Genomic DNA, 56,599 nt, shown 5'->3' with positions numbered 1-56,599 from the left:
ATCGGCGTCACCAGCCCGACGGCGGCGTTGCGGAACAACCCGGCCAGCACCGCGTGGGTATAGGCCCGCTTGACGAAGCGGATCGGCATCCAGCTCGGATCGCCGAGCGTGGAGTTGATGCGGCCCAGCGTCTCGTCGGTCTGCCGGCCGAGCTGCTCATATTCGAGCACCTCGCTGCGCGAGGGCGGCGAGATCTGCAGCAGCATGACATTGCCGCGCCGGTCGGGATTGGAAATCATGAACCGCTCGAAGGATTCCAGCCGCTCGACGATGCCCTTCGAATAGTCGAGCCGGTCGACGCCGATCACCAGCCGCCGGGCGCCAAGCTCGGACATGGTGCGGGCCACGACCGAATTGCTCTCGGCGCGCTGGGCGGCGATGCGGAACGCCGCGGTGTCGATGCCGATCGGCAGCGCGATGATCCGCGGCGCCGCGTCCGGCGTGCCGCCCGGAGTCTCGGCGAACGAGCGGGCGAGGTTGCCGGCGTCGCGCTCGGTCTGCACGCCGACGAGGTCGTAGGCCTTGAGCGCCGCCAGAAGGTCGTCCGAGCCCGGCAGCGCGCCGAACACGTCGATCGGCGGCCAGGGAATGTGGTGGAAATAGCCGATGCGGTTGGTGATGCCGAGCCGGCGCAACTCGGCCGCGAACGGGATCAGGTGATAGTCGTGCACCCACACGAGGTCGTCCGGCTGGATGATCGCCGCCAAGGCCAGGGCGAAGCGCCGGTTGACGCGCATGTAGCCGGAGAACTCGGCCCGGGAGAACTGGGTGAGCCCGAGCCGGTAGTGCATGTTCGGCCACAAGGCGCGGTTGGCGAAGCCGAGGTAATACTCGTCGCGGTCGATCGGGGCGATGTCGACCACCGCATAGCCCACCTTGCCGCGCTGCACGATCTGCGGATGCTCGGCTGGCGCCGCGGCGACCCGGCCGCTCCAGCCGAACCAGATGCCGCCACGCTCGCGCAGCGCCGCCCGCAGCGCCACGGCCAATCCGCCGACGCCGATCTTGCCTTCCCTGTCCGGCGCCGACACCCGGTTGGAGACAACGACGAGACGCATGGAGGCTCCAAGGATGGCTGCCAGTAATATGGCGGCCAGACGGACGGCGGCCAGGGCTTTCGCGGGCGCAACATCCAACGCTTCAGCTTGGGCAAAGTTCATTGCGCTGCGAAAACGCCGGGTTTGGCTGGCCTTCCGGCGGGAAATCCGGCGGGCGGACCGGTGCGGCGACCCTCGCCCGATGCGCTGGCCTCGCATATGGTGCGCCATCGTCCCCATTGCCCGCGCAGGCCACCATGTACGCGATGCTCGATCCGTCCCGCTTCACCGTTCTCGTCACCGGCGCCACCTCCGGCTTCGGCGAGGCGATCAGCCGCCGGTTCGCCGCGGCGGGGGCGCGCATCGTCGCCTGCGGCCGCCGCGCCGGGCGGCTGGAGACGCTCAAGGCCGAGCTGGGCGAACGCTGCCATGCCTTCGCGCTCGACGTGCGCGACGCCAAGGCGGTTCACGCCGCGGTGGCGGGGCTGCCCGCGCCGTTCCACGACATCGACGTGTGCGTCGCCAATGCCGGGCTGGCGCTGGGGCTGGAGCCGGCGCACCAGACCGATTTCGACGACTGGCAGCAGATGATCGAGACCAATTGCCTGGGCTTGGCCGCCACCGTGCACGCGGTGCTGCCGGGGATGGTGTCGCGCGGACGCGGTCATGTCGTCACCCTCGGCTCGATTGCCGGCGATCACCCCTATCCCGGCGGCAATGTCTACGGGGCCACCAAGGCATTCGTGCGGCTATTGGCGCAGAATCTGCGCGCCGACCTCGCCGGCACGGGGGTGCGGGCCACCAATATCGAGCCGGGGCTGGCCGAGACCGAGTTCTCGCTGGTGCGCTTCCGCGGCGACGCCGAGCGCGCGGACGGCCTCTACCGCAACGCCGATCCGATCACCGCCGAGGATGTCGCCGAGACGGTGTTCTGGGCCACGACGCTGCCGGCGCACCTCAACATCGTCCGCATGGAGATCATGCCGACCTCGCAGGGCTTCGGCCCGACGGTGGTGAAGCGGGGCGGGTGAGGGAGATGACAGGGCGGGGCGGGCGTCCGGCCTGACTCATCGCAGCCGGGAGCCGCGTTCCTTCCCTCTCCCCTTGCGGGAGAGGGTGGCGAGGCCGAGCGAAGCGAGGTCGAGCCGGGTGAGGGGTGCATATGGGCGAACGCTGGCGGATTCACCCCTCAGCTGCCTCGCGATCTATCGATCGCTCGGCACCCTCTCCCGCAAGGGGAGAGGGAAGGAAGAAGCTGGCACTCGCGGCCGGAAACCGTCTCACACGCCGATCAGGAGCCCGACCACCAGCAGGCCGCCGAGCACGGCCTGGAACTGGGCAGTGCGGGCGAGGATCGCGTTGAGGTCGCGGCCGATCGGCTGGGCGGCCATGTCGCGGCTGAGGCTGAGCGCCAGAGGCAGGGCGGCAAGCGTCGCCAGCGGGCCGAACGAGCCGGTCGCGAGCGCCACGACGATGCCGAACAGGCAGGCGCCGACCAGGAACAGCCGGTAGAGCCGGCGGGTGGCGTCGGGGCCGAGCAGGATCGCCAGCGTGCGGCGGCCGGACGCCGCGTCGCCCTCGCGGTCGCGGTGGTTGTTGACCAGCAGCACGGCCGCCGCCGGCAGGCCGATCTGCAGGCCGCAGGCGATCGCCGCGAGCGACCACGTGCCGACCATCAGCCAATAGGTGCCGAGCACCGCCACGCCGCCGAAGAAGGCGAGTACGAATACCTCGCCGAACGGCGAATCGGAGATCGGCCAGGGGCCGCGCGAATAGCAGTAGCCGGCGACGATCGAGGTCGCGGCGATCACCGCCATCGGCGGGCCGCCGATCGCCACGGCGAGCGCGCCGGCCGCCGCCGCATAGAGAAAGGCGGCGTAGGCCATGCGCTTGACGGCGTCCGGCGCGATCAGGCCGCTCGCGGTCACCCGCGTCGGGCCGAGCCGGTCGGCGGTGTCGAGGCCGGTCCTGGCGTCGCGCCAGTCATTGAACAGGTTGGTGCCGATCTGGATGGCGAGCGCCGCCGACAGCGCCAGCAGGAACTGCGGCAGGGCGAAGCTGCCGGTGACGGAAAGTGCGGCCGCCGCGCCGGTGAACACCGGCACGATGGCCATCGTCAGCGTCTTGGGGCGGATGGCGAGCCACCACGCCGCGGCCGGCGCCGTTGCTGCGCCGGCCGGTCCGTTGCCCGCCGTCACGGGCGGACGACGCCGAGCAGGTGGGCGATGTCCTTGAACAGGATCTTGACGTGCGCCGCCGGCTTCTTGCGCACCAACTCCTTGTTCATGTAGGCCTCCCACGTCAGCTTCTGGACGTCCTTGTCCTGGCAGATGCTGACGAAGCGCTCGCGCCGCTTGTCGTTGCTGTAGAAGAAGCGCTGCAGCAGGCCGAGGATCCAGAACACCCGGCCGTGGTCCTTCATGAAGCGCTTGCGGGCGGTGGTGAGCGCGCGGGCATCGCCGGTGGCGAGGAACTGCTCGACCGCCTCGGCGGCGAGGCGGCCGCCGGTCATGGCGTAGAAGATGCCTTCGCCCGAAGCCGGCGCCACGACGCCGGCGGCGTCGCCGGCCAGCAGCACGTCGCGGCCATTGTCCCAGCGCTTGAGCGGATGCAGCGGGATCGGCGCGCCCTCGTGGCGGATCATCTCGCAGCCTTCGAGGCCGGCGCGCTTGCGCAGGATCGCCGTGGCGTCGCGCAGCGCGAAGCCCTTGTGGGCGGAGCCGACGCCGACGCTGACGGTCGGCCCGTGCGGGAACACCCAGCCGTAGAAGTCGGGCGAGACGTCGCCCTGGTAATAGACGTCGCAGCGGCGCGGGTCGTAGGTGCCGGTGCCCGCCGCCGGGGCGTTGATGATCTCGTGATAGGCGAAGACGTAGGGCACCTTGTCGGCGCCCGGCACGGTCTGGCGCGCCACTTCCGAGCGCGCGCCGTCGGCGCCGATCACCGCATGCGCCCGCACGGCGGCCAGTTCGCCGCCGCCCTTGGGCTGGTAGCGCACCAGCGCCACGCCGTCGCTGTCGCGGTCGATGCGCTCGAAGGTGCCGACGCGCCGCTCGGCGCCGGCCTGGGCTGCGCGCTCGCGCAGCCATTCGTCGAAGGTGGCGCGGTCGACCATGCCGACATAGCCGTCCTCGATCGGCATATCGACTTCCTTGTTCGAGGGCGCCACCATGCGCGCCGCCGTGACCTTGGCGACGATCTGGGAGTCGGGAATCTCGAAGTCGCGGATCGCGCGCGGCGGAATGGCACCGCCGCACGGCTTGATGCGGCCGGCCTTGTCCAGCAGCAGCACCGTATGGCCGCGCCGGGCGAGATCGGTCGCCGCCGTCGCGCCGGCCGGGCCACCGCCGACCACCACCACGTCGAAGGTTTCGTGCCCGCTCATGGCTCATCCCCTCCCTGTGCCGGCGGCGAAGCTTTCCTCGCCCGTCCGGACCCGGTCGCGCGCGACCGGCTGATCAAGACCGTGAATCTGCGTTGCGAGACCGGCGGAGACGACGAACAGCAGCGCTTCCGTCGCGAACACGCCGGTATAGGCGACCACCGGGTCGCCGACGACATAGCGGACGATATCGACGGCGACCGTGCCGACGAACCCCCCAAGCCCGAAGGCCAATGCCTGCGAGGCGCCCCACAGGCCCATGCGCACGCCTTCGCGCGCGGCATGGCCCCGGCCGGCGAGGCCCATCATCGAGGCGATGGCGGCGCCAGCAAAGGCGCCGTTCGCCGCACCGAGCACAAATACCGATGCCCTGAGCGGCCAGCCCGGCCCGACCACACCGGCGGCGACGAGGCTGGCCAGCGCCGCCGCCGACACCAGGCAGCCGCCGACCACCCAGTGGCGCATCGAGCCCAGCCGGCCGCGGCAGAGCGCCGAGCCGGCGAGGGCCACGGCGATCAGGCCGGCCAGCACGCCGCTGTGCTGGATGCCGGACAGCTTGGTCGATTCGCCCGGCGTCATGCCGAACACCGCGCCGGCAAACGGCTCCAGGATCAGGTCCTGGGCGGAATAGGCCAGCATCGACATGAAGAGAAAGACGGTGAAGCGGCGCGCCTCGGGCTCGGCCCACACCTCGGCGAGCGCGACGCGGAAGGGCGGCTTGGCCTCCGGCGCCGTGGCGGGCGCGGGGGGCGCCTTGCCTTCGACGCCCCACACGGCGACGACGGCGAGCAGGAAGGCTGCCACCGCCAGCCCCGACGTGACCGCCACCAGCCGCTCGGGCGAGAACGGATCGAGCAGGCTGCCGGCGACACCTGCGGTCACCGCGAAGCCGGCGATCATCATGATCCAGACGATGGTGGCGGCCGGGGCGCGCCGCGGCTCGGCCACGCGCTTGGCCAGCAGCACCAAGAGCGAGGTGCCGGCGGCGCCGACGCCGACGCCGATCAGCGTGAAGGCGATGACCGCCAGCAGCACGCCGGCGGTGACATTGGTCGACATCCAGGCGGTGGCCAGCGACGCGCCGATGCCGCCGAGGCCCAAGACCGCCATGCCGCCGATGATCCAGGGCGTGCGGCTGCCGCCGACGTCGGAGCCGTAGCCCCAGCGCGGCCGCAGCGTCTGCAGCGCGTAATGCCACGTGACCAGCGCGCCGGGCAGCATGGCCGGCAGCGCCAGCTCCACCACCATCACCCGGTTCATGGTCGAGGTGGTGAGGACGATGATGGCGCCCAGAGCAGTCTGGACCAGGCCGAGGCGGATGATGCCGAACCAGCTCAGGGGCTTGCCGATCATGCGCCCCCCGAGCCGAGGGCGAAGGCGGCGGTCAGCATGCCAAGAACATAAAGCGTGGTGCCGGTGGCGTTGTACCAAGCGGCCTTGCCCTTGGGATCCTTGAGCAGCGGCACCATCAGCACGAACTGCGCCGCCAGCAGCACGGCCACGATGACGGCGTGGACCGGCCGGTCCCAATGGGCCAGGAGCGCGATCACCACCACCTGCGGCAGCGCCATCACCACGCAGGCGAGGCGGGCGGCGGTGTCCTCGCCCAGCATCACCGGCAGCGAGTGCACGCCGAGCTTGCGGTCGCCCTCCACCGCCTTGAAGTCGTTGGTGGTCATGATGCCGTGGGCGCCGAAGCTGTAGAGGAAGGCGAGGAGAATGATGCGCCAGTCCGGCATCACGGCGGCCATCACGGCGGCGCCGGTGAACCAGGGCAGGCCCTCATAGCTCAGCGCCACCGCGCTGTTGCCGAGCCAGCCATTCTGCTTCAGCCGCACCGGCGGGGCGCTGTAGAGCCAAGCCAGCGCCAGCCCGACGACGGCGGCGCCGAGTACCCACGAGCCGAGCGTCGCGGCCACCGCCAGCGACAGCGCGGTGCCGATCATCGCAATATAAAGACCCCAGCGGCCGGGAATGCGGCCCGAGGGGATCGGCCGGTTCGGCTCGTTGATGGCGTCGACGTGGCGGTCGAACCAGTCGTTGATGGCCTGGCTGGTGGCGCACACCAGCGGACCGGCCAGCACGATGCCGGCCAGGATCACCGGCCATCGCTCCGACGCCGGCAGGCCGGAGGAGACCACGCCACAGGCGAAGGCCCACATGGGCGCGAACCATGTGATGGGCTTGAGCAGCTCAAGAACTGCAGCAGGGGTCGGGCGTTGCATGGCGCGGACACTATTCATGACACTTCGGGCCGTCAATTGAACCTGACAGTCGCACAGACCTCGTGCCAGACCGGATGGACGGCGGCACCAGAATGGCGGGGGGAAGGGGTGATGCGGTTTCCGGCCGATCGAGCCTTCGAACCGTATCCGGGTCAGCTCTCCTCGCCCTCCTCGGGGCCAAGGTCGCCCATGCCGAAGCGGCGCAGCTTGGCATAGAGGCTCTGGCGGCTTAAGCCCAGCATCTGGGCGGCGGAGGCGCGGTTGTCGCCGGTGTGGGTCAGCGCCGCCTCGATGCACAGCCGCTCGATCACGTCGGTGGTCTCGCGCACCAGCTCCTTCAGCGAGACGCGGCCGACCAGGCTGGTGAGCTGCTCCACCGAGCGCGGCAGCTGCTTCTCGCCGGCCGCCTCGCCGGTCTCGGGCCGCCGGGCGTGGCGGATCATGAAGCCGAAGCACGGCTGCTCGCCACTGTTCACCGACACCGCCGAGATCTCGACCTCCTCGATCGAGCCGAACTCGCCGTGCACCACGGTGCTGAAATTCCGCACCGAGCCGTATTCGCGCAGGTTCGCCACCAGCACGTTGAAATCGACGGTGTTGCGGCCGAGCCAGCGATCGAGCGGCTCGCCGCGCGCCTGTTCCTCGGTGGCGAGCTGGGCCATGTCGAGGAAGGCGGGGTTGGCGTCGAGAATCGCGTGGTCGGGCCCGGTGACGACCAGCGCGTCGGGCAGGCTGTCGACCACCTTGAGCAGCTTCGACTTGGCGCGCGCCAGGCCGGGCCCGGGCTCGTTGTGCAGCGAGGACAGCCGGATCAGGAAATGCGAGGCATTCTCCTGCCGGAAGATCGAGGCGGAGACCGAGAACTCCTGCTCGCCGTCGGCGAGGCGGGCGCGCACGTCGTCCGCCCAGCCGGCGCCGCGAACCGCCACCAGCAGGTTCTGCACCGCCGCCGCGCCGCTGTCGTTGAACAGCTCGGTGATCGCCCGGCCGACCAGCCGGCCGGCCGGCACGCCGAGAAGCTGGGCCGCGGCCGGATTGGCTTCCACGATCTTCTGCGTCGACACGTCGACGATCAGCACCGCCTCGGCGGCGAGGTGGAACAGCAAACGGTAGCGCGTCTCGGCGTGGCGCAGCCGGGCGTATTCGCGCTCCATCGACTGCTGGGCGGCCACCAGCCGCTGCTGCAGGCTGGCGATGGTGCGCAGATCGCGGCCGATCGCCACCACGCGGCCGTCATCGCCCAGCCGCACCGCCGAATATCGCACCAGGAACGTGCTGCCGCGCGGCGCCGGGTGGCTGATCTCGCGCCAGCGCGGGCTGGCGCCGGAGGCCGCCTCCTTGAGAAGCTGCTCGACCTTCGGCCGGCTCTCCAGCGTGACGGTGTCGACCCACTTCTGGCCCAGCCATTGGCCGTAGCCTTCCTTGTGCAGGTCCTCGCTGCCGAAGGAGACGTCCTCGATGACCCCGTCCCGATCGATGATCAGCGCGATGTCCGCCGCTGCCGCAATCAGCTTCGCTGCCCCGAGCGTGTCGAGCCCGCCGAGCGACTTCTCCGGAGTTTTGAATCGCGATACCGGGGTCAAGTGACCAGTCAACTTCCCTGATTGAAGCGCCCGATCCGACGGCCTCAGACCCGACGCCCTACATTATCGTCATGCCGCATCGTCATCGTCATGCCGCATCGTCGACTTGCCGCACCGACTTGCCGCACCGACTTGCCGCACCGACTTGCCGCACCGACTTGCCGCACCGACTTGCCGCACCGACTTGCCGAATCGTCCTGCCGCCGTCCCGTCCGCAAGACCGGATTGCCGCTCTTGCGAAGACTGCGACCGGAGACTGCGACCGCCTTGCCGCCCTGCGAATGAAACCCGACGCACGGTATCCACGTGACGGAAGATTTCATTCGCTGACTCGGCAATCTGTCGGCCGACAGGCCCTGACATTTGCAGATGCATTGCGGATGCAAAGGTCAGGAGTGGACCAGTTGAGCATCCGTCGACCGGCTGCGTCGGACAGATGCTCCAAGTTATTGCGTTAAAGCCGTCTCTTTCGCAAGGCCGGTTCCCGCTTTTGCGCAGAATGATCTGGAGCGTCCGCCGATCCGGTTGAACCATGCGGCCGCTCTAAGTTGTTGAGTTGTCGCATTCTCTTTCGCAAGATCGGTTCCCGCTTTTGCGGAGAATACTCTAGCACCGCCGCGCCATCAGGCCCAGCAGGCTCTGGGCCTGCAGGATCGCCTGGCGTCCGTCGACGGCCATCGCGTCGGCGCCGACCTGCGTCACCCGCTCGGGGTGGTCCGCAAACGCCGAGCCGCTGACCATGATGCCGACGGCATGGTTGCACGACGCCCGGCGGACGGCGCGGATGATCGCGGCCACCTGCTCCGGCGAGGTGTCCGTGTTCACCGTCAAGCCCACGAGATCGAACCATTCGCGCCGGACGATCGCCACCAGCTCGTCGACCGAGCCGGGGCTGCCGCCCCACACGTCCCAGCCGGCGCGGCGGAAGAACTCCTCGGCCATCCGCAGGCCGAAGGCGTTCTGCATCCCGAAGGTGCAGCAGGGGGTGTCGGGCAGCGAGGCCCACAGCACGCGGCGGCCATGGGTGTGGCTCTCGACCTCGGTCTCGAAGGCCGGGCTGTATTCGCGCAGGAGCTGCTGGAGATGGCACAGGCCGACGGTAACATCCGTCGAATCACATAGGTCGGCCTGCCACATTTCTTCGAGCAGGCGGGCCGTCGGCGCCAGCAGGTCGAGGAACAGCGTCTCCAGTGACAGCCCCTGCGTCCGCAGCGCCTCAATGTAGCCGCACGCTGCGGCAATGTCGTGGGACATCACGAGCTGGGCGAACTCGCCCACCTCGGCGGAACCCAGGGCCAGGCGGTCGACCAGCGACAGGGCCACGCTCGCCGGCTCCATCCGGTGGACCAGCATCAGGCGCGGGATGATCTCGCCCTCGATGGTGCGGGCGAGCTGGGCGGTTTCAACGAGCTGGGCGGTTTCCAGGTGAGGGCCGCCTGTCTGGGCGAATGGAACGGCGGCTCCTTCGGTCTCATCGTTCGGCAATCCATCTCGCGTTTCCGCAAGCGGCATCACGCCGGCCATGGGCGTCTCCCTGAGCTTGCCTCGATACACGTGGGGAGTGTTTTTTGAAACCGTAAGAGCAGGAGCGGCGGGCGCCGCCGGGCTCTCGACCCTCTTTTCGGGCCACTTAAGTACATTTCCGGGCAACATGCGATCAGGGCCTCCCCGTATTCGACTCCGTCATCGGTCGGCCGTAAAGTCGCGTTGACGTCCAAATTCTTTGACACGCGCTTGGGCCGGTTTTAGAGTCTCGTGTCTGAGCAGCGGGCTCGGCACGGTGGACCGGCGCGAGCGAGGAGAAGTGATGCGTCAGCCGGGCCAAAGAATGCCTCTCTATACCCCGGAAGAGCGTCTTCGCCGCGATGAAACGCGGTGGACCCTCGTACAGGGCGTGCTCGCCCCGCTGCAGTTTGCGGTATTTCTGGTGAGCCTGTGGTTGGTTGTCCGTTACCTCCTGACGGGGGACGGCTACGTTGCCGCAACCGTATCGGTCGTCGTCAAGACGCTCGTCCTCTATACCATCATGGTGACCGGCTCGATCTGGGAAAAGGTCGTGTTCGGCCGATATTTGTTCGCCCGCCCGTTCTTTTGGGAGGATGTGTTCTCCATCCTCGTGCTGGCGCTGCACACGGGCTATCTCGTGGCCCTGTTCGCCGGCGCCGAGCCGCGCAACCAGATGTTCCTCGCGCTCGCGGCCTACGTCACCTACGTCATCAACGCCACCCAGTTCGTGCTGAAGCTGCGCGCGGCGCGGCTCGACAGCGCGGCGGCGGCCAACGTGGCAGGCAAGACGGCTGGCGAGCAGGACGGTCCCGGTCAGGCGAGCCGTCAGGCGAACCCTGGCATGGTGGGGCTGACGAAATGACCGGGCTCGCGACATGAACGGGCTTGCGACATGAACGAGCTTGCGGCGGTGCCTCGGTCGACGGTCCCCTCGGGCTGCGGCGAGTTCGCGGTGCTGCGCGAGCGCGGCCAGCGCGAAGTGTTCTGCGGGCTGGCCGGCATCGTCTGGCTGCACCGCAAGATCCAGGACGCCTTCTTCCTCATCGTCGGCTCGCGCACCTGCGCCCACCTGATGCAGTCGGCCGCCGGGGTGATGATCTTCGCCGAGCCGCGCTTCGGTACCGCCATCATCGAGGAGCGCGACCTCGCCGGCACCGCCGACGCCAATGCGGAGCTCGACCGCATCGTCGCCCGGCTTCTGGAGCGGCGCTCCGACATCCGGCTTTTGTTCCTGGTCGGCTCCTGCCCGTCCGAGGTGATCAAGCTGGACCTCAATCGCGCCGCCGAGCGGCTCGACCACGCCTATACGGGCCGCGGCGTGCGGGTGCTCAGCTATTCCGGCAGCGGGCTGGAGACCACCTTCACGCAAGGCGAGGATGCCTGCCTCGCGGCGTTGGTGCGCGAGATGCCGGCGGAAGCCGCCGATGCGCCGCCCTCGCTGCTGGTGGTGGGCGCGCTGGCCGACGTGGTCGAGGACCAGTTCGGCCGGCTGTTCGCCGATCTCGGCATCGGGCCGGTGCGCTACCTGCCCTCCCGCCATGCCGACGACCTGCCGCCGGTCGGCCCCAGCACGCGGGTCTTGATGGCCCAGCCCTTCGTGTCCGACACGCTGCGGGCGCTGGAGCAGCGCGGGGCCAAGCGGCTCGTCGCGCCGTTCCCGTTCGGGGCCGAGGGCACCACGGCGTGGCTGGCGGCGGCGGCCGAGGCGTTCGGCGTCGCGCCCGAGCGGTTCCGCACCGTGACCGCGCTCGGCCAGGAGCGGGCCAAGCGGGCGCTGGCGCGCTATCGCGGCGAGCTCGAAGGCAAGCGCATCTTCTTCTTCCCCGACTCCCAGCTCGAAATCCCGCTGGCCCGCATGCTCGCGCGCGAACTCGGGATGACGCTGACCGAGGTCGGCACGCCCTATCTGCACCGCCAGAACCTCGCCGCCGAACTGGCCCTGCTGCCGCCGGACGTGGTGCTGAGCGAGGGCCAGGACGTCGAGTCCCAGCTCGACCGCTGCCGCGCCGCACGCCCCGATCTGGTGGTCTGCGGCCTCGGCCTCGCCAATCCGCTGGAGGCCGAGGGCCTGACCACTAAGTGGTCGATCGAACTGGTGTTCTCGCCCATCCACGGCTACGAGCAGGCCGGCGACCTTGCCGAGGTGTTCGCCCGTCCGTTGTTGCGTCGCACGCGGCTGGAGGTCTAGGCCATGCAGCTTACGGTCTGGACCTACGAGGGGCCACCCCAAGTGGGGGCGATGCGCGTCGCCACCGCGATGGAGGGGCTGCACTACGTGATCCATGCGCCGCAGGGCGACAGCTACGCCGACCTGCTGTTCACGATGATCGAGCGCCGCGCCAAGCGGCCGCCGGTCAGCTACACCACCTTCCAGGCCCGCGACCTCGGCACCGATACCGCCGAATTGTTCCAGTCGGCGGCGCGCGACGTCTATGAGCGCTTCCAGCCGCAGGCGCTGCTGGTCGGCTCGTCCTGCACCGCCGAGCTGCTGCAGGACGACCCCTGCGGCCTCGCCAAGGCGCTGAACCTGCCGATCCCGGTGGTGCCGCTCGACCTGCCCTCCTATCAGCGCAAGGAGAACTGGGGCGCGGCCGAGACCTTCTACCAGCTCGTGCGGGTGCTGTGCTCGCCGCATGCGCCCAAGCCTGCCGAGAACGGATCCGGCGCCTCGCGTCCGGCGCGGCCCGCGGGCGTCAAGCCGCGCTGCAACCTGCTGGGGCCGACGGCGCTGGGCTTCCGCCACCGCGACGACGTGGCCGAGATCACCAAGCTCCTCGGCGAGCTCGGCATCGAGGTGGCGGTGACCGCGCCGCTCGGCGCGTGCCCGGCCGACATCGCCAAGCTCGGCGAGGCCGATTTCAACGTCGTGCTGTATCCGGAGACCGCCGGGCAGGCGGCCGGGTGGCTCAAGCGCACCTTCGGCCAGCCCTTCACCGCGGTGGTGCCGATCGGCTATGGCGCGACGCGCGATTTCATCGCCGAGGTGGCGCAGCTCGCGGGGGTGGATCCGGCGCCGCTGCTTGCCGGCGTGCGCTCGCGCCTGCCGTGGTATTCGCGCTCGGTCGACTCGACCTATCTCACCGGCAAGCGCGTGTTCATCTTCGCCGACGCCACCCACGCGGTGGCCGCCGCCCGCATCGCCACCGAGGAGTTCGGCTTCACGGTGGTGGGGCTTGGCACCTATGCCCGCGAATTCGCCCGCGAGGTGCGCGAGGCCGCCAAGCGCTACGGCATCGAGCCGCTGATCACCGACGACTATCTCGAAGTCGAAGCCAAGGTGGCCGAGGCCCATCCCGAGCTGGTGCTCGGCACCCAGATGGAGCGGCATATCGCCAAGAGGCTCGGCATCCCGTGCGCGGTGATCTCGGCGCCGGTGCACGTGCAGGACTTCCCGGCGCGCTATTCGCCGCAGATGGGGTTCGAGGGGACGAACGTCATTTTCGACACCTGGGTCCATCCGCTGATGATGGGCCTGGAGGAGCATCTGCTCACGATGTTCCGCAAGGATTCCGAGTTCCACGAGGCGCCCTCGCATCTCGGCGCGGGCGTGGCACCGCCGCTGGCCGCCGAGGTGCCGCCGGCCGCCGGTTCAGACGCCGTTTCATCTGCCCAGCCTGCCGCCTCGCCGGCAGGTTCCGTCGCACCGCCGGCGTCGCCGGCGTCTGCGGCGTTAATCTGGGCCCCCGAGGCGGAGAAGGAATTGCACAAGATTCCGTTCTTCGTCCGCGGCAAGGCCCGTCGCAACACCGAACGCTACGCCGCCGAGCGTGGCGTCTCGCTCATCACCGTGGACACGCTCTACGATGCAAAAGCGCACTTCGGCCGCTGACACGACGGGTATCCGCGTCGTTATCGTCACGCTCGACAACCATCTGTCGAGCGCGGCGGAACGCGCCTCCGCCACGCTTCGCCGCGAGTTGCCCGGGCTGACGCTCACCCTGCACGCCGCCACGGAATATCAGGCGGACGCCGAGGCGCTGGAGCGCTGCCGCGCCGACATCGAGAAAGCCGACATCATCATCGCCACCATGCTGTTCATGGAGGACCACATCCAGCCGGTCCTGCCCTGGCTGGAGAAGCGGCGCGACGACTGCGACGCGATCGTGGTGTGCATGTCGGCGGCCGACGTCAGCAAGCTCACCCGGCTCGGCCGGTTCAAGATGGGCGAGGGCGGTGGCGCGCTGGGCTTCCTCAAGCGGCTGCGCGGCAAGGATGCCTCCAAGCCCGGCGGCTCAGCCGGCGCCCAGCAGATGAAGATGCTGCGGCGGATCCCCAAGATCCTGCGCTTCATCCCCGGCACCGCCCAGGACGTGCGCGCCTATTTCCTCACCATGCAGTACTGGATGGCGGGCTCGGAAGAGAACGTCGCCAACATGGTCCGCCTGCTGGTGGACCGCTACGCCGACGGCCCGCGCAAGGCCCTGCGCGGCGCGCTGAAGGCGGCCGCCCCGCTCGAATATCCCGAGATCGGCGTCTACCACCCGCGGATGAAGGACAAGATCGGCGAGCGCGCCGACAAGCTGCCGGTGGTGCCCGGCGGGCGCGGCAAGGTCGGCCTCCTGGTGATGCGCTCCTACGTGCTGGCGGGCAATGCCGGCCATTATGACGGGGTGATCAAGGCGATCGAGGCGCGCGGCCTGTCGGTGGTGCCGTGCTTCGCCTGCGGGCTCGATGCGCGGCCGGCGGTGGAGCGCTTCTTCCTGGAGAACGGCCGGCCGACGGTGGACGCCGTGGTGTCGCTCACCGGCTTCTCGCTGGTCGGCGGCCCGGCCTACAACGACGCCCGCGCGGCGCAGGAGATCCTGACCGCGCTCGACGTGCCGTATCTGTCGGTCACGCCGGTGGAGTTCCAGACCATCGAGCAGTGGGAGGCCAATGAGCGCGGCCTCTTGCCGGTCGAGGCGACGATGATGGTCGCGATCCCCGAGCTCGACGGCGCCACCGGCTCGATGGTGTTCGGCGGCCGCTCGGTCGCTGCGTCGGACGAGCAGGCGCGCGACATGCAGCCCCACGAGGAGCGCGCGGCGATGCTGGCGGCGCGCGTCGATCGCATGATCGGCTTGCGCAAGCGCGCCCGGGCCGAGCGCAAGATCGCCATCGTGCTGTTCAACTTCCCGCCCAATGCCGGCAACACCGGCACGGCGGCGTACCTGTCGGTGTTCGCCTCGCTCCACAATACGCTCACCGCGATGAAGGCGGCGGGCTACCAGGTCGAGGTGCCCGAGAGCGTGGATGCGCTGCGCGAGCGCATCATCGGCGGCAATGCCTCGCGCTACGGCGCCCACGCCAATGTCCACCTCCGCATTCCGGCGGCCGACCACGTCAAGCGCGAGCGCTATCTGAGCGAGCTCGAGGCGATGTGGGGACCGGCGCCCGGCAAGCAGCAGAGCGACGGCTCGTCGATCTTCGTGCTGGGCGAGCAGTTCGGCAACGTGTTCGTGGGCGTGCAGCCCGCCTTCGGCTATGAGGGCGACCCGATGCGCCTTCTGTTCGAGAAGGGCTTCGTGCCGACGCATGCCTTCACCGCGTTCTACCGCTGGATCAAGGAGGACTTCGCCGCCGACGCCGTGCTGCATTTCGGCACCCATGGCGCGCTGGAGTTCATGCCGGGCAAGCAGGCGGGCCTGTCGGCCGCGTGCTGGCCGGACCGGCTGATCGGCGACCTGCCGAACCTCTATCTCTACGCCTCCAACAATCCGTCGGAAGGCACGCTGGCCAAGCGGCGCGGCAACGCCACGCTGATCAGCTACCTCACGCCGCCGATCGCCCATGCCGGGCTCTATCGCGGCCTGCTGGAACTCAAGGGCTCGATCGAGCGCTGGCGGCAGCTGCCGCCGGAGGCGGCGGCCGAGCGGCGCGAATTGGCCGTGCTGATCCAGGCCCAGGCGGCCACCGTCGACCTCGCCCAGGCCGAACCGGCCTGGGAGGGCGCGGAGGTGGATCAGCGCATCCTGGCGCTCAACACCGCCGTGCTCGAACTCGAATACACGCTCATCCCGCACGGCCTGCACGTGATCGGCGAGGCGGCGACGCCGGCCGAGCGCGTCGACCTGCTGCTGTCGGTGGCCGAGGCCACCCACGGCCTGCGGCCGTCGAAGGACTCGGTCGAGGCGCTGGTCGAGGGCGCGCCGGCCGACCAGGCGCTGGCGATGAGCGGCCTCGCCTCTGACGAGACGACGCTGAAGGTGTTCCGCGAACTGGCCGAGACCGACCGGCTGCTGGCCAAGGACCACGAGATCGAGGCGGTGCTGCGGGCGCTCGACGGCCGCTTCATCCCGCCGGCGCCGGGCGGCGACCTGCTGCGCACGCCGGCGATCCTGCCGACCGGCCGCAACCTGCACGGCTTCGATCCGTTCCGCATCCCGAGCGCGTTCGCGATCAAGGATGGCGCCCATCAGGCGGCGCGGCTGCTCGCCCGCTATGTCGAGGACGGCAATCCGTTCCCCGAATCGATCGCGCTGGTGCTGTGGGGCACCGACAACCTCAAGTCCGAGGGCGGCCCGATCGCCCAGGCGCTGGCGCTGATCGGCGCCAAGCCGCGCTACGACAATTACGGCCGGCTGTGCGGGGCGACGCTGATCCCGCTGGCCGAGCTCGGCCGGCCGCGCGTCGACGTGGTGATGACGCTGTCGGGCATCTTCCGCGACCTCTTGCCGTTGCAGATCAAGCTCCTGGCCGAGGCGTCCTATCTCGCCGCCACCGCCGAGGAGCCGGAGGAGCTGAACTTCGTGCGCAAGCACGTCTTGGCCTATCAGAAGGCCAACGCTTGCGACCTCGAGACCGCGGCGCTGCGGGTGTTCTCCAACGCCGACGGCGCCTACGGCTCGAACGTCAACCAGCTCATCGGCAACAGCCGCTGGGAGGACGAGGACGAGCTGGCCGAGACCTATACCCGCCGCAAGTGCTACGCCTATGGCCGCACCGGTGGCGCCGTGCGCCAGCCCGAGCTTCTGACCAGCGTGCTGTCCAACGTCCAGCTCGCCTACCAGAACCTGGAATCGGTCGAGCTCGGCGTCACCACCATCGACCATTATTTCGATACGCTGGGCGGCATCAGCCGCGCGGTGAAGCGCTCCAAGGGCGGCAGCGACCTGCCGGTCTATATCGGCGACCAGACCCGCGGCGACGGCGTGGTGCGCACGCTCGGCGAGCAGGTCGCGCTGGAGACGCGGACCCGCATGTTGAACCCCAAATGGTACGAGGGTATGCTGAAGCACGGCTATGAGGGCGTGCGCCAGATCGAGGAGCACGTCACCAACACGATGGGCTGGTCGGCGACCACGGGACAGGTGGCGCCCTGGGTCTATCAACAGCTCACGCAGACCTATATGCTGGACGACGAAATGCGCCAACGCATGGCAGCGCTCAACCCGACGGCGTCCGCCAAGGTTGCCAACCGCCTGCTGGAGGCGCACGCACGCAATTACTGGAACCCCGATCCCGAGACGTTGGAGGCGTTGCGGCGGGCCGGGGAAGAGCTGGAAGATCGACTCGAAGGCGTCGGCGTCGATGTCGCGGCGTGATCGCGGCAGCGCAGGGAGACACTGGTGAAACCCATTACCCTTCTCGACAGCGGTTCCCGGCGGCCGGACGGCGAGGGCAGCGTGCAGGTCCATATGGATCAGCGCCTCAACCTCGGCACCGCGAAGATCTTCTCGATCTACGGCAAGGGCGGCATCGGCAAGTCGACCACCTCCTCCAATTTGTCGGTCGCCTTCTCCAAGCTCGGCAAGCGCGTGCTGCAGATCGGCTGCGACCCCAAGCACGATTCGACCTTCACGCTCACCAAGCGGCTGGTGCCGACGGTGATCGATATCCTTGAGGGCGTGGACTACCACTCCGAGGAGTTGCGGCCCGAGGACTATGTGTTCGAGGGCTATAATGGTGTGATGTGCGTGGAGGCGGGCGGCCCGCCGGCCGGCACCGGCTGCGGCGGATACGTGGTCGGCCAGACGGTGAAGCTCCTTAAGGAGCATCACCTACTCGAAGATACCGATGTGGTGATCTTCGACGTGCTGGGCGACGTGGTGTGCGGCGGTTTCGCGACACCGCTGCAGCACTCCGAGCGGGCGCTGATCGTCGCCGCCAACGACTTCGATTCGATCTTCGCCATGAACCGAATCGTCGCGGCGATTCAGGCGAAATCGAAGAATTATCCGGTCCGGCTGGGCGGCGTGATCGCCAACCGCAGCGCCCAGACCGATCAGATCGACAAATTCAACGAAGCTGTGGGACTCAAGACCCGCGCCCACATTCCGGCTCTCGACGTGATCCGCCTGAGCCGACTAAAGAAGGCAACATTGTTCGAAATGGAGCCGACGCCGGATGTGCTCGCGGTGCAGAAGGAGTATCTTCAGCTCGCCGAGACCCTCTATGCCGGGGTCGAGCCGCTGGTGGTGAAACCGCTCAAGGACCGCGAAATTTTCGACCTCTTGGGATTCGATTGATGACGACTGCGTCCTACCAGGAGCGCCGGGGTGAGCTTGAGACCTACTTCGACCGCACGGCGGTCGATGCGTGGTCCAGGCTGACGTCCGATGCGCCGGTGAGCGGCATCCGCGCCACGGTCCGGGCCGGGCGTGACGAGATGCGCCGCACGCTGTTGTCGTGGCTGCCGGCCGACCTCGCCGGCGTGCGGATGCTGGACGCCGGCTGCGGCACCGGCGCGCTGTCGGTGGAAGCGGCGCGGCGCGGCGCCGACGTGGTGGCGATCGACCTGTCGCCGACGCTGGTGGGGCTCGCCGCCGAGCGCCTGCCGGCCGATCTCGCCCCTGGTTCCGGCGCCGGCGCCGGGCGCATCGAGTTCCGGGTCGGCGACATGCTCGATCCCGGCCTCGGGTCGTTCGACCACGTGGTGGCGATGGATTCACTCATCCATTACGAGCCGTCCGATATCGTGCGGGTGCTGGCCGGCATCGCGCCGCGCACCGCGCGCTCGATTCTCTTCACCATCGCTCCGCGCACGCCGCTCCTGACGCTGATGCATGCCGTCGGCCGCGTCTTCCCGCGCAGCGACCGCGCCCCGGCGATCGTGCCGGTGGCGGCAAAAAGCCTGACGGCGCTGATCGCCGCCGAGCCCGCGCTCGCCGGCTGGCGTCCGGGCCGCTTGCATCGGGTGACCCGTGGCTTCTACATTTCCGAAGCTCTGGAGTTTGTCCGGTCATGAGCAACGAGACACCCTCCGTCCAGTTTTGGAACAAGTTCGCGACGGACTTCATGCCGTTCGCCGACGCGGCGTCGAAGGACCTGCCGCTCGGCCGGCTGTTCCGCCTGTCGTTGTTCCAGGTCACCGTCGGCATGGCGACGGCGATGCTGGTCGGCACGCTCAACCGGGTGATGATCGTCGAGCTCGGCATGGGCGCGTGGCTGGTTGCCACGATGATCGCGATTCCGCTGCTGGTGGCGCCGTTCCGCGCCCTCATCGGCTTCAAGTCGGACTACCACCGCTCGGCGCTGGGCTGGAAGCGGGTGCCCTACATCTGGTTTGGCACGCTGCTGCAGTTCGGCGGCCTGGCCTTCATGCCGTGGGCGCTGATGATCATGTCCGGCGACGCGGTCGGGCCGATCTGGGTCGGCCATGTCGGCGGGGCGCTGGCCTTCCTGGCGGTCGGCGCCGGCATGCAGACGGTGCAGACCGCGGGTCTGGCGCTGGCCACCGACGTGGCGACGGAGGAGACCCGGCCGCGCGTCGTGTCGCTGATGTACGTCATGCTGCTGGTCGGCATGGTGGCCGGGGCGTTCGGCTATGGCCTGCTGCTGCAGGACTTCAGCATCTTCCGGCTGATCCAGGTGATCCAGGGGCTCGCTTTGGTGACGCTGGTGCTGAATTTCGTCGCGCTGTGGCGCCAGGAGGCGCGCAGCCGCGACCGTGCCAACATCGTCGAGCCGCCGTTCGGCTTGGTGTGGGGCAAGTTCATCAAGCAGAATCAGGCCGCCCGCTTCCTGGTCGCGCTCGGGTTGGGCACGGCGGCCTTCAATATGCAGGATATCGTGCTGGAGCCGTATGGCGGCGAGATTCTCGGCCTGTCGGTTTCGGCAACCACCGCGCTGACCGCGCTGATGGCGGCGGGTTCGCTCGTCGCCTTCGGGCTCTCCGCCCGTCTGCTCGGTCGCGGTACTGATCCGTGTCGGCTCGCCGCCAATGGCGTGCTGATAGGACTGGCGGCGTTCTCTGCCGTCATTCTCGCCGGCCCGCTGGGCATGCCGCTTCTGTTCCGTATCGGCGTCGCGCTGATCGGTTTCGGGGGCGGTCTGTTCGCAGTGGGCACCTTGACCTATGCCATGGGTCTCGATGCCGAGCAGAATGGGCTCGCGCTCGGGGCCTGGGGCGCGGTTCAGGCCACCGCCGCCGGTGGGGCGATCGCACTCGGCGGCACGCTGCGTGACGTAATCTCCGAGTTCGCTTCCCTCGGGCTGCTCGGCCCGGCGATGAACAGCCCGCTCGCCGGTTATGAGTTCGTCTATCTCCTCGAAGTGCTCATGCTGTTCGCCGCGCTCGTCGCGATCGGCCCGCTGGTAAGACCCCACGGCCAGCACCGTTCTCGTCGGGATTCCTCATTTGGTCTCGCCGAATTCCCCGGCTAGACGTTACCTGCCCACGGAGGTTCTTATGTATTACGGCGCTCTCGCAAACCATCTAGATATCGCGCAACTTGCGTGGTACGGGCACTGGCTCGTGATCTGGACGGTGATCCTGTTCTACCTGCGCCGCGAAGACCGGCGCGAAGGCTATCCGCTGGTGGAGCCGCTCGGACTCGTCAAGCTGCCGTCGCCGGACGTTCAGTCGGGCGAGCTGCCCTATCCCAAGACCTTCACCCTCTATCATGGCGGCACCGTCCAGGCGCCGAACCCGAACCGCCACATGGAGACCCGCGAGCTGAAGCTGGCGCAGACCGACGGCTTCGAAGGCGCGCCGCTGGCGCCCACCGGCAACCCGATGGTCGACGGCGTCGGCCCCGCGTCGTGGGCGGAGCGCTCGGAAGTGGTCGACTCGACCTTCGAAGGCAAGGCCAAGATCGTCCCGCTGCGCGCTGCGCCTGAGTTCTTCATCGCCGAGGGCGACCTCGACCCGCGCGGCCTGCCCGTGTTCGGCGCCGACGGCATCGAAGCCGGCACCGTCACCGACCTGTGGGTCGACCGCTCGGAGTACTACTTCCGCTATCTCGAAATCTCGGTGGCCGGCAGCGCTCGCACCGCCCTGATGCCGCTCGGCTTTGCCAGCATCACCAAGGACGGCGTCAAGGTGCAGGCGATCCTCGCCAGCCAGTTCGCCAACGTGCCGCGTCTGCAGAGCCGTGACCAGATCACGCTCCGCGAAGAGGACAAGGTGTCGGCCTACTATGCCGGCGGCCTGCTCTACGCGACGCCGGAACGTGCGGAACCGTTGCTGTGAGCCATCACGACGACGAGTTCCAGCCCTATGTCAAAGGCCTGCCGGGACCACTCCCGGCAGGCGAAGACATGCTGTGGCAGGGAGAACCGCGGTGGTGGCGTTTCGCCATCACTGCCCTCCATGTGCGTAAGGTTGCCATCTATTTCCTGCTGCTGGTGCTGTGGCGGCTCGCCAACGGGATCAGCGCGGAGGAGACGCTGCCGGAGATCACGGCCGGCGTGACGTGGCTGATCACTGCCGGGGCGGGCGTGGTCGGCATCATTCTCGTCGGCGCGCGCTGGATCTGCGGGACGAGCGTCTACACGATCACCAACAAGCGGGTGGTGCTGCAGTTCGGCGTCGTCCTGGAGATGACGTTCAACCTGCCGTTCTCGTCGATCAATCACGCCGCGCTCAAGACCTATCCCGACGGAACCGGCGACATCCCGCTCTCGCTCGTCGAGGGCAGCGGAAAGCGTCTCGGCTATCTGGTGCTGTGGCCCCACGTCCGGCCCTGGCGCTTCGAGCGGCCGGAGCCGATGATGCGGTGCGTGCCGGATGCGCGAAAGGTGTCCGAGATTCTCGCCAACGCGATCGCGGCCGATACCGCAATCCGGGCGGCCGAGGCAGCGAATGGCGCGACCGGGGAGGCTGCGGCCAACGAGGCGGACTCTGGTTCGGAGGCGGTCGGCACGACCGCGGCCGGGCAGGCTGCGCCGCTCACCGCGGCCACAAGCTGAGCCACAGGAGTACGTGTCTTGTCCGGCTCAAAGCCCTACAGACTTTCGCGCGCCTCCAAAATCTGGCTTGCCCTGGTGGTGCTGGGTGGCATCGTCCTGGTGTTCGGCCCGCATTTCGGTGGCATTCGAGACACGCTTACCGGCAAGGATGCTGCCACCTCGTCGGCGCAGGCGACGCTGGTCGAGAGCCGCGATCTGCGGTTCGTCAGTAGCCGCGAAGGCAACATCTCGATCTTCGACGCCCAGTCCGGCGAGCAGATCGTGCGGCTGGAGGGCAATTCCGACGGCTTCATCCGCGGAATGGTGCGGGCGCTCAGCCATGACCGGCGGATGAACGCCGACGAAACCTCCGGTGCGCCCTACCGGCTGTCGCTGTACGCGAACGGCCGGCTCACCCTGACGGACCAGGCGACCGGTAGGGAGTTGGTGATCAATGCGTTCGGACCGACCAATATTGCGGCGATGGGTCGCCTGCTGAAGTCGCAGCAGGCCAAGCCCGGAGAACCGCCGCAATGATCGGCACATTGTCGGCGGGCTGCGGGCGCTCACCCGGGAGCCTGCCGATCCTCACGTTCGAGACGAGCCGCAATCGCCGGACCAGCCCCCTTGCGGGGGCGGGCCGGGCGACCGCGACCGGCGATGCGGCACCTGCGGCGGGGTTCGCTCCGTCCGGCGGGCCGCATCCGCCGCCTGCACGGGTTCGTCCAATTCCCTCCCAATAGGGGAGGCATCGATGGCCGAATACGGCGTCGCCGTGCTCTACGCCCTCTTTCTGTGGTGGTTCAGCACGGGCATCATCCTGTTTCTGGACGGGCTGCCGCGCTGGACCTTCAAATGGAGCATGGCCGGCGCCACCGTTCTGCTGGTCGGCGCGCTGCACGGCGTGTGGGCGACCTCGCACGAGGAGACGCCGTTCGGCGCCTATGCCGGCTTTAGTTGCGGGCTGATGGTGTGGGCCTGGAACGAGATGGCGTTCCTGATGGGCTATGCCACCGGGCCGGTGCGGGTGCCGTGCCCCCCCGGGGTGACCGGCTGGGCGCGCTTCGCGCTCGCCACCAAGACCATCCTGCACCATGAGCTGGCGATCCTGGCCTCGGCGGCGGTGGTGGTGGCCGTCACCTGGGGCGCGCCCAACCAGGTCGGCACGGTGACGTTCTTCGTGCTGTGGCTCATGCGGTTGTCGACCAAGTTCAACATCTTCCTCGGCGTGCCCAATCTTTCGGAAGAATTCCTGCCGAGCCACCTGGAATATCTGAAGAGCTATTTCGTTCGCCGGCCGATGAACATGCTGTTTCCGTTCACGGTGACGGCGTCGACCCTGTTCACGACCTATCTGGTGCACAATGCGGTGACCTCGGCGCCGTTCCCGGCGGCGGCGTATTCCTTGCTGTCGACGTTGTCCGGTCTGGCGGTGATCGAGCACTGGTTCCTGGTGGTGCCGTTGCCGGTGGCGGCGCTGTGGCGGTGGGGGCTGCGCACGCATGAGAATTTGCGCGCCGAGCCGCACGCTTGGCCGGCGCTGTGCGAAGGCTGCCCGATCGTCAAGGAGGCGAGCCACGACCGCCCGGACGACGGGTCGATGCCGAATCTGCGCGCCTGGAGCATCCCGCTGGAGGTCGAGTGCGATCCTGCGCGGCTGCAGGCGCTGCTCGAGGCCATCGGCAACGGCAGCTACGGCCGAGTCGAGAGCGTCGACGGCATCGTGCGGGCCGGCGCGCGCTGGATCCGGTTCGACCTCGAGGGCATGTCGCCGGTCGATCTACCGGCCGGCGGGACGCCGCGGCATCAGCCGCGGGTGGTGGCGGTGGGCTATGCGTTGGACGGCACCCGGCTGCAGGCGGCGTTCGCCGACTGCGCCGCCCGCCCGGCCGAGCCGCTGCGGCGTGAGGCCGGCGGCGGGCACTGAGCGCCGGTCCGGACCGTGACCATGGAAAAGCCCCGGCGACCGCATCGCCGGGGCCTCTTTTCGCAGGGCTTTTCGCAGGCGCGTTTCGGCTTCGGCCGGATCAGGCCGGGCGCCCGCCCGATACCAACGGCCCCAAGCGCGGACGCGTGGGGCCGTTGACTCTCGCGGCTTTTTCTTTCGGGACATCGGAGATTTCGCGAAAATCCCCGATCGGAACCGACGGTCCGCGCTGGCGGCCGTTGGTCTGGTCCCTATTCGGCGGCGACCTGGAAGGCGGCGGCGACCTCGTCGCGCATCGCCTTGATGGTGGCGGCGTAATCGCCTGAGCCGAAAATGGCGCTGCCGGCCACGAACGTATCGGCGCCGGCCTTGGCGATGCGGCCGATATTCTTGGCCGAGACGCCGCCGTCGATCTCAAGCCGGATATCGCGGCCCGACTCGTCGATCAGCCGGCGGGTGGCGGCGACCTTGGGAATCATGGCCTCGATGAAGGCCTGTCCGCCGAAGCCGGGGTTGACGGTCATCAGCAGCACCAGGTCGAGCTTGGGCAGAACCCAGTCGAGCACCGACAGCGGCGTCGCCGGATTGAGCACCAGCCCGGCCTGGCAGCCCTTCGAGCGGATCAGCTCGATGGTGCGGTCGACGTGGCGGCTGGCCTCCGGGTGGAAGCTGATGAGATTGGCGCCGGCGGCGGCGAACATCTCGACCAGCAGGTCGACCGGCTCGACCATCAGATGCACGTCGATCGGCGCCGTCGTCACCTTGCGCAGCGAGGCCAGCACCGGCGGGCCGATGGTCAGGTTCGGCACGTAGTGGCCGTCCATCACGTCGAAATGGATCCAGTCGGCACCGCCGGCGAGGACGGCATGCACCTCCTCGCCGAGCCGGGCGAAATCGGCCGACAGGATCGACGGCGCGATCACGATGCTCATGCAGCGGCCTTTCCGCTGGTCACCACCTGGGTCAGCTCGCCCTTCTTGTAGCGCTGCGCCATCACGTCGAGCTCGACCGGCTTGATCTTGGGCGCTTGGCCGGCGCAGCCGAAGGCTTCGAGCCGGGCGATGACGACGTCCTTGGCCGCGTTCTGGGCGACCTCGAGATATTTGCGCGGGTCGAACTCGCCCTTCTTGGTGCCGAGCACGCGGCGGATGGCGGCGGTCATGGCGAGGCGGATATCGGTGTCGATGTTCACCTTGCGCACGCCGTGCTTGATGCCCTCGACGATCTCCTCGACCGGGACGCCGTAGGTCTCCTTCATGTCGCCGCCGAATTCGCGGATCTCGGCCAAGAGCTCCTGCGGCACCGAGGAGGAGCCGTGCATCACCAGGTGGGTGTTGGGGATGCGGGCGTGGATCTCCTTGATGCGGTCGATGGCTAGGATGTCGCCGGTCGGCTTGCGGCTGAACTTGTAGGCGCCGTGCGAAGTGCCGATGGCGATGGCCAGCGCGTCGACCTGGGTCTCGGCGACGAAGCGGGCGGCTTCCTCGGGGTCGGTCAGGAGCTGCTCGCGGGTCATGGTGCCCTCGGCGCCGTGGCCGTCCTCCTTGTCGCCCTTCATGGTCTCAAGCGAGCCGAGCACGCCGAGTTCGCCCTCCACCGAGACGCCGATCGAGTGGGAGATCTCGACCACCTTGCGGGTGACCTCGGCGTTGTAGGCGTGGTCGGCCGGGGTCTTGCCGTCCTCGCGCAGCGAGCCGTCCATCATCACCGAGGTGAAGCCGTTGCGGATGGCCGAGACGCACACCGCCGGCGAGGCGCCGTGGTCCTGGTGCATGACGATCGGGATTTCCGGATAGGACTCGACCGCGGCGGTGATGAGGTGGCGCAGGAAGTGCTCGCCGGCATATTTGCGGGCGCCGGCCGAGGCCTGGAGAATCACCGGCGCCTGGACGGCGCGGGCGCCCTCCATGATGGCGCGGACCTGCTCCAGATTGTTGACGTTGAAGGCCGGCAGGCCATAGTCGTGCTCGGCGGCGTGGTCGAGCAGCTGGCGCAGCGAAACGAGAGCCATAGGCGCGGATCTCCTGAAGAGTGTTGGACCGCCTCCAGGCGGAGGTCAGCGGGACAATACGGTTTTCACGGTATCGGCGACGCGCTGCGGCGTGAAGCCGAAATGGGCCAGGAGATCCTTTTCCGGGCCGGATTCGCCGAAGCGGTCGAGCCCGACCACCTCGCCGGCAAAGCCGACCAAAGCCCGCCAGCCGCGGGTCGCCCCGGCCTCGACCGCCACGTGCGGAACGGCGCGGTCGATCACCTTGGCCTGGTCGGCCGGGGCGAGGCGCTCGAACGCCTCGCGGCAGGGAATCGACACCACGCGCACCGGAACGTTCGCGGCCGCCAGCAGGTCGCGCGCCGCCACGGCCAGCGCCACCTCCGAGCCGGTGGCCACCAGCACCGCGGCGGGCGCGGTCGCCGGCTCCGACAGCACGTAGCCGCCATTGGCGATGGCGGTTTCCGTCGCCGCGTCGCGCGGCTGGGCGGGCAGGGTCTGGCGCGACAGGATGATGGCGGTCGGCCCGTCGCGGCGGGCCAGCGCCGCGCGCCAGGCATAGGCGGTCTCGACCGCATCGGCCGGCCGCCAGACGTCGAGATTGGGGATCAGCCGCAGGCTCTCGACATGCTCGACCGGCTGGTGGGTCGGGCCGTCCTCGCCCAGCGCGATCGAATCATGGGTGAAGACATAGACCACCCGCTGGCCCATCAGCGCGCTCATGCGGATGGCGTTCCTGGCATAGTCCGAGAACACCAGGAAGGTGGCGACGAACGGGATGAAGCCGCCATGCAAGGCGATGCCGTTGGCGATCGCGCTCATGCCGAATTCGCGCACCCCGAACAGGATGGTGTTGCCGGCCTCGTCGCGGGTGATGGGCAGCGTGCCCTTGAAATTGGTCAAATTGGAGTGGGTGAGGTCGGCCGAGCCGCCGAGCAGCTCGGGGAAGTCGGGGGCGAAGGCGGAGAGCACGACCTGGCCGGCCTTTCGGCTGGCGACATTGCCGGCGGCCTTTGCTTCAGTGACGGCGCGCGCGGCGGCCTCCGTGAAGCTCTTGGGCAGGTCGCCGGCCACCCGCCGCTCGAACTCGGCGGCAAGCTCCGGGAAGGCCTGGCGGTAGGCCTCGAAGCGGGCGGTCCAGTCGGCGTGGAGGCCCGCGCCGCGGGCGCGCTGGTCCCACATCGCATAGACATCGGCCGGCACCTCGAAGGGCGGGTGGCTCCAGCCGAATGCCGCCTTCGCCTGGGCCGCCTCCTCGGGGCCGAGCGGCGCGCCGTGCGAGTTCTCGGTGCCCTGCTTGGTGGGGGCGCCGCGGCCGATCACCGTCTTGCAGCAGATCAGGCTGGGCTTGCCCGTTTGAAGCGAGGCGCTGATCGCCGCGTCGATGGCGCCGGGGTGGTGGCCGTCGACATTGCGGACCACGTTCCAGCCATAGGCCTCGAAGCGGGCCGGCGTGTCGTCAGCGAACCATTCCTCGACCTTGCCGTCGATCGAGATGCCGTTGTCGTCATAGAGCGCGACCAGCTTGCCGAGCTTGAGGCGCCCCGCCAGCGAGGCGGCCTCGTGGCTGATGCCTTCCATCAGGCAGCCGTCGCCGAGGAAGACGAAGGTGCGGTGGTCGACGATGGTGTGGCCGGGGCGGTTGAACTGGGCGGCCAGCGTCTTCTCGGCGATCGCCATGCCCACGGCATTGGCGAAGCCCTGGCCGAGCGGGCCGGTGGTGGTCTCGACGCCCACCGTCACCCCGACCTCGGGATGGCCGGCGGTCTTGGAATGGAGCTGGCGGAAGCGCTTGATCTCGCTCATCGGCAGGTCGTAGCCGGTGAGGTGCAGCAGCGCGTAGACCAGCATCGAGGCGTGGCCGTTCGACAGCACGAAGCGGTCGCGGTCCGGCCATTTCGGATCGGCCGGGTCGTGGCGCAGGTGCTGGCGCCACAGCACGGCGGCCATCTCGGCCATGCCCATGGGGGCGCCGGGGTGGCCGGACTTGGCGGCCTCGACCGCGTCGATGGCGAGCGCCCGCAGCGCGGCGGTGACCGGCCAGGAGAGGCTGGCGTCGGCGGTGATCTTCTGGATCTGGTTCATGACTCTAGCCTCCTGGCTCACTGCGACCGGCGCTTCAATTCGATCAGTTTCAGGATCATCGGCGTCAGGATGAGCTGCATGGCGATGTCCAGCCTGCCGCCGGGAATGACGATCGAGTTCGCCCGGCTCATCCAGCTGCCGTCGATCATCGACAGGAGATAGGGGAAGTCGATGCCGCGCGGGCTCTTGAAGCGGATCACCACGATCGATTCGTCGGCGGTGGGAATCCAGCGGGCGACGAACGGGTTGGAGGTGTCGACGGTCGGCGCGCGCTGGAAGTTGATGTCGGTCTCGGTGAACTGCGGGCAGATGTAGTGCACGTAGTCCGGCATGCGGCGCAGGATGGTCTCGGTGACGTTGTCGGTCGTGTAGCCGCGGGTGGCCTTGTCGCGGTGCAGCTTCTGGATCCATTCCAGATTGATCACCGGCACCACGCCGATCTTGAGGTCGACGTGCTGGGCGACATTGATGCCCTCGGTCACCACGGCGCCGTGCAGGCCCTCATAGAACAGCAGGTCGGTGCTGCCCTGGATGTCCTCCCACGGGGTGAACCGGCCGGGCTCGGCGCCGTAGAGCTGCTGCTCCTCGGCGTCGTGGACGTAGCGGCGGACGCGGCCGCTGCCGGAGCGGCCGTATTCGGCGAACAGATCCTCCAGCTCCTTGAGCAGGTTGGTCTCGGGCGAGAAGTGGCTGAAGTTCTTGTTGCCCTTCTTGCCTTCCTCCGCCATGCGCTCGCGCATCTCGTAGCGGTCGTAGCGGTGGAAGGAGTCGCCCTCGACGAAGGCGGCGGTGACGCCCTCGCGGCGGAAGATCTGCTCGAAGGTGCGCTTCACGGAGGTGGTGCCGGCGCCGGATGAACCGGTCACGGCAATGATCGGGTGCTTGCGGGACATGGCTTTCTCGCGATCGTGTCGGGTGTTCGGATTGCGGTGGCCGCCGGCGCGCCGCCGGCCGGCGCCAACGGTCGGTCAGGGCCGGAACAGGCCGCGCTTGGCGAAGAGCGGCGATCGTTCGGCGATCGATTCGGGGGCTGCCACGTAGCGGGCGACCCGGTCGACCTTCTCGCTGGAGCCGAACACCAGGGGGACGCGCTGATGCAGCGCGGTCGGCACGAGGTCGAGAATCGGCTCGGCGCCGTTGGAGGCGGCACCGCCCGCCTGCTCCATCAGGAAGGCGATCGGGTTGCCCTCATAGATCAGGCGCAGGCGGCCGGCGGTGTAGCCCCGGCGCGCGTCGGACGGGTAGAGATAGACGCCGCCGCGGATCAGGATGCGGTGGGCCTCGGCCACCATCGAGGCCACCCAGCGCATGTTGTAGTCGACGTCGCGCGGCCCCTCCTGGCCCTTCAGCAGGTCGTCGATATAGAGCCGGATGGGCTCGTCCCAGTGCCGGTAGTTCGACATGTTGATGGCGAACTCGCGGGCATCGGGCGGCACCGCGACGCGCTCGGTGACCAGCGTGAAGCGCCGGCTTTCGGGGTGGAGCACGAAGAGCTGGGTGCCGGTGCCGACCGTCAGCACCAGCGAGGTGTTGGGGCCGAAGATGACATAGCCGGAGGCGAGCTGGGCGCGGCCGCGCTGCAGGAAGGCGTCGGCCGAGGCCGGGTCGATGCCGGCCGGTGCCGGCAGGACCGAGAAGATGGTGCCGATCGCGGTGTTGGTGTCGATGTTGGACGAGCCGTCGAGCGGATCGACCGCGACGATCAGCGGCTGCCCCGCGGCGAGCGCCACCGGCTCGTCGGCCTCCTCGGAGGCCATCGCCGCCACAGGCGCGTCCTTGAGGTGGCGCAGGATGAGCTGGTCGGCGATGACGTCGAGTTCCTTCTGGGCGTCGCCGCCGCCCTTGTCGATGCGCGCCGCCCCCAGTTCGCCGGCCAGCGGGCCGAAGGCGATCAGCGACGAGATCTCGATCGTGGCGCGGGCCAGCGCGACGACGGTGTCGGCCACCGCCTTGCGCGACGGGTCGGTGCCGGCCCAGGCGTCGAGATAATCCTCAAGCAGCGGTCTGGCTTGTGGCGCGTGTGTCATTGGCGGTCCCCCGGTCTCCCCAGCCTGTAGGCCTTGTTCTTGTCATTTCATTACGCGGCTCGCCAGAATCTCGGCGGCCGATAGGGTCATCAGATCGTCGCGCCCGATCGGCGCGTCGGTGTCGAACAGGCGCACCGCCTGGCGCAACCGCGCCCGGTCGAAGGCGTTGCGGATCGAGCGGGCATTGGCGAAGTTCGGCTGGGCCCGTCGCTTGGCGATGTAGTCGACCAGCGCCACCTTGGCGGCGTCGTCGAAGCGGTAGCCATCGGCCGCGGCCATGGTCTCGGCGATGCGCAGCAGTTCCTCGTCACTATAGTCCGGAAAATCGATGTGGTGGGCGATGCGCGAGCGGAAGCCCGGATTGGCCGAGAAGAAGGTGTCCATGCGGTCGGCATAGCCGGCGAGGATCACCACGAGGTCGTCGCGCTGGTTCTCCATCACCTGCAGCAGGATCTCGATGGCCTCCTGGCCGTAGTCCTTCTCGTTCTCCGGCCGGTAGAGGTAATAAGCCTCGTCGATGAACAGCACGCCACCCATGGCGCGCTTGAGAACTTCCTTGGTCTTGGGCGCGGTGTGGCCGATATACTGGCCGACCAAGTCGTCACGCGTCACGGTGACGAGGTGACCTTTGCGCACATAGCCCAGGCGATGCAGGATACCCGCCATGCGCAGCGCCACCGTGGTCTTGCCGGTGCCGGGGTTGCCGGTAAACGCCATGTGCAAGGTCGGCGGCGCCGAGGCGAGGCCGAGCTTCTCGCGGGCGCGGGCCACCAGCAGGTAGGCGGCGATCTCGCGGATGCGGTCCTTGACCGGCTTCAGCCCCACCAGCTCGCGGTCGAGATCGGCGAGCAGCGAGCCGATGTCGGTGTCGCGGTACATCGCCTTGAGATCGACCGCGGGGGCGGCGTCCGTCGGCGTCGGGGTCGCGGGCACGTTCATCGGATTCTCCGGCTCTGGATACGCAATCGGGCCGAGCGGGCCGGATTGCGCTAGAGCGTCCACAGATCCGGATCACCCGGGCGGACGCTCTAGGCAATTGAATTGGCACAGTCTCTTTCGCAAAACCGGTTCCCGCTTCTGCGGAGAATGCGCTCGCTGCGGGCGCGGGGTCCGCATGGCCTGCGCGGGCCCTCTGTCCAGGCGCGTGCCCGGGCGCCTTGACGCCGCTTCCGGCCGGATGGCGCGTCCTTGACGGCATCTGGCCGGGAGCGTCTCGGTCGTGGTCTCACCGGCCGCGGGCGGGGAGGGGCCGCGGCCGGTGGATCATCAGCGCACCGTCACCAGCGTGTAGCGCTGGGTGCGGCCCTCGATCTCGGTGCGCTCCAGGCGGAAGGTCGGCTCGACCTTGGGCCGCTGGACGATGAAGGACAGCCGCACCGCCTCCCAGCCGCGGCTGGAATCGAAGGCGTTCAAGCGGATGTAGTGGTCGGGATTGGCGGCGCGGCACGCCGCCAGGTCGCCCATCACCCCGACCGGGTCGACGAGGTCGAACATCGGGTTGCCCCACATCTCCCAATAGGTGTTGCGGGGGTGGGGATCGTCGGTGAACTCGATCGACACCGCCCAGCCCTTGTCGAGGCAATAGGCGATCTGCTTCCTGATCTGGTCGTCGGTCAGATCGGGCAGGAACGAATACGCGCCTTGAGTGATCCGCATTGTCTGTCTCCTGTCCTCAGGCGGCGCTGACGGTCGGCACGAAGTCCGACGTGTCGGTCGAGGTGTAGTCGAAGGTGATCTCGCCCCAGGTGTCGAGGGCGGCACGCAGCGGCTGGCACCAGCGGGCGGCCTCGGCCAGGATCTCGGGGCCCTCGGTGCGGATGTCGCGGCCCTCGTTGCGGGCCAGCACCATGGTCTCCAGCGCGACGCGGTTGGCGGTGGCGCCGGCCTCAATGCCCATCGGGTGGCCGATGGTGCCGCCGCCGAACTGCATCACCACGTCGTCGCCGAACAAGTCGAGGAGCTGGTGCATCTGGCCCGCATGGATGCCGCCGGAGGCCACCGGCATCACCGGGCGGATGTCGGCCCAGTCCTGCTCGAAGAACAGGCCGCGTTCGAGATCGACTTCGCTCTTCCGCTCGCGGCACACCTTATAATAGCCCTGCACCATCTTGGGGTCACCCTCCAGCTTGCCGACCGCGGTGCCGGCGTGCAGGTGGTCGACGCCGGCCAGCCGCAGCCACTTGGCGATGACGCGGAACGACACGCCGTGGTTCTTCTGGCGGGTGTAGGTGCCGTGGCCGGCGCGGTGCATGTGGACGATCATGTCGTTGGCGCGGGCCCACTCGGCGATCGACTGGATCGCGGTCCAGCCGACCACGAGGTCGACCATCACGATCACCGAGCCCAGATCCTTGGCGAACTCGGCGCGCCGGTACATCTCCTCCATGGTGCCGGCGGTGATGTTGAGATAGTGCCCCTTCACCTCGCCGGTGGCGGCCTGGGCCTTGTTCACCGCCTCCATGCAGTAGAGGAAGCGGTCGCGCCAGTGCATGAAGGGCTGCGAATTGATGTTCTCGTCGTCTTTGACGAAGTCGAGCCCGCCCTTGAGCGCCTCATAGACCACGCGGCCGTAGTTCTTGCCCGACAGGCCGAGCTTCGGCTTGGTGGTGGCGCCGAGCAGCGGCCGGCCGAACTTGTCGAGACGCTCGCGCTCGACGACGATGCCGGTCGGCGGACCCTTGAAGGTCTTCACGTAGGCGACCGGCAGGCGCATGTCCTCGAGGCGGGCCGCCTTGATCGGCTTGAACGAGAAGACGTTGCCGATGATCGAGGCGGTGAGGTTGGCGATCGAGCCTTCCTCGAACAGCACGAGATCGTAGGCGACATAGACGAAGTACTGGCCGGGGGTGCTGGGCACCGGCTCGACCTTGTAGCACTTGGCCCGGTAGGTGTCGCAGGCGGTCAGGCGGTCGGTCCACACGACGGTCCACGTCGCGGTGGAGCTCTCGCCGGCAACGGCGGCGCCGGCCTCGATCGGGTCGACGCCATCCTGCGGCGTGACGCGGAACAGGGCCAGAAGGTCGGTGTCCTTGGGCACGTAGTCGCCGTCCCAATAGCCCATCTGGGCGTATTTGAGCACGCCGGCCTTGTAGCGGCTCTTGGCGTCCTTGATGGCGGCGGGTGTGGCGGTGTCTTGCGGCATGTGGTGTTCCCTCGCGATGGGGCGCATCTAAGGGCATGCCCGGACGTTAGTAAATTTGAATTCGCTGATTGCTGTGTTAAGTTCTGCTGAATATGCGCCACGTCACGCTGAAACAGCTTCGCCTGCTTTCCGCCGCCGCCCGCACCGGCAGCTTCGCCGCGGCGGCCGAGGCCTGCGGCGTCACCGCCCCGGCGGTGACCATGCAGATGAAGAACCTGGAGGCCGAGGTCGGGCTGCCGCTGTTCGAGCGCGATACGCGCGGCCTGCACCTCACCGCCGCCGGCGAGGAGCTTGCCGCCTGCGCCCGGCGCATCGACATCGCCATGTCCGACTGCGATTCGGCGGTGAAGGCGTTGAAGTCGCTGGAGGGCGGCCGGGTGGTGCTCGGCGTGGTGTCGACCGCCAAGTATTTCGCGCCGTTCGCGCTGGCGGCGTTCGCCAGGCAGCATCCGGGCGTCGAGACCGAGCTGGTGATCGGCAATCGTGGCGAGATCGTCGCCAAGTTCGAGGATGGCGCGCTCGACGTCACCGTCATGGGCCGCCCGCCCGAGCACATGGCGGTGGAGAGCGCGCTGATCGGCGAGCACCCGCATTTGATCGTGGCGGCGCCCGACCATCCGCTGGTCGGCCGCGGATCCCTCAAGCCTGCCGATCTCGTGCCCTATCCGATGCTGACCCGCGAGGCGGGCTCGGGGACGCGCACGCTGATGGAGCAGTATTTCCGCGAGGCGCATGTCAGCCCGCGCATCGGCATGGAGATCGGCTCCAACGAGACCATCAAGCAGGCGGTGATGGCCGGGCTCGGGCTCGCGGTGATCTCCGGCCACACGGTGGCGACCGAACTGGCCGACGGGCGGCTGGTGTCGTTGCCGGTGGACGGGGTGCCGCTGTGGCGCAAATGGTTCGTGGTGCGGCCGCAGGCCAAGCGGCTGATGCCGGCGGCGCGCGCCCTGCGCGACTATCTCGCCACCGACGGCCACCGGTTCCTGCCCAAGGTGGAACTGCCGCAGGTGGATCTGCCCAATGTGGATTTGCCGAAACCGGTGGTGGGCAGCCGGACATGATGCATCTGCCGGAGTCGGGTGCGCCGCCGCCGCAAACGCCCCCTCACCCGCTCGCGGTGCTCGCGACTCTCGGGGTCGGAGCCCGAGGGCAGGCTCTCTCCCCGCAAGCGGGGAGAGGTGAAGAGTGCGTCACCTCCCTAACCTCTCCCCGTTCTTCACGGGGAGAGGTCGGATCGCGTCAGCGATCCGGGTGAGGGGCGGCCGAGCCGGCCGAGCCGGCCGCCCAGTCCCCGGTCAGGCCGCGCCGGGCGCGGGGGTCGCGGCGGCGGGCGCCGGTTCGACGGCCTCGGCGGCCGGCTCGGTCACGGCTGGCGCGGCCGGCGGCTTGTTGGGAACCGCCGACACCCGGTGGTCGATGTGCGTGACCAGCCAGATGCCATAGCCGGTGAGCGCCACCAGGAGGCCGATGAAGGTGAAGATGCCGATCGCCCCGGAAATCAGGGCGATGGCGCCGACCATGCCGAGAAATGTCACGAAGGCGAGGCCGGTCGGGCGCAGCATCATCGCCGTCTTGCCCGCCGTCCAGATATAGGCCGGCTTCTCCTCTTCGACGTGGCCGAGCTCTTCCGCCTTCTTGCGCAGCTCCTCCACGCGCCGGGCGTGGGCCTGGGCGTGGTAGAGCAGCCCTCCGCCGACACCCACACCTACGAGACCGACGATCAAGTCCTGAAGGCCGATCGCATCCATCGCCATTCTCCTTTGCGTACGGTGCCCTCATTTAACCCAGGAACGGGCCGTGCGCACCAAGCTCCAACGGGCGGCTTTCGCCAAGTTCGTGTTGCGCCAGATTCGGCTTTCGCCGCCGGCTCTCACCGCGCGCCGAGCGTCCGGTCGACGCGGCCGCGGGCGAGCGGTGGAATGCCATGCGTGGCGCAGATGCGGTCGCGTTCGCGCTCGGCGACGGTGGCGAACATGTCGATCATCGCCGCCACCCGGCCGTTGACGTCCCACCAGGCGATCTCGGCGTCGCCGCGCTGGACTGTGGGCTCGGGCGTGCCGGCCACCGCATCGACGAGGAAGGCGACCTCCGGCAGCGGCGGCGCGCTCTCGCTGCGTCCCGGCAGCGGCGCCAGCGTCAGCGCCCGGCCGAGCAGGCGCGCCTTGCAGCCGGCCGACACCACCGCCCGCTGCGACACCGAATCATAGCCGTTGCGCGCCACCTCGCGGCCGATCTCGGCATAGATCAGCCGCGCCGCCCAGATGCCGGGCCGGCAGCTCAGCGGCAGTCGAGCGATGCCGGCCTCCGAGCGGACATAGAGCCGGTCGGCCGCCTCGATCATCCGCTTCACCACCGCGGCGAGCCGCGCGTCGAAAACCGGGTCGGCGAGGAAGGCGTCCGGGTCGAGGCCGGCCTCGCGCATCCAGTCGAGCGGCAGGTAGATTCGCCCGGCGCGGGCATCTTCGCCGACGTCGCGGACGATGTTGGTGAGCTGCATCGCCACGCCGAGGTCGCAGGCCCGCGCCATCGCGTCGGGCGCGCGCACGCCCATCAGCACCGTCATCATCGCGCCGACGGCCGCGGCGACACGGGCCGAATAGGCGACGACGCCGGAAAAGTCGTCGTAGCGGCGGCCCTCGGAATCCCAGGCGAAGCCTTCCAGCAGCGCCTCGGGCAGCGCCCGCGGCACGGCATAGCGTTCCACCGTCTCGGCGAAGGCGCGGTCGACCGGATCGGGCATCGGCCGGCCGGCATAGGCGCGATCCAGCCGCTCGCGCAGCGCCTCCAGCGCGGCGCAGCGGTCGACCCCGAGATCGACCGCGTCGTCGGCGACGCGGCAGAAGGCGTAGAGCGTGCAGGCGGCGGTGCGCACCGTCGGCGGCAGCACCATCGAGGCGGTGTAGAACGAGCGCGACCCGTTGCGCAGCAGCTCCCGGCAGGCGGCGACGTCGTCCGCCGCCAGGCAGGGATCGGGTGGGGCCAGGTCGGGTGGGGCCAGGTCGGGTGGGGCCAGGTTCTCGGCCGGCGAGGAAGTGTCAGACCAATTGTTTTGCATCGGGCACCACCTTGTCGAGAATCTTCGCCGAGGCCAGCACCGCCGGCAGACCGGCACCGGGTTGGGTGCCGGCGCCGACGAGGTAGAGGCCATCCACGTCTTCGCTGCGATTGTGCGGTCGGAAATAGGCGCTCTGGGACATGATCGGCTCAAGACCGAACGCCGCGCCATTCAGGGACAAAAGCTCGTCGCGGAAGTGCAGCGGCGTCACCACCCGCGAGGTGACGACCGAGCCCTTGAGCCCAGGCAGCAGGGTGCTGTCGAGCCGGTCCTCGATCGCTTGGCGATAGGGCTCCGCGGCCTGCGTCCAGTCGGCGTCGCCCTGCAGGTTCGGCACCGGCGACAGCGCATAGAAGCTGTCGCAGCCCTTGGGCGCCATCGACGGGTCGGTGGCGGTGGGCCGGTAGATGTAGAGGCTGAAATCGGAGGCCAGGAACTTGCGGTCGAAGATGTCCTTGAGCAGGTCCTTGTAGCGCGGACCCATCAGGATCGTGTGGTGGGGCACGTCCGGCCACTGGCGGTTGGTGCCGAAGTACCAGACGAATAGGCTCATCGAATAGCGCGAGCGGTCGAGCTTGCGGTCGCTCCAGCGGCGGCGTACCTCAGGCGGCAGCAGGCGGCGATAGGTGAAGGCGGAATCGGCGTTCGACACCACGATGTCGGCGGCAATGGTCTCGCCCGAGGCCAGCCTGATGCCGTTGGCGCGCCGGCCGTCGAGGGTGATGGCCGCCACCTCCTCGTTGAAGCGCAGAACGCCACCCTGGCCCCTGATGAGGTCGGCCAGACCGTCCGCCAGCTTGCCGGTTCCACCCATCGCGAAATGCACGCCCCAGTGCTTCTCCAGAAATGTGATCAGACAGTAGAAGGCCGTGGTGGAGAAAGGATTTCCGCCGATGAACAGCGGGTGGAACGACAGCGCCTTGCGCAGCCGCTCATCCTTCACGTAACGCGAGACCAGACCGTAGACCGTGCGGTACCCCTGCAGCCGGACGACAGCGCCCATGATCAATGACATATCCCAAATCGAGCGGAATGGGACGTCGGAGACTTCCTGGTAGACGTCGCGGAAAAGCGCCTCGCTGTGGGCCATGAAGCGGTCCCAGCCGCCGAGGTCGGCGGGGGCGAGCCTGGCCACCTGGGTGCGCATCGCCTCGCTGTCCTGACAGGCGTCGAAGGTCGTGCCGTCGTTGAAGACGACGCGGTAGAACGGGTTCATCGCCACCAGCGGCACGTGGTCGGACATCTTCTTGCCGCACAGCTCCCACAGCTCGGCGAAGGTGTGCGGCGCGGTGACGATGGTCGGCCCGGCATCGAAGGTATAGCCGTCCTGCTGAAACGCATGCCCGCGCCCGCCCGGTCCGTCGAGCCGGTCGACGACGGTGACCCGATAGCCGCGCGCGCCGAGGCGGATGGCCGCGGCGAGGCCGCCGAAGCCGGCGCCGATGATCACGGCGTGGGGCCGCCGGTCGGCCTTGGCGGAAAAGAGCTGCGGATCGGGGGCAACGGTCACGACAATTCTCCTCTGAATGGCGCGGACCAGTCAGTGGGTCGGCGGGGTGTTGTTGGAAAGGGGGGCTTGCGGCCCGCGGGCCGCGCCGTGCGCACGCCACCGCGGTCGCAATGCCGCGCGCGGTCCCGGCACAAATCACGCCCATCGCGGCGCGGCCGGGATGGAGGGCTGGCGATGACGTCACGCCGCCAGGATGCCGGCGGCGCGGGCCTCCTCGACGATGACATGGGCGATTTCCCTGGGATTTTCTTCGTGGGCGAGATGTCCGACGCCCTTGACCGGGATGATCTTGGCGTGCGGCAGCAGCTTCTCGGTGACTTCGGCGGCCTCTTCGGGCGGGATGGTGCGGTCGTTGCGTCCGACGATCAGCGAGACGGGTGTCTTCAGCCGCGGCAGGTCGCGCACCAGATGGGTGAGGTTCCAGCGCGCCATCATGCCGAGCGCGCCGGCGACGTGGCCGCGGTTCTGGAACAGCCGCACATAGAGCTGCAGGTTCTTGGGATCGATGGTCGAGCCGGTGGCGGTGATCACCTTCTCCACCGTCGCCGGATCGGCGTTCCACGCATAGACATAGGCCATCAGCGGGTTGCGGAAGAGAAGCTGGGCCATCGGGATGATGATCTGCCCCGCCAGCCCGCGGAACGGCATCAGCGCGGCATTGATGCCGATGATCAGGCGCGGCTGGATCAGATTGTCGAGCGTCATGCGGGCGATTGCCGCCATTCCCGCCGAATGGCCGGCGCAGATCGCCGGCGACAGCTTCATCGCCCGCAGCAGATCGCCCAGCGCATGCGACATGCCGTGGATCGACAGCTTGTTGGTGCGCGGGAAGCTGGAGAAGCCGTGGCCCGGCAGGTCCGGCGCCACCACGGTGAAATGCTCTGCCAGCAGCGGCAGCAGCCCGCCCCAGCTGTGGGTGGCTGCCCCCGTGCCGTGCAGCAGCAGCAGCACCGGCCCGTTGCCCATCACCTGGACGTGCCAGTCGAAGCCGGAGGCGTGGACGAAGCGGCTGGCCGAGCGGTTCGGCCAATCGAGCCCGTCGCGGTTCCACGCGAGCCTGCTCATCGCGCGGGCGCCCCGTTGCGCTGGGCCGGCAGCACGGTCGCGCGCACCGCGGCGGAGATGGCGCCGGCATCGGCATAGGGCAGCGCGACATACATCGCCCCCATCTCGCCGGCGAGCTTCCTCGCCCGCGGCTCGGCGTGCGGGGAATTGTCGACCAGGAGCGCGGTGAGGTTGGCGCTGCGCACCAGCTTGGCGGCGGCCAGCGCATCCTCCTCGGCCTTGGGGCGGCCGGGGCTGCCGTCGCGGGCGATGTTGCCGCGGCCGTCGGTGAGGAAGACGATGGTCGGCGTCTGGCCGCGGCGGCGGATGTCCTCGGCCAGGAGCGCCGCCGAGATGATGCCGGCAGCGAGCGGCGTGCCGCCGCCGCCGGGCAGCGCGGCAAGGCACTTCTTGGCGCGGAACAGCGAGCGGGTCGGCGGCAGCAGCAGCTCCGCGTCCTTGCCGCGGAAGGCCAGCATCGCCACCTGGTCGCGCCGCACGTAGCAGTCGGCGAGCAGCAGCTCGACCGCGCCCTTGGCCTCGGCGAGGCGGTTCAGCGCGGTGGAGCCGGAGGCGTCGACCACGAAGATGGTGGTGGTCTCGGAGCGGTGCTTGTAGCGGGTGACGCGGAAATCGTCGCGCCGCACCTCGACGCGCGGCTGGGGACGCACCGGCGCGCCCTTGCCCTTGCCCTTGCCCGCGACGGGCACGGGCTCGCCCGCCTCGCCGCGGCGCAGCTTCTGCCACGGCGCGGCCGAGCGCAGGGTCTCGACCACGTTGATGCGCACGCCGGCCCGCGGATCGCCGCGGCGGGAGCCGATCGGCCGGCCGCGCAGCTTCGACTGGTGCAGCTCGCCGGCCTTGCCGGAGGAGCGCTGGCGCTGGCGGCCGCCGAACATCTTGAGCTGCGCCAGGAGGCCGGCGGGAATCGCCGCCTTGGCGGCTTCGAGCAGCAGATCCTCCAGCGGCTGGACGTCGGCCTCCTCCTCCTCGCTTTGGTCGGGCGGCTCGGGCTCGTCCTCGTCGGGCTGGTCGGGCGGCGGCGGCGGCTCCTCCATCGGCGGCAGGCGGGTGGCGCGGGCGCCGAACACCAGGCGCGCGGCCAGCGCCGCATCCTCCGGCCCGATGGCGTCGCGCTCGTCCAGCGCCGCCGAGGCGCGGGCGGCGGCGAGCGCCAGCAGGGGGGCGCGCAGCGAATCGATGCCGAGCTGGACGGCGACGCCGACCATCGCCTCGATGACGTCGTCGCCCACCGCGATCGACGCCAGCCGCGCACGCGCCTCGACGATGTCTTCGGATTCGTAGAACTGCTCGATGGCGTCGCGGGTGGAGACCATCGAGAGGTCGAGCCGGATGCCCAGCCGGTCGAGCAGCGCGCCGGGCGGGCGCTCGTCGGGGGTGAGCCCCTCGTCGAGCGCGATCACGCCGAAGCGGGTATCGAAGCGCATGGCGAGGCCGTCGCGCTCCAGCACCACCTCGCCGGTGTCGAGCGTCGCGGAGAGGCGCGCGGCGGTGCCGCCGGCCATGCGCTCGGCCATCGCCGCGATCAGCACGCCGCCATCGACGTCGGCGAGCAGGCCCTGCTCGGCCACCGGCCGGCCGGCCGCGAGCGTCGCGGCGAGATCGAGCCCGCCGAGCAGGCGGGCGTCGGTGATGTGCAAGGGCAGCCGGCGCACCGGCACGCTCGTGGGCAGGAGGTCGCGGACGTGATCGAGCCAGCGGTCGCGCACCGGGCCGGCATGGGCGCGCAGCACGATGCCGACGAGACCGATGGGATCGACCGCAAACAGCGCCGCGGCCCGGACCGCGTCCACCCATGGCGAGGCGGTGCCTGCCGGCTCGCTCATGCCCCGAACATCTCCGTCACGGCGCGCTCGACGCGCACGGTCGAGCCGACCTCGTCGAGCGGATTGCGGCGCAGGCGATGGCGCAGCGCCGAGGGCGCGACACGCTTGAGCTGGTCGTCGGTGACTTCGTCGGCGCCGTCGAGCGCCGCCAGCGCGCGGCCGGCGCGGATCAGCGTCAGCTCGCCGCGCAGGCCGTCGGTGCCGAGCGACATGCACAGCGTCGCGGCGCGCTCCAGCGCGGCGTCGGGCACCTTGACGTCGGGCAGGCGCTCGCGTGCGGTGGAAAGCTTCTTCCTGATCTTCTCGTCGTGCTTCTTCCAGTGGGCGACGTAGCCTTCCGGATCGTGCTCGAAGGCATCGCGGCGGCGGACCACCTCGATGCGGGTCTTGATGTCCTCGGGCGTCTTGACTTCGACCGACAGGCCGAAGCGGTCGAGCAATTGCGGGCGCAACTCGCCCTCCTCGGGGTTGCCCGAGCCGATCAGCACGAAGCGCGCCGGATGGCGGATCGACAGGCCCTCGCGCTCGACCACGTTCTCGCCGGAGGCGGCGACGTCGAGCAGCAGGTCGACAAGGTGGTCCTCCAGCAGGTTGACCTCGTCGATATAGAGAAAGCCGCGGTGGGCGCGGGCCAAGAGGCCGGGCTCGAACGCCTTCTCGCCCTTGGCCAAAGCGCGCTCCAGATCCAGCGCGCCGACCACCCGGTCCTCGGTGGCGCCGAGCGGCAGGTCGACCACCGGCACCGGAATCTGCTTGGATTTCAGCGTCTCGCCATTGGCCACCCGTTCGCGGCACGAATAGCAGTGGGTGCCGGGCGTGGCCGGATCGCAGCCATAGGGACAGCCGACGATGGCCTTCATCTTGGGCAGCAGGGCGGCGAGCGCCCGGACGGCGGTGGACTTGCCGGTGCCGCGATCGCCGAAGGCGAGCACGCCGCCGACCGACGGGTCGACGGCGGCGATCAGGAGGGCAAGCTTCATTTCCTCCTGGCCGACGATGGCGGTGAAGGGAAACACGACGCGCATGGTCACTCCGTAGGGCGGCGCGGTAGGCCGATCGACATAATGGGGCCGAGCCGCCTGCGGTGTGGACGGCAAGACGGCAGCAATCAAGTCCGAAACAGACTCCGCGGCCGGTTCTCCAGCGGAATCCGGATTGGCGCAATAGCGCCAACCGTCTGTCTTGTCAGGTCTTTCCCGCAGAATCGGCATCCGCTCCCGCCAAAGGCGCTCTCTCCCATGGTTTCCGGGCCGTCATGGCGTGATGGGCTGAAACGCGCGCCAGACCGCGTCCTCCGTCGAGGCCGGGATCCTGGCGATCGGATTGCGAGACCCGGCCCGCCGCGCCGGATGGCGCATCGAAGCTCCACCGGTCCGAACGTCGCCGAGCGGACGCTCCTGGCTTTTGATCTCCTGCATGTCCTGACGCAAAAAACCGGCTCCCACCTGTCGTGGACAAGGCTTCAGCGATCCTGTGACAGCGCGGCGCCGCGGCCGAGCGGGGCGCCGCCGGGACCGGGGTAGCCGGAGCTTGGGCCGGCCGCCTGGGGCCGCTCGCCGGCGTGGCGCAGGCGGGACGGCAGGCGGAAGCGGACGTGCTCCTCGGGACCGTCGAGCACGTCGAGCTCGACCGCCCGCAGCGCCTTGATGCGCGCCAAGACCGCCTCGATCAACGCGTCGGGCGTGGAGGGGCCGGCGGCAAGGCCGACCGTGGTCAGGCCGTCGAGGGCGGCGGGATCGATCGCGGCGGCCGTCTCGACCAGCCGGGTCGGCACGCCGCTGGCGGCGACGATCTCCGTGAGGCGGCGAGTGGTGGTCGACGACGAGGTGCCGACCACGAACACCGCCTCGACGCGGCGGGCGAGCCTGAGCGCCGCCTTCTGGCGGTCATGGACGGCCGAGCAGGCGTCGCCGTCCGGCGCGGCGAGGCGCGGAAACCGGTGCTTGAGGGCCGCGACGATGTCCTGGGTATCGACGCCGCCGAGCGTGGTCTGCATGATGCAGGCGACGCGGGCGGGATCGGCGACCTCCAGCCGGCCGACATCGGCGACCTGCGACACCACATGGACGCGGCCGGGAATGCGGCTGGCGATGCCCTCGACCTCGTCGTCGCCCGGCCGGCCGATCAGCACGACATCGTAGGCACGCTCGGCGAAGCGGCGCGCCTCCTTGTGGAGCTTCAGCACCAGCGGGCAGGTGGCGTCGACCACGTCGTGGCCGCGCCGCTCGCAATCGTGCTCGATGTCCTCGGCGACGCCGTGGGCGCCGAACACCACCAGGGCGCCATCGGGCACCTCGGCGAGGTCGTCGACGAACACCGCGCCGCGCGCCCGCAGGCCGTCGACGACGTGGCGGTCATGAATGATCTCGTGCCGGACATAGACCGGCGGCCCATAGACCGCGAGCGCCCGCTCGACGGTCTCTGCCGCGCGGCGAACACCCGCACAGACGCCGCATGGCTTGGTCAGAAATACCCGAAGGGGTGTTCCGTTCGCCGGCATGACGGTACGCTTGCTCCCGGGACGCGGCGGCACGCTAGCATGTGTCAGCCTGCCGCGTCACCCCGCATGTCTCGCCCGCTTGACAGATTGCGGTGCCCGGCTGCCTCTACCCTGGCGCGGCCGCAGCGTCATCCGGGTTCCGACAGACTCACCCGGGCCTGGAAACGGTTGCCAGGGCGTTCTCCAAGGGGGCCGGCGAGATGCGGATGGCGCCGTTGAACGGGTGCTCCTGCAGCGCGATCAGCCCCAGCGCGACGATGGCGGCGAGCGAGAACACCGCGACCCCGGCGCCATGGGCGCGCGGCCGCTCCAGATGCACCAGCGCGATGGCGAACTGGGTGATGATCCCCAGGATCAGCACGGTGAGCCACTTGATGTCGTTGGTGCGGTCGGAGGCCAGCGCCAGCCGGTCGGCGCGGGCGTCGCGGATGCGGATCACCGCATTGAGCAGCGCGGCATGCACCGCCGGGCCGGCGGCCTGGGCGACCTTGGGGTTGCTCACCTCGCGCAGCAGGGCTTCGAAGGCGGCGTCGGTGTCGGGGGCGCGGTCGCCGTCGGCCATGCGCGGCCAGTCGTCGGTCAGCACCGACTGCAGATAGACCCGGAGCGGGCCGCGGATGCGGGCCATGTCGTCGCCCGCGGTCAGGCTCAGAGTATGAAGTGTCTCGGTGGCGCTGGACTCGCTGTGGACCGCCCGCCAGGCCTGCCGGTTGCGGTCGGAGATGTCGCTGGCGAGGAAGCCGGTCAGCAGCGAGAACAGCACGCTGACCGTGCTGATGAAGGGGGCCGCGACGCCGACGAAGGTTTTGAACTTGCCGTGCACCGGCGAGGACGAGGTGAGCCAGACGAACAGCGTGCCGGTCGCCGCATAGAAGGCGACCAGCACGGCAAACATCCCCGCCGTGGGGAGATCAAGCCAGGATTCGATCACGCGCCGGCTCCCTGTTGCGCCGGGGATTGATGTGACGGGTTTTTCCTACCGTCCGGTAAAGCGGCGCCGGCGGTTCATGCGCGGGATGTCGACGCGCGCCGGACGGGCCGGCGGGGCGGCCGGAGCCACGGCAGATTGCTCATTGACACCACTTCGCGGCCTGTCCATCCTGTTTGACACCTGCGGCTGACAAAACATTGTGACACTGCTGGGCCTTCCAGGCGGAGTGCATCATGGATCCGATGGCGCGCATTGAGGAGGCCCTGGAAGCGGCCCTGGTCACGGCGGAGGCCGAGGGGTGCCCGCCGACCCTGGCGCAGGCGCTGCGCTATGGGGTGTTTCCGGGTGGGGCGCGGATTCGGCCGCGGCTGTGTCTGGCGGTGGCCTGGGCGTGCGGCGACGACGACCCGGCGCTGGCCGATGCCGCAGCCGCCTCCATCGAGCTTCTGCATTGCGCCTCGCTGATCCATGACGACCTGCCGTGCTTCGACGACGCGCCGATCCGGCGCGGCAAGCCGACCGTGCACAAGGTCTATGGCGAGAACGTCGCGGTGCTGGCCGGCGACGCGCTGATCGTGCTGGCGTTCGAGACGCTGGCCCGCGGCGCCGCCGCCTCGCCCGAGCGGCTGGCCCGGCTTCTGCCGATCGTCAGCGGCGCCGTCGGTTCGCCCCACGGCATCATCGCCGGGCAGGCCTGGGAGTGCGAGCCGCAGGTCGAACTGACCGCCTATCACCGCGCCAAGACCGGCGCCCTGTTCGCCGCCGCCACCGTGGCCGGCGCCGCCGCCGCCGGCCACGACGCCGAGCCGTGGCGGGCGCTGGGCGAGCGTTTGGGCGAGGCCTACCAGGTCGCCGACGATCTGCGCGACGTCGCCGCCGACGCCGAGGAGATCGGCAAGCCCGCCGGCCGGGACGCCGAGCTCGGCCGCCCGAGTGCGGCGCGCGAGCTGGGGGTGACCGGCGCCATCCAGCGCTTCGACACGCTGGTCGCGGCGGCCGTCGATTCCATCCCGGCCTGCCCGCGGGCGAACGAGCTGCGCGGCCTGATCTCGCTGGAAGGCAAGCGCTTCCTGCCCAAGAGCTTGGCGCTGCGCGCGGCCTGAGCGGCGTTTTCGTTTCGTCGGACCGACGTTTCGTAGGGCGGAATAGCGTAGCGTATTCCGCCAGTCTGATATCCCGGCGTTCCTGGCGCAATACGCTGACGCTATTGCGCCCTACGCATTCCGACATCCGCATTCCGACATCCGCATTTCGGTCGTCATCCCGGGCAAGCGGCGAAAGCCGCGCGATCCGGGATCGTCATCCGAAAAGGCCGCTTTCCTGCGAAGGGCCCCGGGTCTCGCTTTCGCGCGCCCGGGACGACGACGGAGGCCGGTCCCGGGACGACGATCGCCGCCGGCGGTATCCGAAGACGGGCGCCGGCGCGTGTCAGGCCGGCTTGTCAGAGGTAACGGGCGGGCTTCGCGAGGGATCGGCAAGAGTCAATTTCGGCTTCTACCTACCCACCCCGGCACCGTCCGGAGAGGGGCGACGGCAAGGCGGTCGGGCGGAACCGAATACCCTTTTGCTGCCAAGGGGTTTCGCCCGGATTCGTTATGCCGCAAGGCTTTGGTGGATTTTTGCGGGCACGGCGAGGGGCGGGTTCAGGCGGCGGTTCGGGGGCGTAAGTCACGCTTGACATGGGGGGTCGTCAAGTTAGAGTGACAATAACCCTACAGTGCGTAGCCGCTCGTTGTGTAGCCGCTCTGTGTCCCGTTACTAGGTGTCTGGATGAACACGATCGCCGTGGTGCTACAGGAGCCGGAACAGCTCGTCCTGAGCCGTCTCGCGCTCACGCCGCCGGGCGACGACGATGTGGTCGTCGACATCGAGTGGAGCGGGATCAGCACCGGCACCGAGCGGCTGTTCTATTCCGGCCGCATGCCACCCTTCCCGGGCATGGGCTATCCGCTGGTTCCCGGCTACGAGTCGGTGGGGCGCATCGCCGCCGGCGGCGCCAATGTCGCCGGACGGATCGGCGAGCGCGTGTTCGTTCCGGGTGCCCGCTGCTATGGCGAGGTGCGCGGCCTGTTCGGCGGCGCGGCCGCCCGTCTCGTGGTGCCGGCGTCGCGGGCGCTGCCGATCGACGAGCAGCTTGGCGAGCAGGGCGTGCTGCTGGCGCTTGCCGCCACCGCCTATCACGCCACCCACGCCGAAGGCGCGCGCCATCCGGACCTGATCGTCGGGCACGGCGTGCTGGGCCGCCTGCTGGCGCGTCTGGCGCTGCTGTCGGGCGGGCCGGCGGTGGTGTGGGAGCGCAACCCCACGCGGGCCGAGGGCGGAACGCGCTATCGCGTGCTCGACCCGTCCGAGGATACCCGCAACGACTACAACGCCATTTACGACGTCAGCGGCGATCCGGCGATTCTGGATACGCTGATCGCGCGTCTCGCGCCGTGCGGCGAGATCGTGCTTGCCGGCTTCTATGAGGAGCCGCTGCGCTTCAATTTCCCGCCGGCCTTCCTGCGCGAGGCGCGCATCCGCGTCGCCGCCGAGTGGCGTCCGGAAGATCTCGTGGCGGTGAAACAGTTGATCGAGTCCGGGCGTTTGTCGCTCGACGGGCTGATCACGCATCGCGACGATGCGCAAAATGCCGCCGAGGCGTATCGGACCGCGTTCAACGATCCGACCTGCCTTAAAATGGTTCTCGACTGGAGATCCTGCTCATGACGCCCCCCGCCAGAGCAGTGTCGCTGCAGCCGCTTGTCGATGCCCGTCTGCGGGCGGAGGCGGCGATCGAGCCCGATCCGGTGTCCACCGCGGCGCCGAGCAAGACGACGCAAATCATCGCCATCTACGGCAAGGGTGGCATCGGCAAGAGCTTCACGCTCGCCAATCTCAGCTACATGATGGCCCAGCAGGGCAAGAAGGTGCTGCTGATCGGCTGCGATCCCAAGTCCGACACCACCTCGCTGCTGTTCGGCGGGCGGGCCTGCCCGACCATCATCGAGACCTCGGCGAAGAAGAAATTAGCCGGCGAAGAGGTGAAGGTCGGCGACGTCTGCTTCAAGCGCGACGGCGTGTTCGCCATGGAGCTCGGCGGTCCGGAAGTCGGGCGCGGCTGCGGCGGGCGCGGTATCATCCATGGCTTCGAGCTTCTGGAGAAGCTCGGCTTCCATGACTGGGGCTTCGACTACATCCTGCTCGACTTTTTGGGCGACGTGGTGTGCGGCGGCTTCGGGCTGCCGATCGCCCGCGACATGTGCCAGAAGGTCATCGTCGTCGGCTCCAATGATTTGCAGTCGCTGTACGTCGCCAACAATGTCTGCTCGGCGGTGGAGTATTTCCGCAAGCTCGGCGGCAATGTCGGCGTGGCCGGCATGGTCATCAACAAGGATGACGGCACCGGCGAGGCGCACGCCTTCGCGCAGGCCGCCGGCATTCCGGTGCTTGCTGCCATTCCGGCGGACGAGGACATCCGCCGCAAGAGCGCGGCCTATCAGATCGTCGGCAAGCCGGGCGGCCATTGGGCGCCGCTGTTCGAGGGGCTCGCCGGCAGCGTCGCCGAGGCGCCGCCGATCCGGCCGAAGCCGCTGAGCCAGGACGAGCTGCTCGGCCTGTTCACGAGCGAGGCCGTCGGTCGCGACGTGGTGCTCGAGCCGGCGACGATGGAAGACATGTGCGGGTCGGCGGTGATCGAGAAGCCGTCGCTCGAAGTGATTTACGATACGGTGTGATTGGGACAGAGGACGCCATGAGGGCAGCCGACAGTGTTCCGATCGACACCGCCCGAGGCGGTGAGCCGGCGTCAGCCGGCCCGACGCCGCGCGTCGACGTCGTGGCAGGTGCGGGGGATCTGCCACGCGTCGACGTCGCTGCTTTCCAAGGCGCGCCGTCCGAAGGCGCGCCTCTCCAAGGCGCGCAAATCCAGGGCGCGCCGTCCCAGAGCGCGCCTATTCCGGGCGCGCCTGCCCAGGGCGTGCATGGCTGCCGGTCCGGCGCCATTACGCCGTTCCGCGATGCCGTGCAGTCCGGTGCTACGACGCCCGAGGCGCCGCACGACCAGCCGCAGACCATGTGTCCGGCGTTCGGCTCGCTGCGCGTCGGCCTGCGCATGCGGCGCACCGCGACGGTGCTGTGCGGCTCGGCCTGCTGCGTCTACGGGCTGACCTTCACTTCGCATTTTTACGGAGCGCGGCGCACGGTCGGCTACGTGCCGTTCAATTCCGAGACGCTGGTCACCGGCAAGCTGTTCGAGGACATTCACGAGGCGGTCCACAAGCTCGCCGATCCGGCGAAGTACGACGCGATCATTGTGACGAATCTGTGCGTGCCGACCGCGGCGGGCGTGCCGCTGCGGCTGCTGCCCAAGCAGGTCAATGGCGTGCGCATCATCGGCATCGACGTTCCGGGCTTCGGCACCGGCACCCACGCCGAGGCCAAGGACATCCTGGCGGCGGCGATGCTCAATCGCGCCCGCCACGAGGCCGAGCAGGGCCCGGTGCAGGCGCCGCGCGGCGGCCGTGCCGACCGTCCGACGGTGACGCTGCTCGGCGAGATGTTCCCGGCCGATCCGGTGAACATCGGCATGATGCTGGCGCCGCTGGGTCTCGCCGCCGGGCCGGCGGTGCCGACCGCCGAATGGCGCGAGCTCTATGCGGCGCTCGATTGCGGCGTGGTGGCGGCGATCCATCCGATCTACACGAACGTGCTGCGCGAGTTCGAGGCTGCGGGCCGCAAGGCGGTGGGGTCGGCGCCTGTCGGCTATGAGGGCACGGCGGCGTGGATCGATGCGATCGCCGCGGCCTGCGACGTGCCGCGGCCGGTGGTCGAGGCCGCGAAGAACAAGCTCCTGCCGCCGATCCGCGCGGCGCTGGACAGTGCCCGCATTCACGGTCGCATAACCATGTTCGGATACGAGGGCTCCGAGCTTCTGGTGGCGCGACTCATGGTGGAAAGCGGTGCGGATGTGCGCTATGTCGGCACCGCCTGTCCGCGCACGCCTTGGTCCGAGGCCGATCGCGACTGGCTCGAGTCGAGGGGCGTCCACGTGCAGTTCCGCGCCACGCACGAGCAGGATCTGGCGGCCATCGTCGAGTTCCGGCCGGACCTCGCCATCGGCACCACGCCGATGGTGCAGAAGGCCAAGGAACTGTCGATTCCCTCGATCTATTTCACCAATCTGATCTCGACGCTGCCGATGTTCGGCGCCGCCGGGGCCGGCTCGCTGGCCAGGCTCATCAATGCGGCGATCAACAACAAGGCGCGATTCGACAAAATGAGCGAATTCTTCGCCGGCATCGGCGAGGCCGAGGAGGATGAGCGACCCGAATTCCGCGAGGCGTACCGGCGCCGGCTCGCCGCGCAGGCGAAGCAGCGCAAGGCCGAGGAGGTCGGGTGATGCTCGTTCTCGATCTCGATCGCGCGGGCGGCTATTGGGGGGCGGCGTACGTCTTCTCGTCGGTGAGGGGCCTGCAGGTGGTGATCGACGGCCCGGTCGGCTGCGAGAACCTGCCGGTGTCGGCGGTTCTGCACTACACCGACGTGGTGACGCCGCACGAGCTGCCGGTGGTGGTCACCGGCTTGGCGGAAGAGCAGCTCGGCCAGACCGGCACCGAGGCGTCGATGATTCGGGCGCACAGGACGCTCGATCCCGGCCTGCCGGCGGTGGTGCTAACCGGTTCGATCGCCGAGATGATCGGCGGCGGCGTGACGCCGGAGGGAACGAATCTCAAGCGCTTCCTGGCGCGCACGATCGACGAGGATCAGTGGCAGTGCTCCGACCGCGCCTTGAACTGGCTGTGGTCGGAATTCGGCCTCAAGCGCGTGCCGGATCCGAAGCCGCGCAAGGAAGGCCAGAAGCCGCGCGTCAACATCATCGGCGCGGTGCTGGGCACCTTCAACATGTACTCGGACATCGCCGAGATGAAGCGGCTGGTCGAGGGGCTCGGCTGCGAGGTCAATCTGGTGTTCCCGCTCGGGAGCCACCTTGCCGACATCCCGCGGCTGGCCGATGCCGACGTCAATATCTGCATGTACCGCGAGTTCGGCCGCATGCTGTGCGAGACGCTCGGACGGCCGTATCTGCAGGCGCCGATCGGGCTGCATTCGACCACGGCTTTCCTGCGCAAACTGGGCGAATTGGTCGGGCTCAATGCCGAGCCGTTCATCGCCCGCGAGAAGCGCACCACGATCCGTCCGCTGTGGGATCTGTGGCGGTCGATGACGCAGGACTTTTTTGGCACGTCGAGCTTCGGAATTTGTGCGAACGAGACGTATGCACGTGGTCTTCGGCATTTCCTTGAGGAGGAAATGGGGCTAGTGTGCAGCTTCTCCTTCCCGCGGCGACCGGGCGTGAAGCCCGACAACGACGCGGTCCGCCAGGCGGTCCAGGGCGCCACGCCCTTGATCGTGTTCGGCAGCTATAATGAGCGCATGTATCTCGCCGAAATCCGTTCGCGGGCAATCTTCATTCCCGCGTCGTTTCCCGGTGCGATCGTGCGGCGGCATACCGGCACGCCCTTCATGGGATACGCCGGGGCCACCTATGTCGTGCAGGAAGTGTGTAACGGTCTTTACGATGCGCTGTTCAACATCCTTCCGCTCGGCACGGAACTTGATAAAGTTGAGGCGACGCCGGCCCGGCTGCATGATGAAATGCCCTGGCACGACGACGCGAGAATCGCGCTAGACAAGTCTGTCGAAGCGCTACCGGTGCTGATCCGCACCTCGGCCGTCAAGCGTCTACGCGACGCTGCCGAACGAGATGCGCGAGCAGCGGGGGAGGAGCTGGTTACGGTCGCGTGCGTTGCCCGCGCTCGTGCCGCACTCGTCGGGGGACAGGCCGCGTAAACGCGCGGTTGGTCGCTCCTTCCTCACGACGGTTCGATGTCTCGGTTCGCCGAGGGGTCGAATCGACTGAAGGTCTTCACTTGGCTTGCCGGGTGGAGAATTTGCCGTGGCAACGTCACGGTGATCCCTGCCGCGCGGGACATGCGCGGTGACGGCCGCAAGGCCCGCATTGATGAGGGTATCGAAATGGCTGACTTGAAACCGAGCCTGACAGGGCTGACAGAAGAAGAAGCCAAGGAATTCCACAGCGTGTTCGTGTCCAGCATGGTGCTGTACCTCGCCACCGCCGTGATCGTTCACTATCTGGTGTGGACTGCTCGTCCGTGGATCGCGCCCATTCCGAAGGGCTGGGTGAATCTGGACGGCGTCACCACGGCGCTTTCGTATCTCGTCTGAGCGGAGGACTGACACATGGCTAACGAATCTCCTCGCAGCGCTTCGTGGAAGCTCTGGCTCATCCTTGATCCGCGTCGGGTTCTGACCGCGCTGTTCATCTACCTGACGGTCATCGCTCTGCTGATCCACTTCGGTCTGCTGAGCACCAACCGTCTGAACTGGTGGGAATTCCAGCGCGGGCTGCCGGCCGCGTCGCTCGTGGTCGTTCCGCCGGCTGTCGGCTGACCTGAACCCGTTTAATTGGGCGGAAGGTCGGGTGGTGGGCGTGGCCCGGTGGGGCTTCGCCCGCCACCCAAATTCAGGGGCGAGGTGGCGCTGGCAACGCCCCTCAAGCGGAGGACAGAGCAATGGCACTGCTCAGCTTTGAGAGAAAGTATCGCGTCCGCGGGGGGACGCTGATCGGGGGAGATTTGTTCGATTTCTGGGTGGGGCCGTTCTATGTCGGCTTCTTCGGAGTTTCGGCAATCTTCTTCGCCTCCCTCGGCATTTGTTTCATCGGCTATGCGGCCTCTCAGGGGCCGACTTGGGATCCCTTCGCGATCAGCATCAACCCGCCTGACCTGAAGTACGGGTTCGCGGCGGCGCCGCTGCTCGAAGGCGGTTTCTGGCAGGCCATCACGGTCTGCGCACTCGGCGCATTCTTCTCGTGGATGCTGCGCGAGGTTGAAATCTCCCGGAAGCTCGGAATGGGCTGGCACGTCCCGCTCGCCTTCTGCGTTCCGATCTTCATGTTCTGCGTTCTGCAGGTGTTTCGCCCGATCCTGATGGGCGGGTGGGGTTTTGCCTTTCCTTACGGCATCCTGAGCCATCTCGACTGGGTGAACAATTTCGGGTTCCAGTATCTCAACTGGCACTACAACCCCGGTCACATGTCGTCTGTGTCGTTCCTGTTCGCCAATGCGGCGGCGCTGGGTCTGCACGGCGGCCTGATCCTGTCGGTGACCAACCCTGGCGACGGCGACCGGGTGAAGACCGCGGAACACGAGAATGCGTATTTCCGCGATGTCGTCGGCTACTCGATTGGTGCGCTCGCCATCCATCGTCTTGGCCTGTTCCTGGCCTCGAACATCTTCCTGACGGGCGCCGTTGGCACCATCGCCAGTGGTCCGTTCTGGACCCGCGGCTGGCCGGAGTGGTGGGGCTGGTGGCTCGACATTCCGTTCTGGAGCTAAGGGGGGCGCACAATGGCTGACTTCCAGACCATCTACACTCAAATCCAGGCTCGCGGGCCGGACCATTTCGGTCCCTCGGGTCAGTGGGGCGACATCGATCGCGTCGGCAAGCCGTTCTTCATCAAGTGGCTCGGCCGTATCGGCGACGCTCAGATCGGTCCCGTCTATCTTGGTGCCTCCGGCATCGGTGGCATCACGTTCGGCTTGGTCGCGCTGCTCATCATCGGGTTCAACATGTTGGCCCAGGTGAGCTTCGACCCGATGCAGTTCTTCCGCCAGTTCTTCTGGCTGGGGCTCTATCCTCCGAAGGCTCAGTACGGCATGGGCATTCCTCCGCTGAATGACGGCGGATGGTGGCTGATGGCCGGCCTGATGATGACGCTGTCGCTCGGCTGCTGGTGGGTCCGGGTCTACTCCCGGGCGCGGGCGCTTGGCCTCGGCACCCACATCGCCTGGAACTTCGCCATGGCGATCTTCTTCGTGCTCTGCATCGGCTTCTTCCATCCCGTGCTGGTTGGAAGCTGGTCGGAAGCCGTGCCGTTCGGCATCTTCCCGCACCTGGACTGGCTGACCGCGTTCTCGATGCGCTACGGCAACTTCTACTATTGCCCGTGGCATGGGTTTGCGATCGGCTTCGCCTATGGCTGCGGCCTGCTGTTCGCCGCCCACGGCGCCACCATCCTGGCTGTTGCCCGGTTCGGCGGCGATCGTGAAGTCGAGCAGACCGTTGACCGGGGCACCGCTGTCGAGCGTGCGGCACTGTTCTGGCGCTGGACGATGGGCTTCAACGCCACCGTTGAGTCGATCCACCGTTGGGGCTGGTTCTTCTCGTTCATGGTGATGTTCTCTGCCTCCGTCGGTATCCTTCTCACCGGCACGTTCGTCGACAACTGGTACCTCTGGTGTGTCAAGCACGGCGCGGCTCCGGATTATCCGGCGTTCCTGCCCGCCACGCCCGATCCGCGTGCCGGCACGTTCGATCCTCGTACGCTGACGGGAGTGCCGCAATGAAACACATGATCGCAAAATCGGTCGCGACCGTCGCGCTGGCGTCGCTCGTGTCCGGATGTTTCGAGCCGCCCCCGGCCATTTCGACTCAGACTGGCTTCCGTGGCCTGTCCATGGGTGAAGTTCTCCACCCGGCGACGGTCAAGGCGAAGAAGGAACGTGATGCGCAGTACCCGCCGGCGCAGCCGGCGGTGAAGGCGGAAGGCCCGCCGGTCAGCAAGGTCTACAAGAACGTCAAGGTGCTCGGTGACCTTACCGAACCCGAGTTCCTGCGGACGATGACCGCCATGACCGAGTGGGTGGCGCCGAAGGAAGGCTGCACCTACTGCCACGACGAAGCCGACCTCGCCTCCGACGCCAAGTATACGTACCAGGTGTCGCGGCGCATGTTGGAGATGACCCGGCACATCAACACCGACTGGTCGAGTCACGTCGCCCAGACCGGCGTTACCTGCTACACCTGCCATCGTGGCCGGCCGGTGCCGCCCTATATCCGCTACCTCGAACCGCGCCTGCCGCTCGACAACGCGGTCAAGCCGACCTTCGTCGAAGCGGACAATTCGGGTCAGATCGTCCGTCTCGCCAAGAATACCGCTTATTCGGCTCTCAATTACGATCCGTTCGCGATGTACTTGGCCAATGACAAGCGCGAGATTCGCTTCGTGCCGCAGACCGCGCTCCCGCCGGTCGGCGTCAGCCGCGGCATGGAACGCCGTTCGATGGCGGATGCGTATTCGACCTTCGCGCTGATGATGTTCATCTCGGATGCCATCGGAACGAACTGCACCTTCTGCCACAACCCCCAGACCTTCGAGTCCTGGGGTAAGAAGAGCACGCCGCAACGCGCCATTGCTTGGCACGGCATTCGTCTGGTTCGTGACCTCAACATGAACTTCCTGACGCCGCTGAAGCCCGTCTATCCGGCCAACCGGCTGGGTGCGCAGGGCGAGGCGCCGATGGCGGACTGCCGGACTTGCCACCAGGGCGTGACGAAGCCGCTGTTCGGAGCAAGCCGGATGAAGGATTATCCGGAACTTGGTCCGGTGAAGGCTGCTGCGAAGTGATCCTGAACAGTGCGGGGCGCACTTAGCGCCCCGCACTCCAGAGAAGCGCCGGGACCCGTGTCCCGGCGTTTTTCGTTGGTGTGCCCAGCATGGGCGCACTCTTGTGGGTGCAAGTCCCACCGTAAGCTGGTCACAGCGAGCGAAGTGAAGCGCGACTGCGGGAGGGCGACCGACCGTGGGGAGGAAGCGTGGAGCGAAGCTGCGGGCCGATGAACAAGAACCGGATAGAAGGCGCAGCCGACCAGGGCGAGCGGGCGATGACCCGCGAAGCTCTCGTGACCAAGGGGGGAGCGGCGTAGATCCGGCGGTCGTGCAGTGAAGGAGTGCGTTCTTGTACCGCTACGCCGATGGAATCCCTGAGTTTGGCTGGCCGATGAGGTGGAAGCGGTCGGTGATCAGGCTGGCGAGGTCAGCGGCGTAGGCCGGCAGGCTTTGGAAGAAGTCGTCGAAGGCCTGTTTGAACAGGGCGAACTTGCCGGAGGCCTTGTTGAACAGCACCTTGCGCTTCATGAAATGCCAGAAGCGCTCGATCAGGTTCAGGTTGGGTGCGCAGGACGGCAGATAGACCAGCTTCAGGCGGCAATCTGGCTTGTCCAGAGGCCTTGAGTTCGCGCGAGCAATTGTACGTGGCATTGTCTAGCACCACCGTGATCGGCGCGGGGCCGGGATGGCGGGCGTTAAGATCGTCGAACAGGCGGATCATCGCCGCGGAGGTGATGAGGTCTTCCTCGCGGTGGACCAGCTCGCGCGTCGGCCACGACAACGCGCCGTTGATGTTGAGGCGGGTGCGGCCGTGGTTGGACTTCATCTCGCGGGTTTCGCCTTTGCGCAGCCAGCCATGCGCCGGCCGCCCGGTATAGGAGGGGTGGGTGGCATCGACGAAATAGAGCGGCGCCTCAGGCCGGCGGCATCCATCCGCGGCATCTGCGCGGGTTTCCCGTCGTCGGTGGTCTTGTGAAGGATCCCGGTATAGCGCGATCCGATCTGACTGCATCAGATCGGGCGCTCTAACTTCTTGAGTTGTCGCATTCTCTTTCTCAAAATCGGTTCCCACTTTTGCGGAGAATGCGCTAGCTGGCGCTGGGTTCATTTGAGACCCGCCACCCCGCGTAGTAACGCACGTAAAGCGGGCATATCTGTGTGCGGCGTCATGGTACCGTCAATCAATGATGCAAAGCTGAAATCCGGTTCTGATTCGCATCCCGTGAACCTGGGAGACAGCGATGCACAATGTTCTGATCGTCGCGCGCGCGAGTTTCGGGCACCGTGTCGACATCGAGGCGATCGGGCGGTTCAACGCGTCGGTTCGGCGGTGGATGCGGGCCTTGTCGATGCGTTGATCTCAAGCCGGGCCAAGTGTGTCGCGCGACAATTAGGAGAGCATCTTCAGCGACAATCGGCGGCACATCTCATGGTGGAACAGGGCGTCCGGCGTCTCTGGCTGTCAATCCCGAAGCCGCCAGCGGCGGTGGCCAGAAGGGCCAGGATTTACAGCCAGAAGCGTCGGGCGAACAATTGAACCTGCGATGCAATCACAGTTTGATATCCCCGAAGTGGTGAGGAATCCTGATTGTCGCGCATGAGGCCATTTTGATTGTCGCGCCACAGCTAGGCGGTGAACAGCTCGTCGATCCGCCGCATCAGGGCCAGATCGTTGTCATTCGCCGGCCGCTCGGGCCGGTAGACGCTCGAGCGCGCCACCCCGAGCAGCACGCATTGCCGGCGGATCGACACCGTCTTGTCGTCGTGATCGAGCATCTGTCGGCGGTCCGGAGCGCTCATCTGCCGGACTTCCTGACTAAAAAATCCCGCTCCACCGTCAGCTGGCCAATCTTGGCATAGAGATCGTCCACTGTCTTCTGTGCCATCTTCTCGGCATCCAGCCCAACCGTCGGGTCGAACGCTCGAGCCGCATGGTCGAGAAGCTGCTTCTTCCAGGCATAAATCTGGTTGGGGTGGACCTCGTAGCGCTGCGCCAGCTCCGCCACCGTCGCCTGCTCACGCACCGCCTCCAGCGCGATCTTGGCCTTCAGCGCCGCGTCAATCTTCCGTCTCGTCTTCTTTGTCATCATCCGCGCCGTCTATCAAACGGAGCGTCCGCCTTCCAACTTAGGCATCGACCGAAAATTATCGCTCCGAACCGAGTGAGTTTGGGCTGATGGTGTAGTTCCACTCGCCGTGGAAGTCGTGGCGGGTGAGGTTGACGGCTTCAAGGTCGGCGTCGGTGATTTTGACGCCGGCCGG

Annotated in this window: 50 protein-coding genes and 1 pseudogene (1 of these 51 cut by a window edge); 23 read left to right on the top strand and 28 right to left on the bottom strand. The window is 68.3% G+C overall.

Annotation, left to right across the window (positions count from 1 at the left end; translation table 11 throughout):
• Positions 1-1,058 carry the 5' portion of an alpha,alpha-trehalose-phosphate synthase (UDP-forming) gene (locus F1193_RS02300; RefSeq protein ID WP_150096062.1) on the bottom strand. It extends 346 nt beyond the left edge of the window, so only the first 1,058 of its 1,404 coding nucleotides appear in the window; its start codon is at positions 1,056-1,058; the stop codon falls past the left edge of the window.
• Positions 1,059-1,294: 236 nt separating this feature from the next.
• Here F1193_RS02300 and F1193_RS02295 point away from each other — a divergent pair, with 236 nt between their 5' ends.
• Entirely contained in the window at positions 1,295-2,068 is a 774-nt protein-coding gene (locus tag F1193_RS02295; protein WP_150096061.1) for an SDR family NAD(P)-dependent oxidoreductase, read from the top strand.
• A gap of 249 nt (positions 2,069-2,317) precedes the next feature.
• Here F1193_RS02295 and menA read toward each other — a convergent pair whose 3' ends face one another.
• The 6 genes from menA to F1193_RS02265 all read right to left on the bottom strand — a co-directional run bounded on the left by menA (position 2,318) and on the right by F1193_RS02265 (position 9,712).
• Positions 2,318-3,235, bottom strand: a complete 918-nt coding sequence (gene menA / locus F1193_RS02290) for a 1,4-dihydroxy-2-naphthoate octaprenyltransferase (protein WP_150096060.1) — start codon at positions 3,233-3,235, stop codon at positions 2,318-2,320.
• The gene (locus F1193_RS02285; RefSeq protein WP_150096059.1) at positions 3,232-4,422 is read right to left on the bottom strand and encodes a geranylgeranyl diphosphate reductase; all 1,191 of its coding nucleotides are present in this window, start codon (positions 4,420-4,422) and stop codon (positions 3,232-3,234) included. The genes menA and F1193_RS02285 overlap by 4 nt, the downstream gene beginning before the upstream one ends.
• A gap of 3 nt (positions 4,423-4,425) precedes the next feature.
• A complete protein-coding gene (locus F1193_RS02280; protein WP_210247281.1) occupies positions 4,426-5,772 on the bottom strand; it encodes a BCD family MFS transporter in 1,347 nt (448 codons plus the stop codon).
• The gene (gene chlG / locus F1193_RS02275) at positions 5,769-6,644 is read right to left on the bottom strand and encodes a chlorophyll synthase ChlG (protein ID WP_246164073.1); all 876 of its coding nucleotides are present in this window, start codon (positions 6,642-6,644) and stop codon (positions 5,769-5,771) included. The genes F1193_RS02280 and chlG overlap by 4 nt, the downstream gene beginning before the upstream one ends.
• Before the next feature lie 152 nt (positions 6,645-6,796).
• Complete coding sequence (ppsR, locus tag F1193_RS02270; RefSeq protein WP_210247280.1) at positions 6,797-8,227, bottom strand: transcriptional regulator PpsR; 1,431 nt, start codon at positions 8,225-8,227, stop codon at positions 6,797-6,799.
• A gap of 606 nt (positions 8,228-8,833) precedes the next feature.
• The gene (locus tag F1193_RS02265; protein ID WP_170263279.1) at positions 8,834-9,712 is read right to left on the bottom strand and encodes a cobalamin B12-binding domain-containing protein; all 879 of its coding nucleotides are present in this window, start codon (positions 9,710-9,712) and stop codon (positions 8,834-8,836) included.
• Positions 9,713-10,034: 322 nt separating this feature from the next.
• On the opposite strand from F1193_RS02265, the gene bchF reads away from it, so the two are divergent.
• The 11 genes from bchF (at position 10,035) to puhE (ending at position 23,750) form a co-directional block, all read left to right on the top strand.
• Positions 10,035-10,595, top strand: coding sequence for a 2-vinyl bacteriochlorophyllide hydratase (bchF, locus tag F1193_RS02260; protein ID WP_210247279.1), 561 nt, complete (start codon positions 10,035-10,037; stop codon positions 10,593-10,595).
• A gap of 30 nt (positions 10,596-10,625) precedes the next feature.
• Complete coding sequence (locus tag F1193_RS02255; protein ID WP_150096056.1) at positions 10,626-11,921, top strand: ferredoxin:protochlorophyllide reductase (ATP-dependent) subunit N; 1,296 nt, start codon at positions 10,626-10,628, stop codon at positions 11,919-11,921.
• A 3-nt stretch (positions 11,922-11,924) separates the two neighbouring features.
• The gene (gene bchB / locus F1193_RS02250; protein ID WP_150096055.1) at positions 11,925-13,562 is read left to right on the top strand and encodes a ferredoxin:protochlorophyllide reductase (ATP-dependent) subunit B; all 1,638 of its coding nucleotides are present in this window, start codon (positions 11,925-11,927) and stop codon (positions 13,560-13,562) included.
• Positions 13,537-17,256, top strand: coding sequence for a magnesium chelatase subunit H (locus tag F1193_RS02245; RefSeq protein WP_150096054.1), 3,720 nt, complete (start codon positions 13,537-13,539; stop codon positions 17,254-17,256). The genes bchB and F1193_RS02245 overlap by 26 nt, the downstream gene beginning before the upstream one ends.
• A 24-nt stretch (positions 17,257-17,280) precedes the next feature.
• A complete protein-coding gene (gene bchL, locus F1193_RS02240) occupies positions 17,281-18,180 on the top strand; it encodes a ferredoxin:protochlorophyllide reductase (ATP-dependent) iron-sulfur ATP-binding protein (protein ID WP_246164072.1) in 900 nt (299 codons plus the stop codon).
• Positions 18,180-18,899 (top strand): magnesium protoporphyrin IX methyltransferase, encoded by a 720-nt coding sequence (gene bchM / locus F1193_RS02235; protein ID WP_150096052.1) that lies wholly within the window; start codon positions 18,180-18,182, stop codon positions 18,897-18,899. The genes bchL and bchM overlap by 1 nt, the downstream gene beginning before the upstream one ends.
• Positions 18,896-20,317, top strand: coding sequence for a BCD family MFS transporter (locus F1193_RS02230; protein WP_150096051.1), 1,422 nt, complete (start codon positions 18,896-18,898; stop codon positions 20,315-20,317). The genes bchM and F1193_RS02230 overlap by 4 nt, the downstream gene beginning before the upstream one ends.
• Before the next feature lie 25 nt (positions 20,318-20,342).
• Positions 20,343-21,125, top strand: a complete 783-nt coding sequence (gene puhA / locus F1193_RS02225; RefSeq protein ID WP_150096050.1) for a photosynthetic reaction center subunit H — start codon at positions 20,343-20,345, stop codon at positions 21,123-21,125.
• Entirely contained in the window at positions 21,122-21,844 is a 723-nt protein-coding gene (gene puhB / locus F1193_RS02220) for a photosynthetic complex putative assembly protein PuhB (RefSeq protein ID WP_150096049.1), read from the top strand. Before puhA ends, puhB begins: the two co-directional genes overlap by 4 nt.
• 18 nt (positions 21,845-21,862) lie before the next feature.
• Positions 21,863-22,360: a photosynthetic complex assembly protein PuhC gene (gene puhC / locus F1193_RS02215; protein ID WP_150096048.1), complete on the top strand. Its 498-nt coding sequence runs from the start codon at positions 21,863-21,865 to the stop codon at positions 22,358-22,360.
• Positions 22,361-22,577: 217 nt separating this feature from the next.
• The gene (gene puhE / locus F1193_RS02210) at positions 22,578-23,750 is read left to right on the top strand and encodes a putative photosynthetic complex assembly protein PuhE (RefSeq protein WP_150096047.1); all 1,173 of its coding nucleotides are present in this window, start codon (positions 22,578-22,580) and stop codon (positions 23,748-23,750) included.
• 251 nt (positions 23,751-24,001) lie between these two features.
• Here the strand turns inward: puhE and rpe are convergent, their stop codons facing one another.
• The 8 genes from rpe to F1193_RS02170 form a co-directional block, all read right to left on the bottom strand.
• Positions 24,002-24,682: a ribulose-phosphate 3-epimerase gene (gene rpe, locus F1193_RS02205; RefSeq protein ID WP_150096046.1), complete on the bottom strand. Its 681-nt coding sequence runs from the start codon at positions 24,680-24,682 to the stop codon at positions 24,002-24,004.
• Positions 24,679-25,761 (bottom strand): class II fructose-bisphosphate aldolase, encoded by a 1,083-nt coding sequence (gene fba / locus F1193_RS02200; RefSeq protein ID WP_150096045.1) that lies wholly within the window; start codon positions 25,759-25,761, stop codon positions 24,679-24,681. The genes rpe and fba overlap by 4 nt, the downstream gene beginning before the upstream one ends.
• Before the next feature lie 45 nt (positions 25,762-25,806).
• Positions 25,807-27,825: a transketolase gene (tkt, locus tag F1193_RS02195; RefSeq protein ID WP_150096044.1), complete on the bottom strand. Its 2,019-nt coding sequence runs from the start codon at positions 27,823-27,825 to the stop codon at positions 25,807-25,809.
• 17 nt (positions 27,826-27,842) lie between these two features.
• Positions 27,843-28,718, bottom strand: coding sequence for a phosphoribulokinase (locus tag F1193_RS02190; protein WP_150096043.1), 876 nt, complete (start codon positions 28,716-28,718; stop codon positions 27,843-27,845).
• A gap of 75 nt (positions 28,719-28,793) precedes the next feature.
• A complete protein-coding gene (locus tag F1193_RS02185) occupies positions 28,794-29,852 on the bottom strand; it encodes a class 1 fructose-bisphosphatase (protein ID WP_150096042.1) in 1,059 nt (352 codons plus the stop codon).
• A 42-nt stretch (positions 29,853-29,894) separates the two neighbouring features.
• Positions 29,895-30,791, bottom strand: a complete 897-nt coding sequence (gene cbbX, locus F1193_RS02180; RefSeq protein ID WP_150096041.1) for a CbbX protein — start codon at positions 30,789-30,791, stop codon at positions 29,895-29,897.
• Positions 30,792-31,118: 327 nt separating this feature from the next.
• Positions 31,119-31,508: a ribulose bisphosphate carboxylase small subunit gene (locus tag F1193_RS02175; RefSeq protein WP_150096040.1), complete on the bottom strand. Its 390-nt coding sequence runs from the start codon at positions 31,506-31,508 to the stop codon at positions 31,119-31,121.
• A 16-nt stretch (positions 31,509-31,524) separates the two neighbouring features.
• Positions 31,525-32,994, bottom strand: coding sequence for a form I ribulose bisphosphate carboxylase large subunit (locus F1193_RS02170; RefSeq protein WP_150096039.1), 1,470 nt, complete (start codon positions 32,992-32,994; stop codon positions 31,525-31,527).
• A 92-nt stretch (positions 32,995-33,086) separates the two neighbouring features.
• On the opposite strand from F1193_RS02170, the gene F1193_RS02165 reads away from it, so the two are divergent.
• Positions 33,087-34,058 carry a LysR family transcriptional regulator gene (locus F1193_RS02165; RefSeq protein WP_150096038.1) on the top strand — a complete coding sequence of 324 codons (972 nt, stop codon included), beginning with the start codon at positions 33,087-33,089 and terminating at the stop codon, positions 34,056-34,058.
• A gap of 234 nt (positions 34,059-34,292) precedes the next feature.
• Here the strand turns inward: F1193_RS02165 and F1193_RS02160 are convergent, their stop codons facing one another.
• From F1193_RS02160 to F1193_RS02125, 8 genes are all read right to left on the bottom strand, one after another.
• On the bottom strand, positions 34,293-34,745 hold the full coding sequence (locus tag F1193_RS02160) for a hypothetical protein (protein WP_150096037.1): 453 nt from the start codon (positions 34,743-34,745) through the stop codon (positions 34,293-34,295).
• Between the two features lie 122 nt (positions 34,746-34,867).
• The gene (locus F1193_RS02155) at positions 34,868-36,052 is read right to left on the bottom strand and encodes a phytoene/squalene synthase family protein (RefSeq protein WP_150096036.1); all 1,185 of its coding nucleotides are present in this window, start codon (positions 36,050-36,052) and stop codon (positions 34,868-34,870) included.
• Positions 36,033-37,562, bottom strand: a complete 1,530-nt coding sequence (gene crtI, locus F1193_RS02150; RefSeq protein ID WP_150096035.1) for a phytoene desaturase family protein — start codon at positions 37,560-37,562, stop codon at positions 36,033-36,035. The genes F1193_RS02155 and crtI overlap by 20 nt, the downstream gene beginning before the upstream one ends.
• Before the next feature lie 180 nt (positions 37,563-37,742).
• A complete protein-coding gene (gene bchO, locus F1193_RS02145) occupies positions 37,743-38,627 on the bottom strand; it encodes an alpha/beta fold hydrolase BchO (protein WP_150096034.1) in 885 nt (294 codons plus the stop codon).
• Positions 38,624-40,453 (bottom strand): magnesium chelatase subunit D, encoded by a 1,830-nt coding sequence (locus tag F1193_RS02140; protein ID WP_150096033.1) that lies wholly within the window; start codon positions 40,451-40,453, stop codon positions 38,624-38,626. Before F1193_RS02140 ends, bchO begins: the two co-directional genes overlap by 4 nt.
• Positions 40,450-41,478 carry a magnesium chelatase ATPase subunit I gene (gene bchI, locus F1193_RS02135; RefSeq protein ID WP_150096032.1) on the bottom strand — a complete coding sequence of 343 codons (1,029 nt, stop codon included), beginning with the start codon at positions 41,476-41,478 and terminating at the stop codon, positions 40,450-40,452. Before bchI ends, F1193_RS02140 begins: the two co-directional genes overlap by 4 nt.
• Before the next feature lie 437 nt (positions 41,479-41,915).
• Positions 41,916-42,953 (bottom strand): 4-hydroxy-3-methylbut-2-enyl diphosphate reductase, encoded by a 1,038-nt coding sequence (gene ispH, locus F1193_RS02130; protein WP_150096031.1) that lies wholly within the window; start codon positions 42,951-42,953, stop codon positions 41,916-41,918.
• A 148-nt stretch (positions 42,954-43,101) separates the two neighbouring features.
• Positions 43,102-43,884, bottom strand: a complete 783-nt coding sequence (locus F1193_RS02125; RefSeq protein WP_150096030.1) for a bestrophin-like domain — start codon at positions 43,882-43,884, stop codon at positions 43,102-43,104.
• A gap of 233 nt (positions 43,885-44,117) precedes the next feature.
• On the opposite strand from F1193_RS02125, the gene F1193_RS02120 reads away from it, so the two are divergent.
• The 10 genes from F1193_RS02120 to pufC all read left to right on the top strand — a co-directional run bounded on the left by F1193_RS02120 (position 44,118) and on the right by pufC (position 54,355).
• Positions 44,118-44,987 (top strand): polyprenyl synthetase family protein, encoded by an 870-nt coding sequence (locus F1193_RS02120; RefSeq protein WP_150096029.1) that lies wholly within the window; start codon positions 44,118-44,120, stop codon positions 44,985-44,987.
• 667 nt (positions 44,988-45,654) lie between these two features.
• Positions 45,655-46,593 carry a chlorophyll synthesis pathway protein BchC gene (gene bchC, locus F1193_RS02115; protein WP_150096028.1) on the top strand — a complete coding sequence of 313 codons (939 nt, stop codon included), beginning with the start codon at positions 45,655-45,657 and terminating at the stop codon, positions 46,591-46,593.
• Positions 46,590-47,600 (top strand): chlorophyllide a reductase iron protein subunit X, encoded by a 1,011-nt coding sequence (locus F1193_RS02110; protein ID WP_150096027.1) that lies wholly within the window; start codon positions 46,590-46,592, stop codon positions 47,598-47,600. Before bchC ends, F1193_RS02110 begins: the two co-directional genes overlap by 4 nt.
• Before the next feature lie 188 nt (positions 47,601-47,788).
• Entirely contained in the window at positions 47,789-49,264 is a 1,476-nt protein-coding gene (gene bchY, locus F1193_RS02105; RefSeq protein WP_425457197.1) for a chlorophyllide a reductase subunit Y, read from the top strand.
• A complete protein-coding gene (gene bchZ, locus F1193_RS02100) occupies positions 49,264-50,715 on the top strand; it encodes a chlorophyllide a reductase subunit Z (RefSeq protein ID WP_150096025.1) in 1,452 nt (483 codons plus the stop codon). Before bchY ends, bchZ begins: the two co-directional genes overlap by 1 nt.
• Before the next feature lie 186 nt (positions 50,716-50,901).
• Positions 50,902-51,111 carry a light-harvesting antenna LH1, beta subunit gene (gene pufB, locus F1193_RS02095; protein WP_126401981.1) on the top strand — a complete coding sequence of 70 codons (210 nt, stop codon included), beginning with the start codon at positions 50,902-50,904 and terminating at the stop codon, positions 51,109-51,111.
• Positions 51,112-51,126: 15 nt separating this feature from the next.
• Positions 51,127-51,336, top strand: coding sequence for a light-harvesting antenna LH1, alpha subunit (gene pufA, locus F1193_RS02090; protein ID WP_150096024.1), 210 nt, complete (start codon positions 51,127-51,129; stop codon positions 51,334-51,336).
• A 122-nt stretch (positions 51,337-51,458) separates the two neighbouring features.
• On the top strand, positions 51,459-52,283 hold the full coding sequence (gene pufL, locus F1193_RS02085) for a photosynthetic reaction center subunit L (RefSeq protein ID WP_150096023.1): 825 nt from the start codon (positions 51,459-51,461) through the stop codon (positions 52,281-52,283).
• 12 nt (positions 52,284-52,295) lie between these two features.
• Positions 52,296-53,294 (top strand): photosynthetic reaction center subunit M, encoded by a 999-nt coding sequence (gene pufM / locus F1193_RS02080; protein ID WP_150096022.1) that lies wholly within the window; start codon positions 52,296-52,298, stop codon positions 53,292-53,294.
• Positions 53,291-54,355 (top strand): photosynthetic reaction center cytochrome PufC, encoded by a 1,065-nt coding sequence (gene pufC / locus F1193_RS02075; RefSeq protein WP_150096021.1) that lies wholly within the window; start codon positions 53,291-53,293, stop codon positions 54,353-54,355. The genes pufM and pufC overlap by 4 nt, the downstream gene beginning before the upstream one ends.
• 339 nt (positions 54,356-54,694) lie before the next feature.
• Here pufC and F1193_RS17000 read toward each other — a convergent pair whose 3' ends face one another.
• The 5 genes and pseudogenes from F1193_RS17000 to F1193_RS02055 form a co-directional block, all read right to left on the bottom strand.
• Positions 54,695-54,988, bottom strand: coding sequence for a transposase (locus F1193_RS17000; protein WP_170263277.1), 294 nt, complete (start codon positions 54,986-54,988; stop codon positions 54,695-54,697).
• Positions 54,989-55,010: 22 nt separating this feature from the next.
• A pseudogene (locus tag F1193_RS17740) lies at positions 55,011-55,349 on the bottom strand (transposase); the annotation flags it as partial.
• Between the two features lie 614 nt (positions 55,350-55,963).
• Positions 55,964-56,137, bottom strand: a complete 174-nt coding sequence (locus tag F1193_RS16990) for a hypothetical protein (protein ID WP_170263274.1) — start codon at positions 56,135-56,137, stop codon at positions 55,964-55,966.
• Complete coding sequence (locus F1193_RS02060; RefSeq protein WP_150096019.1) at positions 56,134-56,427, bottom strand: transposase; 294 nt, start codon at positions 56,425-56,427, stop codon at positions 56,134-56,136. The genes F1193_RS16990 and F1193_RS02060 overlap by 4 nt, the downstream gene beginning before the upstream one ends.
• Positions 56,428-56,482: 55 nt before the next feature.
• Positions 56,483-56,599 (bottom strand): ISAzo13-like element transposase-related protein (locus F1193_RS02055; protein ID WP_150096018.1); only part of this gene is annotated, 117 nt, incomplete at its 5' end.

The organism is Blastochloris sulfoviridis (genome assembly GCF_008630065.1).
Lineage (GTDB): Bacteria > Pseudomonadota > Alphaproteobacteria > Rhizobiales > Xanthobacteraceae > Blastochloris > Blastochloris sulfoviridis.
This window is presented reverse-complemented; position numbering and strand designations above follow the sequence as displayed.

What these genes read in the sequence shown, in the direction of transcription:
- F1193_RS02060 (WP_150096019.1), bottom strand. Translation starts at nt 56,427, where the DNA reads ATGATGACAAAGAAGACGAGACGGAAGATTGACGCGGCGCTGAAGGCC.
- pufC (WP_150096021.1), top strand. Translation starts at nt 53,291, where the DNA reads ATGAAACACATGATCGCAAAATCGGTCGCGACCGTCGCGCTGGCGTCG.
- F1193_RS02185 (WP_150096042.1), bottom strand. Translation starts at nt 29,852, where the DNA reads ATGACACACGCGCCACAAGCCAGACCGCTGCTTGAGGATTATCTCGAC.
- fba (WP_150096045.1), bottom strand. Translation starts at nt 25,761, where the DNA reads ATGGCTCTCGTTTCGCTGCGCCAGCTGCTCGACCACGCCGCCGAGCAC.
- bchO (WP_150096034.1), bottom strand. Translation starts at nt 38,627, where the DNA reads ATGAGCAGGCTCGCGTGGAACCGCGACGGGCTCGATTGGCCGAACCGC.
- F1193_RS02165 (WP_150096038.1), top strand. Translation starts at nt 33,087, where the DNA reads ATGCGCCACGTCACGCTGAAACAGCTTCGCCTGCTTTCCGCCGCCGCC.
- F1193_RS02285 (WP_150096059.1), bottom strand. Translation starts at nt 4,422, where the DNA reads ATGAGCGGGCACGAAACCTTCGACGTGGTGGTGGTCGGCGGTGGCCCG.
- F1193_RS02110 (WP_150096027.1), top strand. Translation starts at nt 46,590, where the DNA reads ATGACGCCCCCCGCCAGAGCAGTGTCGCTGCAGCCGCTTGTCGATGCC.
- bchM (WP_150096052.1), top strand. Translation starts at nt 18,180, where the DNA reads ATGACGACTGCGTCCTACCAGGAGCGCCGGGGTGAGCTTGAGACCTAC.
- bchZ (WP_150096025.1), top strand. Translation starts at nt 49,264, where the DNA reads ATGCTCGTTCTCGATCTCGATCGCGCGGGCGGCTATTGGGGGGCGGCG.
- puhA (WP_150096050.1), top strand. Translation starts at nt 20,343, where the DNA reads ATGTATTACGGCGCTCTCGCAAACCATCTAGATATCGCGCAACTTGCG.
- F1193_RS02230 (WP_150096051.1), top strand. Translation starts at nt 18,896, where the DNA reads ATGAGCAACGAGACACCCTCCGTCCAGTTTTGGAACAAGTTCGCGACG.
- F1193_RS02160 (WP_150096037.1), bottom strand. Translation starts at nt 34,745, where the DNA reads ATGGATGCGATCGGCCTTCAGGACTTGATCGTCGGTCTCGTAGGTGTG.
- tkt (WP_150096044.1), bottom strand. Translation starts at nt 27,825, where the DNA reads ATGAACCAGATCCAGAAGATCACCGCCGACGCCAGCCTCTCCTGGCCG.
- pufA (WP_150096024.1), top strand. Translation starts at nt 51,127, where the DNA reads ATGGCTAACGAATCTCCTCGCAGCGCTTCGTGGAAGCTCTGGCTCATC.
- F1193_RS02120 (WP_150096029.1), top strand. Translation starts at nt 44,118, where the DNA reads ATGGATCCGATGGCGCGCATTGAGGAGGCCCTGGAAGCGGCCCTGGTC.
- bchC (WP_150096028.1), top strand. Translation starts at nt 45,655, where the DNA reads ATGAACACGATCGCCGTGGTGCTACAGGAGCCGGAACAGCTCGTCCTG.
- F1193_RS02140 (WP_150096033.1), bottom strand. Translation starts at nt 40,453, where the DNA reads ATGAGCGAGCCGGCAGGCACCGCCTCGCCATGGGTGGACGCGGTCCGG.
- F1193_RS02255 (WP_150096056.1), top strand. Translation starts at nt 10,626, where the DNA reads ATGAACGAGCTTGCGGCGGTGCCTCGGTCGACGGTCCCCTCGGGCTGC.
- F1193_RS17000 (WP_170263277.1), bottom strand. Translation starts at nt 54,988, where the DNA reads ATGCCACGTACAATTGCTCGCGCGAACTCAAGGCCTCTGGACAAGCCA.
- F1193_RS02170 (WP_150096039.1), bottom strand. Translation starts at nt 32,994, where the DNA reads ATGCCGCAAGACACCGCCACACCCGCCGCCATCAAGGACGCCAAGAGC.
- pufL (WP_150096023.1), top strand. Translation starts at nt 51,459, where the DNA reads ATGGCACTGCTCAGCTTTGAGAGAAAGTATCGCGTCCGCGGGGGGACG.
- F1193_RS02280 (WP_210247281.1), bottom strand. Translation starts at nt 5,772, where the DNA reads ATGATCGGCAAGCCCCTGAGCTGGTTCGGCATCATCCGCCTCGGCCTG.
- bchB (WP_150096055.1), top strand. Translation starts at nt 11,925, where the DNA reads ATGCAGCTTACGGTCTGGACCTACGAGGGGCCACCCCAAGTGGGGGCG.
- F1193_RS16990 (WP_170263274.1), bottom strand. Translation starts at nt 56,137, where the DNA reads ATGAGCGCTCCGGACCGCCGACAGATGCTCGATCACGACGACAAGACG.
- bchF (WP_210247279.1), top strand. Translation starts at nt 10,035, where the DNA reads ATGCGTCAGCCGGGCCAAAGAATGCCTCTCTATACCCCGGAAGAGCGT.
- F1193_RS02155 (WP_150096036.1), bottom strand. Translation starts at nt 36,052, where the DNA reads ATGCAAAACAATTGGTCTGACACTTCCTCGCCGGCCGAGAACCTGGCC.
- cbbX (WP_150096041.1), bottom strand. Translation starts at nt 30,791, where the DNA reads ATGAACGTGCCCGCGACCCCGACGCCGACGGACGCCGCCCCCGCGGTC.
- F1193_RS02295 (WP_150096061.1), top strand. Translation starts at nt 1,295, where the DNA reads ATGTACGCGATGCTCGATCCGTCCCGCTTCACCGTTCTCGTCACCGGC.
- pufB (WP_126401981.1), top strand. Translation starts at nt 50,902, where the DNA reads ATGGCTGACTTGAAACCGAGCCTGACAGGGCTGACAGAAGAAGAAGCC.
- F1193_RS02245 (WP_150096054.1), top strand. Translation starts at nt 13,537, where the DNA reads ATGCAAAAGCGCACTTCGGCCGCTGACACGACGGGTATCCGCGTCGTT.
- F1193_RS02175 (WP_150096040.1), bottom strand. Translation starts at nt 31,508, where the DNA reads ATGCGGATCACTCAAGGCGCGTATTCGTTCCTGCCCGATCTGACCGAC.
- chlG (WP_246164073.1), bottom strand. Translation starts at nt 6,644, where the DNA reads ATGCAACGCCCGACCCCTGCTGCAGTTCTTGAGCTGCTCAAGCCCATC.
- rpe (WP_150096046.1), bottom strand. Translation starts at nt 24,682, where the DNA reads ATGAGCATCGTGATCGCGCCGTCGATCCTGTCGGCCGATTTCGCCCGG.
- ispH (WP_150096031.1), bottom strand. Translation starts at nt 42,953, where the DNA reads ATGCCGGCGAACGGAACACCCCTTCGGGTATTTCTGACCAAGCCATGC.
- bchI (WP_150096032.1), bottom strand. Translation starts at nt 41,478, where the DNA reads ATGCGCGTCGTGTTTCCCTTCACCGCCATCGTCGGCCAGGAGGAAATG.
- puhE (WP_150096047.1), top strand. Translation starts at nt 22,578, where the DNA reads ATGGCCGAATACGGCGTCGCCGTGCTCTACGCCCTCTTTCTGTGGTGG.
- F1193_RS02190 (WP_150096043.1), bottom strand. Translation starts at nt 28,718, where the DNA reads ATGTCCCGCAAGCACCCGATCATTGCCGTGACCGGTTCATCCGGCGCC.
- pufM (WP_150096022.1), top strand. Translation starts at nt 52,296, where the DNA reads ATGGCTGACTTCCAGACCATCTACACTCAAATCCAGGCTCGCGGGCCG.